General features: G+C 59.6%; 58 protein-coding genes and 1 pseudogene (1 of these 59 only partly in view). 13 read left to right on the top strand and 46 right to left on the bottom strand.

Translation table 11 applies throughout. From position 1 onward, the window contains the following. From tsaD to glmS, 8 genes are all read right to left on the bottom strand, one after another. On the bottom strand, positions 1-604 hold the 5' portion of the coding sequence (gene tsaD / locus F4V60_RS02460; protein ID WP_075729174.1) for a tRNA (adenosine(37)-N6)-threonylcarbamoyltransferase complex transferase subunit TsaD. Its footprint begins 440 nt before the window's first position; 604 of the gene's 1,044 nt are visible here — the first part of the coding sequence; it begins with the start codon at positions 602-604; its stop codon lies off the left edge, out of view. After that, positions 601-1,062: a ribosomal protein S18-alanine N-acetyltransferase gene (gene rimI / locus F4V60_RS02455; protein WP_075729173.1), complete on the bottom strand. Its 462-nt coding sequence runs from the start codon at positions 1,060-1,062 to the stop codon at positions 601-603. The genes tsaD and rimI overlap by 4 nt, the downstream gene beginning before the upstream one ends. Further along, positions 1,059-1,724, bottom strand: coding sequence for a tRNA (adenosine(37)-N6)-threonylcarbamoyltransferase complex dimerization subunit type 1 TsaB (tsaB, locus tag F4V60_RS02450; protein WP_075729172.1), 666 nt, complete (start codon positions 1,722-1,724; stop codon positions 1,059-1,061). The genes rimI and tsaB overlap by 4 nt, the downstream gene beginning before the upstream one ends. Then, positions 1,725-2,192, bottom strand: a complete 468-nt coding sequence (locus F4V60_RS02445) for a hypothetical protein (RefSeq protein WP_075729171.1) — start codon at positions 2,190-2,192, stop codon at positions 1,725-1,727. Positions 2,193-2,416: 224 nt separating this feature from the next. Then, the gene (locus F4V60_RS02440) at positions 2,417-4,006 is read right to left on the bottom strand and encodes an aspartate:alanine exchanger family transporter (RefSeq protein WP_075729170.1); all 1,590 of its coding nucleotides are present in this window, start codon (positions 4,004-4,006) and stop codon (positions 2,417-2,419) included. Between the two features lie 98 nt (positions 4,007-4,104). Continuing rightward, positions 4,105-4,605 carry a tRNA (adenosine(37)-N6)-threonylcarbamoyltransferase complex ATPase subunit type 1 TsaE gene (gene tsaE, locus F4V60_RS02435; protein WP_075729169.1) on the bottom strand — a complete coding sequence of 167 codons (501 nt, stop codon included), beginning with the start codon at positions 4,603-4,605 and terminating at the stop codon, positions 4,105-4,107. Then, the gene (gene alr, locus F4V60_RS02430; RefSeq protein ID WP_218024725.1) at positions 4,598-5,692 is read right to left on the bottom strand and encodes an alanine racemase; all 1,095 of its coding nucleotides are present in this window, start codon (positions 5,690-5,692) and stop codon (positions 4,598-4,600) included. Before alr ends, tsaE begins: the two co-directional genes overlap by 8 nt. Before the next feature lie 131 nt (positions 5,693-5,823). Then, positions 5,824-7,695, bottom strand: coding sequence for a glutamine--fructose-6-phosphate transaminase (isomerizing) (glmS, locus tag F4V60_RS02425; RefSeq protein ID WP_075729167.1), 1,872 nt, complete (start codon positions 7,693-7,695; stop codon positions 5,824-5,826). A gap of 367 nt (positions 7,696-8,062) precedes the next feature. Here glmS and F4V60_RS02420 point away from each other — a divergent pair, with 367 nt between their 5' ends. Beyond that, on the top strand, positions 8,063-9,238 hold the full coding sequence (locus F4V60_RS02420; RefSeq protein ID WP_075729166.1) for an alpha/beta hydrolase: 1,176 nt from the start codon (positions 8,063-8,065) through the stop codon (positions 9,236-9,238). A gap of 114 nt (positions 9,239-9,352) precedes the next feature. Here F4V60_RS02420 and F4V60_RS02415 read toward each other — a convergent pair whose 3' ends face one another. Beyond that, the gene (locus tag F4V60_RS02415) at positions 9,353-10,504 is read right to left on the bottom strand and encodes a mannitol-1-phosphate 5-dehydrogenase (protein WP_075729165.1); all 1,152 of its coding nucleotides are present in this window, start codon (positions 10,502-10,504) and stop codon (positions 9,353-9,355) included. Next, entirely contained in the window at positions 10,504-12,531 is a 2,028-nt protein-coding gene (locus F4V60_RS02410) for a PTS mannitol transporter subunit IICBA (RefSeq protein WP_075729164.1), read from the bottom strand. Before F4V60_RS02410 ends, F4V60_RS02415 begins: the two co-directional genes overlap by 1 nt. A 249-nt stretch (positions 12,532-12,780) precedes the next feature. Here F4V60_RS02410 and F4V60_RS02405 point away from each other — a divergent pair, with 249 nt between their 5' ends. Next, positions 12,781-13,614: a dienelactone hydrolase family protein gene (locus F4V60_RS02405; protein ID WP_075729163.1), complete on the top strand. Its 834-nt coding sequence runs from the start codon at positions 12,781-12,783 to the stop codon at positions 13,612-13,614. Here F4V60_RS02405 and F4V60_RS02400 read toward each other — a convergent pair. The 4 genes from F4V60_RS02400 to glmM form a co-directional block, all read right to left on the bottom strand. Continuing rightward, on the bottom strand, positions 13,611-13,829 hold the full coding sequence (locus F4V60_RS02400; protein WP_075729162.1) for a hypothetical protein: 219 nt from the start codon (positions 13,827-13,829) through the stop codon (positions 13,611-13,613). The genes F4V60_RS02405 and F4V60_RS02400 overlap by 4 nt on opposite strands. Beyond that, entirely contained in the window at positions 13,829-15,313 is a 1,485-nt protein-coding gene (locus F4V60_RS02395; protein WP_075729161.1) for a hypothetical protein, read from the bottom strand. The genes F4V60_RS02400 and F4V60_RS02395 overlap by 1 nt, the downstream gene beginning before the upstream one ends. Further along, positions 15,310-15,639, bottom strand: a complete 330-nt coding sequence (locus tag F4V60_RS02390) for a hypothetical protein (protein WP_075729160.1) — start codon at positions 15,637-15,639, stop codon at positions 15,310-15,312. The genes F4V60_RS02395 and F4V60_RS02390 overlap by 4 nt, the downstream gene beginning before the upstream one ends. A 128-nt stretch (positions 15,640-15,767) precedes the next feature. After that, complete coding sequence (glmM, locus tag F4V60_RS02385) at positions 15,768-17,111, bottom strand: phosphoglucosamine mutase (protein WP_075729159.1); 1,344 nt, start codon at positions 17,109-17,111, stop codon at positions 15,768-15,770. Between the two features lie 88 nt (positions 17,112-17,199). Between glmM and F4V60_RS02380 the strand changes: the two genes are divergently transcribed. The 4 genes from F4V60_RS02380 to fepB all read left to right on the top strand — a co-directional run bounded on the left by F4V60_RS02380 (position 17,200) and on the right by fepB (position 21,247). Beyond that, positions 17,200-18,246: a FecCD family ABC transporter permease gene (locus F4V60_RS02380; RefSeq protein WP_075729158.1), complete on the top strand. Its 1,047-nt coding sequence runs from the start codon at positions 17,200-17,202 to the stop codon at positions 18,244-18,246. Then, positions 18,243-19,319: a FecCD family ABC transporter permease gene (locus F4V60_RS02375; protein WP_075729157.1), complete on the top strand. Its 1,077-nt coding sequence runs from the start codon at positions 18,243-18,245 to the stop codon at positions 19,317-19,319. Before F4V60_RS02380 ends, F4V60_RS02375 begins: the two co-directional genes overlap by 4 nt. Further along, on the top strand, positions 19,316-20,110 hold the full coding sequence (locus F4V60_RS02370; protein ID WP_075729156.1) for an ABC transporter ATP-binding protein: 795 nt from the start codon (positions 19,316-19,318) through the stop codon (positions 20,108-20,110). Before F4V60_RS02375 ends, F4V60_RS02370 begins: the two co-directional genes overlap by 4 nt. Before the next feature lie 66 nt (positions 20,111-20,176). Further along, a complete protein-coding gene (fepB, locus tag F4V60_RS02365; RefSeq protein ID WP_075729155.1) occupies positions 20,177-21,247 on the top strand; it encodes a Fe2+-enterobactin ABC transporter substrate-binding protein in 1,071 nt (356 codons plus the stop codon). Between the two features lie 178 nt (positions 21,248-21,425). On the opposite strand, the gene rpsI is transcribed toward fepB, so the two are convergent. The 6 genes from rpsI to eccCa all read right to left on the bottom strand — a co-directional run bounded on the left by rpsI (position 21,426) and on the right by eccCa (position 28,342). After that, positions 21,426-21,959, bottom strand: a complete 534-nt coding sequence (rpsI, locus tag F4V60_RS02360; RefSeq protein WP_075729154.1) for a 30S ribosomal protein S9 — start codon at positions 21,957-21,959, stop codon at positions 21,426-21,428. After that, positions 21,959-22,402 carry a 50S ribosomal protein L13 gene (rplM, locus tag F4V60_RS02355; protein WP_075729153.1) on the bottom strand — a complete coding sequence of 148 codons (444 nt, stop codon included), beginning with the start codon at positions 22,400-22,402 and terminating at the stop codon, positions 21,959-21,961. The genes rpsI and rplM overlap by 1 nt, the downstream gene beginning before the upstream one ends. 260 nt (positions 22,403-22,662) lie before the next feature. Further along, entirely contained in the window at positions 22,663-22,950 is a 288-nt protein-coding gene (locus F4V60_RS02350) for a WXG100 family type VII secretion target (protein ID WP_075729152.1), read from the bottom strand. Between the two features lie 130 nt (positions 22,951-23,080). Beyond that, the gene (locus F4V60_RS02345) at positions 23,081-23,398 is read right to left on the bottom strand and encodes a WXG100 family type VII secretion target (protein WP_075729151.1); all 318 of its coding nucleotides are present in this window, start codon (positions 23,396-23,398) and stop codon (positions 23,081-23,083) included. A gap of 161 nt (positions 23,399-23,559) precedes the next feature. Next, positions 23,560-24,678 carry a type VII secretion-associated protein gene (locus F4V60_RS02340; RefSeq protein ID WP_084559117.1) on the bottom strand — a complete coding sequence of 373 codons (1,119 nt, stop codon included), beginning with the start codon at positions 24,676-24,678 and terminating at the stop codon, positions 23,560-23,562. A 16-nt stretch (positions 24,679-24,694) separates the two neighbouring features. After that, positions 24,695-28,342, bottom strand: a complete 3,648-nt coding sequence (gene eccCa / locus F4V60_RS02335; protein ID WP_075729150.1) for a type VII secretion protein EccCa — start codon at positions 28,340-28,342, stop codon at positions 24,695-24,697. Here eccCa and eccD point away from each other — a divergent pair. Together eccD and F4V60_RS02325 are read left to right on the top strand one after the other, a co-directional pair. Beyond that, positions 28,341-29,957 (top strand): type VII secretion integral membrane protein EccD, encoded by a 1,617-nt coding sequence (eccD, locus tag F4V60_RS02330; protein ID WP_084559116.1) that lies wholly within the window; start codon positions 28,341-28,343, stop codon positions 29,955-29,957. The genes eccCa and eccD overlap by 2 nt on opposite strands. 53 nt (positions 29,958-30,010) lie before the next feature. Next, positions 30,011-31,168 (top strand): S8 family serine peptidase, encoded by a 1,158-nt coding sequence (locus F4V60_RS02325; RefSeq protein WP_141255892.1) that lies wholly within the window; start codon positions 30,011-30,013, stop codon positions 31,166-31,168. Positions 31,169-31,212: 44 nt separating this feature from the next. On the opposite strand, the gene eccB is transcribed toward F4V60_RS02325, so the two are convergent. The 18 genes from eccB to rpsH all read right to left on the bottom strand — a co-directional run bounded on the left by eccB (position 31,213) and on the right by rpsH (position 43,905). Then, a complete protein-coding gene (gene eccB, locus F4V60_RS02320; protein WP_232315960.1) occupies positions 31,213-32,484 on the bottom strand; it encodes a type VII secretion protein EccB in 1,272 nt (423 codons plus the stop codon). A 123-nt stretch (positions 32,485-32,607) separates the two neighbouring features. Beyond that, complete coding sequence (gene truA / locus F4V60_RS02315) at positions 32,608-33,504, bottom strand: tRNA pseudouridine(38-40) synthase TruA (RefSeq protein ID WP_075729147.1); 897 nt, start codon at positions 33,502-33,504, stop codon at positions 32,608-32,610. Positions 33,505-33,658: 154 nt separating this feature from the next. Beyond that, complete coding sequence (gene rplQ, locus F4V60_RS02310) at positions 33,659-34,153, bottom strand: 50S ribosomal protein L17 (RefSeq protein WP_075729146.1); 495 nt, start codon at positions 34,151-34,153, stop codon at positions 33,659-33,661. A gap of 73 nt (positions 34,154-34,226) precedes the next feature. Then, positions 34,227-35,237: a DNA-directed RNA polymerase subunit alpha gene (locus F4V60_RS02305; protein WP_075729145.1), complete on the bottom strand. Its 1,011-nt coding sequence runs from the start codon at positions 35,235-35,237 to the stop codon at positions 34,227-34,229. Between the two features lie 130 nt (positions 35,238-35,367). Then, positions 35,368-35,973, bottom strand: coding sequence for a 30S ribosomal protein S4 (gene rpsD, locus F4V60_RS02300; protein WP_075729144.1), 606 nt, complete (start codon positions 35,971-35,973; stop codon positions 35,368-35,370). A gap of 21 nt (positions 35,974-35,994) precedes the next feature. Then, complete coding sequence (gene rpsK, locus F4V60_RS02295) at positions 35,995-36,399, bottom strand: 30S ribosomal protein S11 (RefSeq protein WP_075729143.1); 405 nt, start codon at positions 36,397-36,399, stop codon at positions 35,995-35,997. Between the two features lie 3 nt (positions 36,400-36,402). After that, positions 36,403-36,771: a 30S ribosomal protein S13 gene (gene rpsM / locus F4V60_RS02290; RefSeq protein ID WP_075729142.1), complete on the bottom strand. Its 369-nt coding sequence runs from the start codon at positions 36,769-36,771 to the stop codon at positions 36,403-36,405. Positions 36,772-36,954: 183 nt separating this feature from the next. Beyond that, complete coding sequence (gene infA / locus F4V60_RS02285) at positions 36,955-37,173, bottom strand: translation initiation factor IF-1 (RefSeq protein ID WP_003854422.1); 219 nt, start codon at positions 37,171-37,173, stop codon at positions 36,955-36,957. 207 nt (positions 37,174-37,380) lie between these two features. After that, positions 37,381-38,208, bottom strand: coding sequence for a L,D-transpeptidase (locus F4V60_RS02280; protein ID WP_075729141.1), 828 nt, complete (start codon positions 38,206-38,208; stop codon positions 37,381-37,383). 108 nt (positions 38,209-38,316) lie between these two features. Then, positions 38,317-39,108, bottom strand: a complete 792-nt coding sequence (gene map / locus F4V60_RS02275; RefSeq protein WP_075729140.1) for a type I methionyl aminopeptidase — start codon at positions 39,106-39,108, stop codon at positions 38,317-38,319. Between the two features lie 2 nt (positions 39,109-39,110). Continuing rightward, positions 39,111-39,656: an adenylate kinase gene (locus F4V60_RS02270; RefSeq protein WP_075729139.1), complete on the bottom strand. Its 546-nt coding sequence runs from the start codon at positions 39,654-39,656 to the stop codon at positions 39,111-39,113. Next, positions 39,656-40,981, bottom strand: coding sequence for a preprotein translocase subunit SecY (secY, locus tag F4V60_RS02265; RefSeq protein ID WP_075729138.1), 1,326 nt, complete (start codon positions 40,979-40,981; stop codon positions 39,656-39,658). The genes F4V60_RS02270 and secY overlap by 1 nt, the downstream gene beginning before the upstream one ends. 279 nt (positions 40,982-41,260) lie before the next feature. Continuing rightward, on the bottom strand, positions 41,261-41,710 hold the full coding sequence (gene rplO / locus F4V60_RS02260) for a 50S ribosomal protein L15 (protein WP_075729137.1): 450 nt from the start codon (positions 41,708-41,710) through the stop codon (positions 41,261-41,263). 3 nt (positions 41,711-41,713) lie between these two features. Continuing rightward, entirely contained in the window at positions 41,714-41,899 is a 186-nt protein-coding gene (rpmD, locus tag F4V60_RS02255; RefSeq protein WP_035106576.1) for a 50S ribosomal protein L30, read from the bottom strand. Positions 41,900-41,901: 2 nt separating this feature from the next. Beyond that, the gene (rpsE, locus tag F4V60_RS02250; protein WP_075729136.1) at positions 41,902-42,525 is read right to left on the bottom strand and encodes a 30S ribosomal protein S5; all 624 of its coding nucleotides are present in this window, start codon (positions 42,523-42,525) and stop codon (positions 41,902-41,904) included. 40 nt (positions 42,526-42,565) lie between these two features. Next, complete coding sequence (rplR, locus tag F4V60_RS02245) at positions 42,566-42,967, bottom strand: 50S ribosomal protein L18 (protein ID WP_075729135.1); 402 nt, start codon at positions 42,965-42,967, stop codon at positions 42,566-42,568. Positions 42,968-42,970: 3 nt separating this feature from the next. Continuing rightward, positions 42,971-43,507 (bottom strand): 50S ribosomal protein L6, encoded by a 537-nt coding sequence (gene rplF / locus F4V60_RS02240; RefSeq protein WP_075729134.1) that lies wholly within the window; start codon positions 43,505-43,507, stop codon positions 42,971-42,973. A 14-nt stretch (positions 43,508-43,521) separates the two neighbouring features. After that, positions 43,522-43,905, bottom strand: a complete 384-nt coding sequence (gene rpsH / locus F4V60_RS02235; RefSeq protein ID WP_075729133.1) for a 30S ribosomal protein S8 — start codon at positions 43,903-43,905, stop codon at positions 43,522-43,524. Between the two features lie 445 nt (positions 43,906-44,350). On the opposite strand from rpsH, the gene F4V60_RS02230 reads away from it, so the two are divergent. Then, complete coding sequence (locus F4V60_RS02230) at positions 44,351-45,214, top strand: formate dehydrogenase accessory sulfurtransferase FdhD (RefSeq protein WP_075729132.1); 864 nt, start codon at positions 44,351-44,353, stop codon at positions 45,212-45,214. A gap of 57 nt (positions 45,215-45,271) precedes the next feature. Then, positions 45,272-46,441 carry an Nramp family divalent metal transporter gene (locus tag F4V60_RS02225; RefSeq protein ID WP_075729131.1) on the top strand — a complete coding sequence of 390 codons (1,170 nt, stop codon included), beginning with the start codon at positions 45,272-45,274 and terminating at the stop codon, positions 46,439-46,441. Positions 46,442-46,449: 8 nt separating this feature from the next. On the opposite strand, the gene F4V60_RS02220 is transcribed toward F4V60_RS02225, so the two are convergent. The 6 genes and pseudogenes from F4V60_RS02220 to F4V60_RS02195 all read right to left on the bottom strand — a co-directional run bounded on the left by F4V60_RS02220 (position 46,450) and on the right by F4V60_RS02195 (position 52,388). Next, a complete protein-coding gene (locus F4V60_RS02220) occupies positions 46,450-47,235 on the bottom strand; it encodes a formate/nitrite transporter family protein (RefSeq protein ID WP_075729130.1) in 786 nt (261 codons plus the stop codon). 154 nt (positions 47,236-47,389) lie between these two features. After that, on the bottom strand, positions 47,390-47,941 hold the full coding sequence (gene rplE, locus F4V60_RS02215) for a 50S ribosomal protein L5 (protein WP_075729129.1): 552 nt from the start codon (positions 47,939-47,941) through the stop codon (positions 47,390-47,392). Between the two features lie 2 nt (positions 47,942-47,943). Then, on the bottom strand, positions 47,944-48,258 hold the full coding sequence (gene rplX / locus F4V60_RS02210; protein ID WP_075729128.1) for a 50S ribosomal protein L24: 315 nt from the start codon (positions 48,256-48,258) through the stop codon (positions 47,944-47,946). A 4-nt stretch (positions 48,259-48,262) separates the two neighbouring features. Further along, positions 48,263-48,631: a 50S ribosomal protein L14 gene (gene rplN / locus F4V60_RS02205; RefSeq protein ID WP_075729127.1), complete on the bottom strand. Its 369-nt coding sequence runs from the start codon at positions 48,629-48,631 to the stop codon at positions 48,263-48,265. 207 nt (positions 48,632-48,838) lie between these two features. After that, a pseudogene (locus F4V60_RS02200) lies at positions 48,839-50,898 on the bottom strand (sucrose-specific PTS transporter subunit IIBC). A gap of 122 nt (positions 50,899-51,020) precedes the next feature. Next, a complete protein-coding gene (locus tag F4V60_RS02195) occupies positions 51,021-52,388 on the bottom strand; it encodes a glycoside hydrolase family 32 protein (RefSeq protein ID WP_075729126.1) in 1,368 nt (455 codons plus the stop codon). 21 nt (positions 52,389-52,409) lie between these two features. Here F4V60_RS02195 and F4V60_RS02190 point away from each other — a divergent pair, with 21 nt between their 5' ends. From F4V60_RS02190 to dcuC, 3 genes are all read left to right on the top strand, one after another. Beyond that, positions 52,410-53,297 carry a carbohydrate kinase family protein gene (locus F4V60_RS02190; RefSeq protein WP_075729125.1) on the top strand — a complete coding sequence of 296 codons (888 nt, stop codon included), beginning with the start codon at positions 52,410-52,412 and terminating at the stop codon, positions 53,295-53,297. After that, positions 53,294-53,752, top strand: coding sequence for a hypothetical protein (locus tag F4V60_RS02185; protein WP_075729124.1), 459 nt, complete (start codon positions 53,294-53,296; stop codon positions 53,750-53,752). The genes F4V60_RS02190 and F4V60_RS02185 overlap by 4 nt, the downstream gene beginning before the upstream one ends. A 187-nt stretch (positions 53,753-53,939) precedes the next feature. Further along, positions 53,940-55,433, top strand: coding sequence for a C4-dicarboxylate transporter DcuC (gene dcuC, locus F4V60_RS02180; protein WP_075729123.1), 1,494 nt, complete (start codon positions 53,940-53,942; stop codon positions 55,431-55,433). A gap of 5 nt (positions 55,434-55,438) precedes the next feature. On the opposite strand, the gene F4V60_RS02175 is transcribed toward dcuC, so the two are convergent. Both F4V60_RS02175 and F4V60_RS02170 read right to left on the bottom strand, forming a co-directional pair. Further along, entirely contained in the window at positions 55,439-55,966 is a 528-nt protein-coding gene (locus tag F4V60_RS02175; protein ID WP_075729122.1) for a hypothetical protein, read from the bottom strand. 55 nt (positions 55,967-56,021) lie between these two features. After that, the gene (locus F4V60_RS02170; protein ID WP_075729121.1) at positions 56,022-56,585 is read right to left on the bottom strand and encodes a hypothetical protein; all 564 of its coding nucleotides are present in this window, start codon (positions 56,583-56,585) and stop codon (positions 56,022-56,024) included. Positions 56,586-56,754 lie beyond the last annotated feature (169 nt).

Genomic DNA, 56,754 nt, shown 5'->3' with positions numbered 1-56,754 from the left:
GTCCGCGCGGGAATGCGATGGAGGCCTCGCCCCGCGCCGCCAGCTTGTCGATGGCGGGGCCTCCCGGATACCCCAAACCAAGCAAACGCGAGACTTTGTCATAGGCCTCGCCGGCGGCATCATCGAGGGTCGTGCCGATTTCCCGCATGGGCTTGCCCACGGCCTCTACCTCCAGCAGCTGCGTGTGTCCCCCCGAGACGAGAAGCGCCACAGCATGGGGCAGACTCTCACCTTCCAGGTTTGCCACGGCAACGTGCCCGCCCAGGTGATTAACCCCGTAGAAAGGCACCCCCCACGCCGCCGCATAAGCCTTGGCGGCAGACGCGCCCACCAGCAGTGCCCCGGCGAGTCCCGGGCCAACGGTAGCAGCGACGGCATCGGGCTTGTCGATGCCGGCTTCCTCCAAGGCCGCCCGCATCACCTGCGGCATGGCCTCGAGGTGCGCGCGCGAGGCAATCTCCGGCACTACCCCGCCGAAGCGGGCGTGCTGCTCCATCGACGAGGCAACGGCATCCGCCAAGATCTCCATGTGACCGTCTGCGGATAGCTCAATAATGCCTACCCCGGTCTCGTCGCAGGAGGACTCGATTCCTAGGACTTTCATCTCTGACTCTTTCTCATTCGAACCATGGTGTGCGCATCCGCACCGGAAGGCTGATAATAATTTCGGCGGATTCCCTGCTTGATAAAGCCATAACGCTCATAGAGCGCCAGCGCTGCGGTATTGCCCACGCGCACCTCGAGGAATACCGGCGCATCCTGTGAGTCGGCGATGTGAACGATGTTGTCCATCATCATCGCGCCGACGCCGCGGCGTTGCGCCTGCGGGGCCACCCCAATGGTGTGGATCTCGTACTCCGGATCCGTGGCTGGCCCCAACAAGGCGAGTCCGGCGTAGCCGAGGAGAAGCCCTTCTTCCTCCACCCCGAAGTAGAAGTTGAAGGGCTGGGAGATCTCTACCTGGAAAACATACTTAGACCACGGCGTCTCACCGGGAAAGAGCAGCTTCTCCAGCTCCGCGCAGCGCGCGGCATCCGCGGTCACGAGCTCCCGCAGGTTCACTTGGTGACCTCAGAAAGAGCGGAAGAACGCGGTTTCGGTGCCGGCTCCTTAGCATCTGGGCGCCGCAGGTACAGCGGCACGAGCGGAGCGGGTTGCGCTTGTAGATCCGCAACCACCACCAGATTCGCTGGGAGTGGGCCCGCACTGTGCGTGGGCAGAGCCCGTAGGCTCTCCGGCAACTGTGCGGCGAGATTTGCTGGAATGATGACGGCATCTACATCTGTGCCCGCAACGGTGTCCAAGATGGCCGGCTTACACACCTCGGGTCCATCGATGCGCTTTCCTTCCTCGTAGGCGGCCCAGTAGACCTCCTTGCGCCTAGCATCGGTAGCAACCAGAACCTTGCCGGTGGTGGCGTAACCGATGGCGTCGTGGGTGCACACCCCGTGCACCGGAACGCCTAAAGCATCCCCTACTGCCGAGGCGGTGGCCATGCCTACCCGCAGGCCGGTAAAAGGCCCCGGACCGCAGCCGACGACGACGGCGTCGATATCAGCGAAAGCCATTCCCGCAGCTTCAAGCAGCTCCGTGATGGTGGGAATGAGCATTTCATTATGGGCACGGGTATCTTTAAGAATCCGCTCCGCAATCAACCCGGAGGCGGGATCTACCAAGCCGGTGACAAGATCGGTGGTGGCAGTGTCAATGGCAAGGACGTTCATTTAGGCCGCCAAGACCCAGCCACCCTCGCCGGTGCGGGCGAAGGGCAAAAGCTGGAAAGCATCTACAGCGCCCTGGATCTGCTGGGTAGAGCACACATCGATATCCGAGCGCTTGGCATATTCAACAAAGGAGTTTCCAGCGGTATCCACCGCAACGATGTAGTTATCCCCCTCCGGGATCTTGCCATCGACAAAGGTGAAAGGCTCGAGGTCTACCCCGCCTTGTTCCATATCAGCCTCGGAGAATCCAGGACAGACAAAGACAACGCCGCGCCACTGCTCACCGTAGAAATCCGCTGGGGCCACTGCCATCATGGTGAGATCATCCGGGGCGTTTTCCAAGGTGTGAGCCAGCGTGGATTTGGTTGGTGCCGCCTCCCGCATCATCGTGGTAGCGACCAGCACCATCATGACCACGATGAAGGCCGCGATGACGAGCGTGACTATATTGCGCGCAAGCTTAGACATTGAGTTGCTGTGCTCCTTGGAAACGGATTGAAACAGAAAAATACGGGACTTAAAACAGACGCTATGCATAAAGGCGGGGGGTACGCCTTGGTGGTCAAACCCACTTCTTTTCCTGATGCTACCCGCCACCTCGGACAGATGGAAAAACCTCCCTGCAGCACATGCCAGTCGGCATGCACCACAAGGAGGGCTAGATTCTTAAGCTCTCCAAAGGAGATGTGCTTCTACATCAAGAGCACTAGGAGAATCTGCGAGGCGACGATCTTTCCGATAATCGTCGTGGGATAGACAGTGGCCCAACCGCGGTTGGCCAGCTCCGTCCCTGTCTGAGTATTGATGTATGCAAACACCGCCGGGTTGGTGGTCATGCCTGCGGCACAGCCCATGGCCTCGTCCCACTTGAGGCGGAAGAGGAGCATACCGATGATGCCGATGCCCAAGGCCGAAACCAGGGTGATGATGAGGCCCACGCCCATGATTTTCAGGGAGGTCGGATCCGTCAGGGCATTGCGGAAGGCTGCGCCAGCTGAGGTACCAACGCCGGCAAGGAACAAGGTCAGGCCGAGAGTCGACATGGTCTGGCGAGTATGGAAAGGCATCTGCCAGTTCAGCGGGCCGGTTCGGTTGAGGTAGCCCAGAAGCAGGCCGACAACGATGGGCCCGCCGCCGAAGCCAAGCTGCAGCGTGGTGCCGCCGGGAATCGGAATCGGAATAAGGCCAAGCAGCATACCCAACGTCAGGCCGACAGACATCGAGAGCAAGTCGGCATTACCCAGTGCAGACTCGGAGTTGCCGAGGTAGTTCTTTACGTCTTGGAGGCGCTCCGGGGAGCACACCACGCGCACGCGGTCAGAGTAGTTGAGCACGAGATCTGGGTGCGGAACAACATCCGCATCGCCTTGGCGGACGCGGGCAATGATGAATCCGTGATCGAGGGCCTTGATGTCGCGGATACGCTTTCCCGCAATCTGCGGGCTAGAGACTGTAACACGCGTATAGAGCAGGCCTGCGTCCTCAGTGAGCTCGATGTTTTCTTCGGTTCCAAGCACCTTGATGGCCGCATTGACAGCCTCCTCGGTTCCGTTGAGCAGGAATACCTCGCCTTTTTCAAGGCTCATCTCGGGAACAGCTAGGCGGTGATGGTGATCATCGCGGACCAAGCGGGTAGCCACAACCTTCTGCCCGGTTACCCGGTAGATGTGGCCCGCAGTGTCATCGAAGTCTTTAGCTAGGCGCACAGCTTTCCATACCAATGGAGTGGGAATCATTCCCTCGCCGCGCGCATCCTCGACGTGGTTGATGCGGAATGCACTAGCGCCTATTGCCGCGACCGCGATTGCTCCGATAACTGCGCCCGGATAAGCCAGAGAGTAACCAACGACAGGCTCAGAGTTGCCCACCATATCTACCACTGCTGCCATACCTGGCGTGGAGGACAGGGATCCGGCGAACATGCCGACAGCGACGGGGACGTTGAGGTCGAAGAACTTGATAAGCAGATAGCCCACGCCGACGAGGGCGACGAGCATTCCGACCATAAACAACGTCAGCTTCCAACCGCGGTTTTTGAACTCGCGGACGAAGGAGGGACCGAAGCTCAGACCGATCGCATAAACAAAGATTGCGAGGCCGAATTGGTAGACGAAGGGCGGTATCTGGATATCAGGATTTGCCGTAGAAAGACCGAGCGCGACAAACATCGCTGCCGCCGCACCGAGAGAGATTCCGAAAACCTTTATTTTTCCGATAGCCAACCCCACCGCCATTATAAGAAAGAGAGAAAGGAGTGGACTGGATGCCAGGAAACTTAACACTCTTCCAGTTTGGCCGAATAGTTTCCCTACTGCAACCTGCGGTTATTAGATATGGATCACTTATATATAGGGCGAACAAAACGGGCGTACTTGATAGCCTATTCTCCGCCGTTTTCCCAGCTCCACGTGAATACTCGGGCGTCGGCGCCAGAGTCCTGCGCAATGGCCTCGCGGTCAATGTTGATGAAGAGGTAGCTCTCACTGATCTGTTCAACCAGCCCGCCGCCCCACTCCGCTACGACCACTGCATCCTCCAGAGCCGTATCGAGATCTAAAGCATCAAGGTCCCCCAAAGGATCACCCGATCCGGCCCCGAAGTCGTCGACAAGGCGGTAGGCATCAACATGGATTAAGGCCGGGCCGCCTACCTGCGAATGATGCTCGCGGGCAATGACGAAAGTCGGCGAAGTCACCCTGCCTTTTACCTGCATTCCGCGCGCTATCCCCTGGGTGAAGGTGGTCTTACCGGCACCGAGCGGACCGTCCAAGATGACCAAGTCCCCGGCCTCTAGGGATTTTCCTAGCCTCCATCCAAACTCCTGGGTATCTGCGGCGGTAGCCAGCTCGCGTCTCCCGCTGCGGGGAAAATCGCTACGCAAGATCTAGACCTCCTTCGTATGCACGCACCGTGCGTCCCGTCGGAAGGCACAAGACCTCATAGTTGATGGTGTCCGCAGCATCCGCCAGCTCAGTTGCGCTCATGCCGCCTGTGCCGAAAATGATCGCCTCATCACCTTGCGCAACCTCAAAGGGATTATCACCCAGATCGACGACGATCTGGTCCATGCATACCCTGCCTACTTGCGGATAGAGCTTGCCCCCAATGCCGACCTGCAGCTTGCCTTGAAAGGCACGCGGGAGGCCATCTGCATAGCCGCAAGGAACCGTGGCCAAAAAGCCAGACTGCTTGGCCTTCCACGTCAGGCCATAGCAAGTCCCCTGCCCCGCTTCAATGGGCTTGACGTTGACCAGATTCGCCGCCCACGTCATTGCCGGGCGAAGGCCGTGGTCCACGCCTGGGACCGGTTCGAGGCCATAGCAGGCGAGGCCCACGCGCACCTGCTCAAAGTGCGCCGATGGACGCGTCAGAGTGGCCGGCGAATTCGCCAAATGGTTGAGCGGACACTCCAACCCGGCTTCCCTGGCCTGCACGAGGGCCCGCCGGAAGTTAATCTCTTGGACGTCATTGTAAGGGGTATCCGGTTCATCGGCGCAAGCGAAGTGAGACATCAAACCGAGTACTTCGATCTGCGCGGCATCCCGCAGCAGCTCAAAGACTTGGCCCCAGTCTTTCTCGTCCACCCCGGAGCGGTGCATGCCCGTCTCCACCTTGATGTAGACGCGGGCTGGAACTTCGGTATTAATGAGCGCTTTAGCATGCTCGAGGGAGGGCACTCCGATACAAATCCGCGAAGCCAGCGCCTCCGTCAGATCCTCGCGCGCATCCCACAGCCAAGCAGTGATTGGAAGATCGGAGCCATGCTTGCGCAAAGCCACCGCCTCCGCCAACGTAGCAACACCAAAGGCATCGGCTCCCGCCTTTTCCATGACCGGTGCCACCCGCTCCATACCATGACCATAGGCATCCGCCTTGAGGATGCACATCAGCTTGACAGGGCCTAGCTTCTCCTTGAGCACGCGAACATTATGAGCGATGGCATCAAGGTCGATTCTCGTTTGCAGCATGGAAACTATTGTGCCACTCGCGTGGCACCCGCAGTGTCCCTCACGCCGAAAACACCGAAGGCGCCCCTCCCCACCCCGTGCTAGGGATAAGGAGAGGCGCTATTAGCGACGCCGTCTATGGCATCGGTGGATTACTCCACGGTGACGGACTTGGCCAAGTTACGCGGCTGATCGACGTCGTAGCCCTTGGCCTCAGCAACGTTGCAGGCAAACATCTGCAAAGGCACGGTGGCCAGCAGCGGCTGCATCAGAGTCGGTGCCTGCGGGATGCGGATGACGTGGTTGGCATAAGCCTCCACTGCCTCGTCCCCTTCCTCGGCGATCACGATGGTGATAGCACCGCGGGCGCGAATCTCCTGAATATTGGAGACCACCTTGGCGTGTAGGGAATCCCGGCCACGCGGCGAAGGAACGATGACGAATACCGGCTGTCCCTCCTCGATAAGGGCAATGGGGCCATGCTTGAGCTCGCCGGCGGCAAAGCCTTCGGCGTGCAGATATGCAACCTCTTTAAGCTTGAGCGCGCCCTCAAGCGCGACGGGGAAACCAACGTGACGGCCCAAGAACAGAACAGACTCAGCGTCCTGCATCGAGCGAGCAAGCTCCCCTACCTGGGGTTCCTCGCTGATGACCTTCTGAATCTTATCTGGCATCTGCCGTAGCTCATCGAGGACATTCTCGACTTCATCGGCGAACATATTGCCACGCAGCTGAGCCAGGTACAGGCCCAGCAGATAGGTCGCAGCGATTTGCGCGAGGAAGGCCTTGGTGGAAGCCACGGCGATTTCGGGACCAGCGTGGGTGTAGAGCGCAGCATCGGATTCGCGAGGAATTGAAGAACCCTGCGTATTACAGATGGCGATAACCTTCGCGCCTTGCTGGCGCGCGTGGCGTACCGCCATCAATGTATCCATGGTCTCGCCGGACTGCGAAAGCGCAACGACTAGGGTCTTCTCATTGACAATGGGGTCCCGGTAACGGAACTCGTGAGCCAATTCCACCTCGGTAGGGATTCGGCACCAGTGCTCGATGGCGTAGCGCGCGACGTGGCCGGCATAGGCCGCGGTACCACAGGCAATGACGATGATCTTATCGATGGACTTCAATACAGACTCATCGATGCGCACTTCATCGAGAGTGAGCTTGCCCTGCTCGTCAAAGCGACCCATGAGGGTATCGCGTACGGCAGCGGGCTGATCGTGGATCTCCTTTTCCATGAAGGAGCTGAAGCCACCCTTTTCTGCGGCTGCGGCATCCCACAGGATTTCGAAAGGCTTACCTTGCGAGGGGTTACCCTGGTAGTCGGTGATGTAGACATCATCCGCAGTGATGGTGACGACCTGGTCATTTTCCAGCTCGACGGCGGACTTTGTGTAATCAATGAAGCCGGAGACGTCAGAACCGAGGAAGTTCTCGCCCTCACCCAGGCCGATGACCAGTGGCGAATCGCGACGGGCCGCAACGATGCGATCCGGCTGCTGCGCATGGATGGCCAGGATGGTGAAAGCACCTTCGAGGCGCTGGCAGGTCAGCTGCATCGCCTTGGTCAGGTCTTGGCCCGCCTCATTGTGGAACACATCCCCCAACAGGGTGGCCGCAACCTCGGTATCGGTCTCCGAAATGAAGTTATACCCCTTGGCCTGCAGCTCGCTCTTGAGCTCTGCAAAGTTCTCGATAATGCCGTTGTGGACAACGGCCAGCTTGCCGTCATCGACCACGTGAGGGTGCGCATTAACATCCGTGGGGCCACCGTGGGTTGCCCACCGAGTGTGCCCAATTCCCAGGACAGAATCCGGCAGAGGACGAGCCTCAATCTCCGCATCCAGCGCGGCAACCTTGCCGGCTTTCTTACGCCAGCTGATCTTTCCGTCCGAGTAGACGGCCACGCCGGCTGAGTCGTATCCGCGATATTCCAGACGGCGCAAGCCTTCTAGAACCACGTCGAGGGCATAATATTTACGGTCACATCCGGGGTGACCTACATATCCAACAATTCCGCACATAGGTCTCGATCCTACCTCATTGTTTCGAAGCCCAATTGTGCCGAGACTCACCCAGCACTGAGCAATTTGCCCCATGATGAGCAGCGCTTCCGATTACGCCTTTTGGTAACCAACAAGAAACGTAAACGGTGAATTATTTCACCAGGAAAATACACATTTAAGTGCCCCCTTCTACGCTAATTACCCCCGCTGACATGTTACGGAGGCTAGGGAAATTCAAGGAAATTGCTATACTCTGCACAGCAATGGCCTAGTTGCTGTGTAAGCAGCACCGCGACTGCGCTCCCCGTTCCCCGATTCTGAATGCCATGTCCTGCGCGCCCTACGCGTGTGAAGGACCATTCTCTCCCCAGAAAGAGTCAGACCTATGACCCAGCAGCCCCGACACCGTCTCCGAAAGCGCGTTCTCGGCGTTGTAGCCGCACTCGCCTTGGTCACTCCTGGCGTAGCACACGCTCAAGAGTCGACTTCTAGCCTGCTCACCGATCCTGAATTGCGTGATCTCATCCAGTTCTCTTCCCAGTCCCCCCTCTCCAGCGGCTACAACCTGCACTTCACGCTGAGCAGCCTCAATGCAATTGGCTCCTCGGACCTTCTTCCAGGGTCGATGTCCGGCATAGATCCCTACTATCCCCGCCCAACTAAGGAGGGCATCGAAAAGCCCGAGGTCATCGATCGCGGCGCACCGGACGGCGCTGGCATCGAGAGGTGGGTTGTTGCCTCTCCCAGCATGAAGCGCGACGTCGTCGTTCAAATCCGCAAGTCCCCTACGGGGCAACCGGCGCCCATGCTCTATCTTCTCGATGGCATCGACGCGCCCGAGCACACAGGAATGATCAACCCAGGTCGAATCCAAGAAACGCTCGCTCACGAAAACGTCACCCTAGTCATGCCCACGGAAGCACGCGCATCCATGTTCTATGACTGGGAGAGCTACGACGAAAACCTTGGGCTCAGCATGTGGGAGACCTTCATGACCAAGGAGCTGGCCCCCCTTCTTGAGGAAGAGATCCCCTTCAACGGCAAGCGCGGCGTCGGCGGAATCTCCATGGGCGCTGGCGGAGCGTTGAACCTCATCAACCGCAATCCCGAAATGTTTGATGCTGCCATCGGAGTTTCTGGCTGCTATTCCAACTCCGATCCCATCGGCGAGCAGACCCAGAATGCCATCGTCCAAAGCCGTGGCGGAAGCGTGAAGAACATGGTCGGTGAAAAGGGCTCGCCCGCTTGGAAGGCGCACGATGTCGCCGCAGATGTCAGCAACTTGACCAACAAGTCCATCTATCTTTCTTCCGCCAACGGAAGTATCAATGCCGAGGACGCGGAATACTACCAATACTGGAACCCGAAGGACATCTTCGTTGGTATCATTCTGGAGCAAGGATCCTACTACTGCACCAAGCGCCTTGAGCAGGAGCTCAATGACGCGGGTGCCACCGCTACCGAGGTTGTCTACGATGACCACGGCGGACACAACTGGAAGACCTTCCAGCCCCACCTCGCACTCGGCTGGGAACACATCAAGCCGGCGCTAGAGAGCTAGAGCCCAGCCGCTTCCGAAAAAGCAAAAACGAAAAAGGTTAGGGCCGCATTTCCTTCTTAGTAAAGGCAATGCGGCCCTAACCTTTGTTCTCTTCTAGAAAGCTTCTATCTTTTCCTAGGCTTGAGCAAAAGCCTGAGATAGCGCTGGGAAGAGAGGGTGATCGCTGGCAATGCCGGTCAGCTCAGTAGCGAGAGCATCCGTTGCCGAACGGTCGCCCCGAGCTGCGGCGAGCTTCTTTTGGAGCTCTACTGATTCAACATCCTCAGGAACATCAAAGGCCAAGGCTGCAGAGACTGCGCCGACAAGGGCGGTGGCCTCATAACCCTTTTCGGCCAACTCTGCGGCCGGGCCGATGAAGCGCTCGTGGCGCGAGATTTTGCGCAGCGGAGCACGTCCCACGCGCACGGTGGTATCGGGCAGATCGGGGTTCTGGAATCGAGTCAGGATCTTATCCACGTAAGCCTGCTGGACCTTCGGATCGAAGTTGAACTTCTCCACGATGAGCTGCTTGGTCTCCGCAAGGACTGCAGCAACCTTAGCCTGCACGTCACGGTCAGCCAGGGCGTCGGCGATCTTGGTTATTCCGGCCACGTTGCCAAAGTAAGCGGTGGCAGCATGTCCGGTATTGACGGTAAAGAGTTTGCGCGTGATATAAGGCGCCAGATCCTCAACCCAGGTGATGCCGGGAATCTCCGGCACATTCTCACCAAAAGGCGCAACCTCAACGGCCCACTCGTGATAGGTCTCAACCGTGACATCGAGAGCCTCTGCACCCTCGCGGTGCTCCTGGTTAGGAACAATCCGGTCGACCGCAGTGTTGGCGAAGAACGCGATCTCATCAGCTTGTGGATAAGCCTCGCGGATACCTGCCGCCAAGCCGTCGGTAGCGTTGATGGCGTTCTCACAGGCCATGATGGCTACCTTGCCCTTACCAGCGGCGGCACGGCGCTCAAGGCCTTGGGCGATGGTCGGGGCGATGATCCGCAGCACGTTCGGCCCCACGGCGGTGGTGATGATGTCTGCCTCGCCGATCTCGCGGTAGAGCCCCTCGAGATCGGTGGCCGAGTTGACACCGGAGAACCCTGTTACGGTGACGTCCCGAGCGTCGTGGCCTACTTCGTGCACGGTGTAGGAATCGTATTCGTTGAGGGCGTCAATAAGCGGGGCGGAAACATCCGCAAAGACCAGCTCATATCCAGCCTCGCGCAGGAGAATCCCCACGAAACCGCGTCCAATGTTTCCGGCTCCAAAATGTAGTGCCTTCATTAACTAGTGACCTTTCCGAAGATATTGAGAATCTCTTCCTTGGTGGTGGCCTTTTCAAGCTGTTCGACGGTCTCTTTCTTGCCGAAGATCTTGGCAATCTTGGACAAGGTCTTCAGGTGGGTACCATCGGCGCCGGCGATGCCGACAATGAACTTGGCGGGCTTCCCACCCCAGTCTACGGGCTCATCTAGACGGATGAACGTGATGGAAGAGCTCTTGATGGTGTCCTTGGCCTCATTGGTGCCGTGCGGAATAGCTAGCCCATTGCCCATGTAGGTAGACACTGACTTCTCACGTTCATGCATGGCAGCAACGTAGGCCGGCTCGACCGCGCCGGCAGCCACAAGCATGGCGCCTGCCTGGTCAATGGCATCATCCCGGTCTTTAGCACTGCCGTCGAGCACAATGTTGTCTGCGGTGAGAATCTTAGATTCCGCATCAGGGGCTTCTTTGACACCGACGCTGGACTGCGCGGGCTGAGCTTCAGCACCAGCGACAGAGTCCACCGAATCGGCAGCATTCGCAGAGTGCTGAGCGTCACTAGCCTCACCCGACTCAGCAGACTCGCCGGTCTGCTGAGAACGGATAAGGTCAACAACTTCGTCATAACGCGGAGATGCCATGAAGTTATCCACCGTAACGTGCACGGCGGAAGGGGTCGGAGCCTCAGCGCGGCTGGCTAGATCTTGGTGGACAACGACCAAGTCATAGTCATCCTTCAGGTTATTGATGGCAGAGTTGGTCACGGTAACCGCGTCACCGAAACCAGCCTCCTTGATCTTGTTGCGTAGGACGGAAGCACCCATGGCCGAGGAACCCATGCCAGCATCGCAGGCGAAGACAACCTTATGGATCTCTGGAATATCCCCCGCGTCACGCTTGGTCAGCGCTCCTGCAACGGAAGACTTCTTGCCCTTCATGGCCTCCATATCAGCGGTGGCCTTGTTGAGGTCATCCGTTCCCTTTGTGAACTTGAGGATCGGGGCAGCGATGGCGAAGGACACAGCGGTTGAAGCGAATACCGCGATGGTAACGCCGAGATATGAATCAGAGGCGACGGTGCCGTAGATGGCGATGATCGAGCCAGGCGCAGCCGGCGAGCGCAGACCGACGTCCATGACGGTGTTGATAGCAACGCCGGTCATGCCGCCACCAATGGCGGCGAGAAGCAGCTGCGGGCGCATAAGGACATAGGGGAAGTAAATCTCGTGGATACCACCAAAGAAGTGGATGAGCGCCGCGCCCGGAGCCGTAGCCCGTGCGGTGCCGGTTCCAAAGAGCATGAACGCCAGCAAGATACCAAGGCCGGGTCCAGGATTAGCCTCCAGCAGGTAGAGGACTGACTTACCCGTCTGGGCGGCTTGATCCGTGGCCAACGGCGTCAAAACGCCATGGTTGATGGCATTATTAAGGAAGAATACCTTGGCCGGTTCGATGAGGACCGAAGTCAGCCACAGCAGGTTGTGATTAATAAGGAACTCGACCGCACGGCCTGCCCACTCCATGATGAAGTTCATCACCGGGGTCAGCCAGTACATCGAGGCAATAGCTCCCGCGAATCCGAAGATACCGAGGGAGAAGTTGTCCACCAACATCTCGAAACCAGGGCGAATCTTGCCCTGCCACAAAGACTCCAGCTTCTTAAACAGCCAGGCGGAGAGTGGACCACAAATCATGGCGCCCAAGAACATCGGGGATGAGTGGCCATCCTCGCCGATGAACACCGGCGAAGATGTACCCATGATGACGCCCATGGTTACGATGGCGCCGACGACGCCGCCACGAACGCCGTGTACGAGCTTGCCGCCCGTATAAGCAATAAGAATAGGCAGGAGGTAAGTCACCATTGGTGAGACCAAGGTGCCTATCCTCTCATTAGGGAAGAATCCTGCCGGGATAAATAGTGCAGTCAGTATTCCCCACGCGATGAAGGCGCCGATATTCGGCATAATCATCGAGGAAAGGAACGTACCAAATTTCTGGACGGCGACGCGTACGCCGCCTTTCTTTTCTTTAGTTTCAGCCACAGCAAAGTCCTTTACAATCGGGGCTGGAACGGGTTCTAGAACCCGTTCTTGAGTGTTCTTTCTCAAGTCTATTACTTAATTGAAATTTGGATAGATGCAGACTGCGAAAAGTCTAAAAAGCCTGCTCTCTTTACCTGTCAGGCCTCACACAGGCTTGCCGCTGGCGCTCCACCTAGTCGCTGCCTTTCCAAAGCGCCAGTTTTGACCTTTTGCACAACCCCGCCCGAATCTTGCTCTATTCTGGTAAGCGTGACTGCGAACTTGAAGAAGCACCTATCGATATTGTCCAAAAGAGGACCACACCGCGTTCTCATTGGTGACTTGGACTATGCCGGCCTAGCAGGCAAGGTTTATACGCCTGCCGAAGGTAAGGCTTTGCCCGCAGTGGCCTTCGGACACGATTGGACAAAGAAGATAAAGAGCTATCACGCTACTCTTCGCCACCTTGCTAGCTGGGGCATCGTGGTTGTTGCACCGAACACGGAGACCGGAGTGGTGCCCAACCACCGCAACCTTGCCGCAGACATGGAATCTGCCCTCCAGATCGCCGCCGGAGTGAAGCTAGGAAGTGGCAAGATCACGGTTTCCCCACACAAGTTGGGGATGATCGGACACGGCATGGGCGGCGGCGCTGCGGTGCTTGCCGCCGCGAACAACGACAAGGTCAAAGCCGTGGCTGCCATTTACCCAGCCACCACCTCCCCCTCGTCTACGCAGGCTGCACGCTCCGTCAAGGCACCCGGCCTCGTCATAGGCTCAAAGAGTGACGATATCTTTGGTGCCGGCAATCCCGCCAAGCTGGCCGCAAGTTGGGGCGGATCCGTGGCCTACCGCGAGGTCTACAAAGGCAACCAGCAAGGCTTCAGCGAAGATACCCTTTTCAAGCTGACCGTCGGCGCCGGCTTCTTCCAGGCAGGCGCCCGAGATCTAGCACGCGGCCTCCTCACCGGTTTCCTCTTGGATCAGCTGGCGGGCGAATCCAAGTACGACGGCTTCGCTTCGCCATTGGCTGCTGGAAAAGGCTTTTCCAGCTACAGCGGGGACGCGCTTTCCCGCAAGGCCGGACTTCTTCCCTCCCGCTAATCGCGCCGCAGCACCGATTTCACTTGCCCCGGCCTTCCTCTCCGCACCGCGGGACTATGCGGTGTCTGAGCCGGCTTAGGGGCCTGCCGCGCCGCCTCAGAAGCAGACTTTTCTAGCTGCTCCTGCGCCTGCGCCAACGCTTTCTCAAATTCCAAGAGCCGGGCAGAAGTTCTTTCCCTAAACCCCCTGGCAAAGGCTTCGAAGTCTTGGCTCATTACCACTGCCCTGCCTTCCGCGCGCGCCCTGCATCATCGGCGCTCTCAGGAGCTAAGGCCTGCTCAGTGGCAGGCAACCCAGGTGAGGCCACGGCGCCCTCTGATCCTGGCGATGACTCAGGAACCTCAACTGCCGCTGGCATATTCATTAGCTTTTTGGGCGGCGGATCCGGCTCGGGTACTTCCGCTAATTCAGGTGGCGGAGCAATAACGCCCTCGGCTGCTGGCGGCACTGCCTTGGGCTCGGGCTCGGGCTCGGGTTCTGGTTGTGGTTGTGGTTGTGGCTGAGGTTCTGGCTCGGGACAAGGCTCAGGATCGGGCTGGGGCTCAGGATCTGGGCAAGGCTGTGGCTCAGGAACAGGAATCTCCGCCGCGAGGCACTCAGCTGCCGCAGCCACAAGAATGCCCAGTCCTACCAGCGCGATTCCCGCACCCGCGGCGCCCAAGCATCCGCAACAGGACTTTTCTACTTCTACGTGCGTTTGAGAAACAGCGGGCTCGCAGGAACTAGGTACGACCGGCAGGGGCGGGCAAGCCTGGGGCTCACACGGCGGTGTTTCAGCTGGCTGGGCCTCACACGGCGGTGCCTGCTTATCGATGCCCGGCGCGGGCGGAGCCGGAGGGGAGGCAGGGCTTAGCTGCGCCGCTGCGGGCGTGGTCTGCGGAGGGCACTGTCCCGGATCCGCTGGCGCTGGTTGCGATGCTGGGGCGGAAGACGCGTCAGGTGCCTGCGCGGGCTGGATAGATGGCGGACAGGTCTCCTGGGAGGGCGGTGCCGGGCATTCAGGCGAACTTGGCTTGGGCTGTGGCGCAGGCTCCGACTCGGCCGCGCAATCCGGCTCAGGCGGGGTCTGTGGCAGGGGCTTTTGGCTCAGGTTCTCGCAGCGAGACTCGAATTCCTCGTAGCAGGCCTCGATGGCTGCGTCCCGGTCACGGCAGGTACTGGCGATAGTCTGGTTGGTTTTCTCAATGAGGTCACCCCCAATCGCTGAAATCATGGGAACAATGATCTTGCCTAGCGGATGCTTAGACAGGACCATGGAGAGCAGGTTGAGCAGCGGAATCGCGGCGGAGAACAGTTCCGTCAGGGCGGAATCGGAGACGTCAACGACATCACCGATAGCCGTTGAACACTCTTGGGCAGACTCCTGCAGCTGGCGCGTATCGCGCGTCTGCTCCTCGTGGTCTTCTTGGACGCCCCGAATGTGCTCTTGGAGTACTCCACCGGCGAAGCTCAGCGCTGTATCTAAAAGGAAGCCCCCCAATCCCCCAAGGCCGCTTCTGCTGCCGCGCCCCTGCTTGCCGACGGCCGCCCCAGTACTAGAGACCAAATCCTGAGGATTGATTCCTTCGGTGGAGGAAATGAGAGAGTGCAGCACGTCCATAGGCATTGATGGCCCAGCGTAGGAGCCGGCGCTGGCGACCTGAAACTGCGATACCGCTCTTGCGTAGTCCCCCACTAGGGAACTAGTGATAACGCTCATAAGCCTCGCGCACCGCCTTCACGCTCCGAATGAACGCGGTCCAAGCTCATTCCATTCCGGCTGTCGAGGTTTGATAGGGCTCTAAACTGCTGCTCGGCCGCGCCGGCTGTGGCAGCAAGGTTATTCCAGCGCCACGCGCAACTGTGGTGCACGCGCTCGAGTGCCTCTTGGAGGCGGGCGGCGTGGCCAGAAAACCCGCGACCAGCCGAGTCGGCAGGAAAGGCCGGAAAGCTAGCTCGATGTGCGGCGGCTTGCTCTTGGTTGTGCGCGACCAAGCTGCGCAGCTGGCGCTGCGCTTCAACGGGGTCAAAAGAAATATCTGGCACGGCTAGCCTGCTCCCTTTGTGGTTTCCATTCAGGATGATTGTGTTGCTCTCCTGTATTGGACTGCCCGCAAAGGGAATCGGTTCCTTAAGGCCGCGCGAACCTTAATGGATGAGAAGGATGAGGCAGACTAAATTGCGGCGACTACGCCAGCGAGACGTCCGGCCACCTTGCGTGCCTGCTCCTTTTCGGAAGCCTCAACCATCACGCGGAAGAGTTCCTCGGTACCGGAGGGCCGCAAGAGTACGCGGCCGGTGTTTCCTAGCTCCGCCTCGGCTTGGGCAAGGGCCTCTTGGACCTCGGGGGCATCCATGATGATGGACTTGTCGGAGACAGGAACATTGATGAGAACCTGCGGGAGCACCGTCATCACCGAGGCCAACTCGTGCAGGGACTTTCCGGATTTTGCCATGCGCGCCATGATGGATAGCCCGGTGAGGGTGCCGTCACCGGTCGTACAGTCGTCGGGAAGCACGACGTGCCCGGACTGCTCGCCGCCTAAGGAATAGTCACCGCGGTTGAGTTCCTCGAGGACGTAGCGATCCCCCACCGCAGTTTCTCGGACGCTGATGCCGTGCTTTTCCATGGCCAGCTTCAAGCCGAGGTTGGACATGACGGTGGCAACAAGGGTGTTGTAGCGAAGATCGCTATCTTCCTTCATCCCCACCGCCAACAGGGCCATGATCTGGTCACCATCGACCACATTGCCCTCGGCATCGACGGCGAGGCAGCGGTCAGCGTCGCCGTCGTGGGCGAGCGCCAAATCCGCGCCGTACTCGACAACGGCCGCCTGTGCTTTGTCGATGTGTGTGGAGCCGCAGTCCTCGTTGATGTTGAATGCATTGGGCTTGTTGTGGATGGCGATAACCTCGGCGCCAGCGGCGGCATAAGCCTCGGGCGCAACTTTAGATGCCGCACCATTGGCGGTATCCACGACAACCTTGATGCCGCTGATGTCAACGGGAACGACTTCGGCGAGGTGGTTGAGGTAGCGGCCGCGCGCATCCGGGGCCTCGGAGATTACTCGGCCCAGCTTGGTTCCCGTTGGACCTTCTTCCTTGAGCTGGGCCATGGCCGCCTCAATCTCATCTTCCACGGAATCGGGCAGCTTCTTGCCGCCAGCGGAGAAGAACTTGATGCCATTATCGGGCATGGGATTATGTGAAGCTGAGATCATCACGCCAAGGTCGGCGCCATAATCATCCGTAAGGAAAGCGATGGCCGGGGTAGGAAGGACCCCTACCCGTACGACATCAACACCGCGGGAGGATAATCCTGCTGCGATGGCGGAGTCGAGCATCTCCCCGGATACGCGGGGGTCTCGGCCAATAATGGCCAGCGGACGCCGATCGTAGGACTCGCGGTGTGCGGTCAAAACCTGGGCCGCCGCCTGCCCGAGCTTGAGAGCCAAGATTGGGGTGAGTTTCTTGTTCGCCAAGCCACGAACGCCATCGGTTCCAAAAAGTCGAGTCATAGATCCAATTATGCACGCGCCACGTGCTTTGTAGTAATACCGCTGCGCCACTTCCCTTTTTAGGCAAACCTGCCCTAACCTGTTACTCATGTCTAAATTTGTCCGGGCCTCACATGGGGTGCGGTGGTGGCTATTTGGGTTCCTCAGCGTAATCGGCTTACTCATACTCGGCCTCTGCGTTGGCTCTCGCGAGATCCCCTTGAGCGAGGTCTTCCCCCGAATTATCCCCGCCCTTTTCTATGCCTTTGGACGCGAACCCAACTCCTTAGAGGGCGTCGATGAGTTCACGGCCATCATTGCCAACCTGCGTATCCCCCGTACTCTCCTAGCCCTGCTGGCCGGCGCCGCCCTCGGCACCGCGGGCGCGCTCATCCAGGGGCATACCCGCAATGCCCTCGCAGATCCGGGCCTGCTCGGAATCAATGCTGGGGCCACCCTCGCCGTGGTCAGCGGCGTCTACTTCGGCTTCTCTGGTGCCAGAGATGCCGCAGTTCTTCCAGCGCTCCTGGGAGCCGGCGCCGCAACCCTAGTGGTCTTTGCCCTTTCCTCCAGCGGGGCCACTGCTGCGAGCCCGCTGACCTTGGTGCTAGCTGGCACGGCCGTCACCGCCTTGTTGATGGCCTTTGTCAACGCCTTGGTGATCACCGATTCTGCGGCTCTGGATACCCTGCGTACATGGGCAACGGGTTCGGTGTCTGGCCGCAGCCTAGCGGTTGCCGCCGCAGTTACCCCCTCGTTCATCCTGGGCACAGCCTTGGCGCTGACCCAGGGCCAAGCGCTCAATCTTCTCAGCATGGGTGAATCAAGCGCGCGAGCCCTAGGCCTTAACGTTGTGCTACGGCGTGTGTTCGGCTTTGCAGCCATTGCCCTCCTCGGTGGCGCGGCCGTGTCCGCTGCAGGCCCAGTGGCTTTCATCGGATTGGCGGCACCCCATGCGGCACGTGCGCTGTGGGGACCTGACTATCGGGTCATTCTCCCGGCTTCCCTCCTTATCGGCGCCCTGCTGGCTTTGGGCGCAGACATCTTCGGGCGCGTGGCTGCCCCGGGCGAATTGCCCATGGGAATCGTCTTAGGCCTCGTCGGCGCACCCGTGTTCATTTTCCTTGTCAAACGCGGAAAGGTACTTACCCCGTGAAACACACTGTTGTGAAACTAGGTCCCGTTGCCGCGCCCCTGCGCCCGCGGGTGCTGGGCGTCTGCCTCGCCTTAATCGTCGCAGCGGGCTGCGTATTCACCTTGAGCATTGCGCACGGCGACTATCCGCTCGGCGTTGCCGATGTCTGGCGGATCATTGGCGGTGGTGGAACACCCATTGAAAACCGCATCGTCATCGACGTGCGGCTAGGAAGGGCCGTCGTAGGCTTACTCGTCGGCGCGGCACTTGCTTTCTCCGGAGCATTGACACAATCTATCGCCAGAAACCCCCTGGCCAGCCCGGACATACTCGGCATCACTCAAGGCTCGGCTCTGGCGGCGGTTGCGCTCCTTACGTTCGCAGGCACGAGCGGGACACTCGGCAAGGCAGCCTCCCTCACCCTGGCCACCGTGGGCTTGCCGCTCGCCGCCTTTTGCGGTGGCCTCATCACGGCCACCATCATCTGGCTCATCGCTGGACGCTCCCGCCATTCCCTGCTGCGCTTCGTCCTCATCGGGGTGGCCATGGCGACGCTATGCACTTCCCTTTCAACCTGGATTATGGCGCACGGGAACCTAGATCTTGTGGCCAACGCGCGACTGTGGCTCACCGGCTCGCTCAATGGGCGTGACTTAAGCGAGGCCTGGGCCCCTTTGATCGCCGTGCTCGTAGCGCTCATGCTCGCTTCCTATCTTTCTTTCCAGCTCTCCGCCCTCTCTCTAGGTGATCTCACCGCGACGATGCTGGGGCATAATGTGCGGATTGCGCAGGCCCTCCAGCTCTTAGTCGCCGTGGCGCTAGCTGCGGTATCCGTCGCTGCGGCTGGGCCGATAGGTTTCGTCGCTTTCGTGTCCCCACAAATTGCCATGCGCTTAGCCGGCAGCTCCACGCCACCGCTGGTCACCTCTGCCCTCACCGGGGCCTTGATCGTCTGCAGCGCGGACCTCCTCGCCCGCGTTGTACTCCCCTGGGAGCTTCCCGTCGGCATAGTTACCACCATCCTTGGCGCCCCTGTACTTATCTATCTCATTGTCTCCCTTAACCGAAGGAACAACGGAAGGAACAACCAATGAACTCTCCCCTAAGCCAACCCCGCATGCGCGCCCAGAACTTGGGCGTGTCTTACCAGGGCCACGAGGCCCTAAAAGGCCTCGACCTCGACATCCCGGCTGGAGCCGTCACAACGTTGATCGGGCCGAATGGCTGCGGAAAGTCCACGTTGCTCCAAGCTTTGGCTACTCTTCTGCCACACTCCGGTAGCGTCGAGCTCGATGGCCAGGACTTCTCCTCCCTCAAACGCACGACTCGCGCCAGGCAGCTAGCGATGCTTCCCCAGCAACCCACTGCGCCGGAGGCAGTCACGGTAGAAGAGCTCGTCTCCCGGGGGCGCCACCCCCACCAATCCTGGATGAGGCGCTGGTCCGCACAGGATGCGGAGCAGGTGGAGCGCGCGCTTGTGCTGTGCGACGTCGCCAAGCTGGCACAACGCCCCCTGGGTTCCCTATCCGGTGGGCAGAAACAGCGCGTCTGGATAGCCATGACGCTTGCCCAAGATACCCCCACCGTATTCCTCGACGAGCCGACCACGTATCTCGACCTGAGCCACAGCATCGACGTGCTCCGCTTGGTGGCGCAACTGCGCACAGACCAAGGCAAGACCATCGTCATGGTTCTCCACGACCTTAACCTGGCAATCCGTCATTCTGACTTCCTTGTGGCCATGTCTCCGACGGGGGAAATCTACGCGCAGGGCACGCCCGCCGAGATCATCACCGCCGACCTGTTGCGCGAGATCTTCGACCTCGAAGCTCTCGTGGTCACAGACCCCGTGACTGGGGGACCAATGGTAGTTCCAGCCTTGTAGTAATCATTAGTGTTACCTAAGCTAGGTTATCTACGCCTTACCCACACTATGTTTTAAGGAGTCTTGATGACTATTCCCCTTAAGTTCCGCACCTTCGCGCTGACTGCTGCGGTAGTGACTGCGGCCTGGAGCGCCACCGCATGCGGCTCGAGTGAGTCCACGAATTCCGCCGGGACTGACTCCACTGCCTCGAGCGAGGCTTCGGATGCACAGGCCACTTCCCAGGAAGGCCAGTGGCCGCGCACCGTCACCACGCTCAATGGTGCGGGTGAGGAAAGCGAGGTGACCTTGGAAAAGGCGCCCACCAACATCGCCTCCACCTCAGTGACCCTAACGGGAAACCTGCTCGCACTTGATGCCCCTGTCACTTCCACTGGAGTTCAGTCCAAGGGCAACGCCATCGCTGATGACAAAGGATTTTTCAAGCAATGGGCCCCGGAAGCCGAAGATGCAGGCCTTGAGGTCTCATATGAAGGCCAACCTGACGTCGAGGCCATCCTCGCCCAAAACCCCGATCTAGTGGTCATGTCTTCTTCTGGCCAGGATTCTGCTACCAGCGTCTACGACCAGCTAGCAGACGTGGTTCCCGTGATAGTCGTCGACTACTCCAATAAGCAGTGGAGCGAGGTGCTCGAAGAACTTGGCACCGCAATTGGGCATGAAAAGCAAGCCGATGAAGCCATCGCATCCTACCACGATCGAATTTCTGCGGTCACCAAGTCCATCACCGCTCCCGCGCAACCGGTGAACATTGTGTCTTTGGGCCAAGGTGGAAACACCCTCAACGTCTGGACCAAGGAATCCGCCCAGGGAAGCCTCTTCCACGACTTGGGCTGGGAAATCGCAGTCCCCGATGCACAATACGGCGGCGGAAACCCGCAATTCGATGGACGCTCCGACGTGGTCTCCGTCGCTGCGGAAAACTTCGGCCCCGCGCTAACCGGCAAGACCATCTTCGCGCTCAACGCCGATGGCAAGGACTCGCCCACAGAGTTCCTCAAGACACAAGAACAGCTCAAGGACAACCCCGCCATCAGCACTGACTCGGTCCACGATCTCCAACCTTATGCATTCCGCATTGACTACTACTCCGCCATGAAAGTCCTCGATGACGTGGAAGCCCTGTTCAAGAACTAGCGCCTTCCACCACGACAACGCGTAGTAGAAACTCAGACGGAGTGTTCACGGTAAATAGTGGCCAATATCTTGAAGTTTTTGGCCACTGCGCGCAGTGAACACAAAACCCCGCCTCTGCGAAACTCTCCGGAAAGGAAAGCTACGCAGAGGCGGGGTTGCGCGTATAAGCGAAGGAAGATTAACGCTTGGAGTACTGCGGGGCACGACGTGCCTTGTGCAGACCAGCCTTCTTACGCTCGACGGCACGGGCGTCACGGGTGAGCAGGCCGGCCTTCTTCAGGGCCGGGCGATCAGCCGGGTTGTAGACGTTAAGTGCACGGGCGATAGCCAGGCGCAGTGCGCCGGCCTGTCCGGTGGGGCCGCCGCCGGTGACGGTGACCTTCATGTCGAACTGGTTCTCGCGCTCAAGCAAGGTCAGCGGCAGCAGGATATCCTGCTGGTGCAGCTTGTTGGGGAAGTAGGTCTCCAGGCTGCGACCGTTAACGGTGATCTCACCGGAGCCAGCAACGAGGCGCACACGCGCGATGGCGCGCTTACGACGACCAACCGTCTGGATGGGGCCCTCGTGGATAGCCGGGGTAACAACCTCTTCGTCCTCGATGACCTCGATGACGGAATCACCAATGGTGTTGGTGAACTCCTCGGCAGCAACAGCTGCGGCGGCGATATCGGCAGCGTCAGCTACGTTGTTATCAATGTTTTGCTCAGCCATTACTGTGCCACCTGCTTCAGCTCGAAGGTTTCCGGCTTCTGACCGGCGTAAGGGTGCTCTTCACCAATGAAGACATGCAGCTTCTTGATGGAGGATGCGGACAGCTTGTTGTGCGGCATCATGCCGGTGACTGCCTCTTCAATAACGCGGGCCGGATTAGCATCCAAAGACTGACCCAGGGTCATGCTCTTCAGGCCGCCCGGGTAACCGGAGTGGCGGTAGCGCATCTCGCGTTCGCGCTTGTTGGAGGAGACGTGAATCTTCTCGGCGTTGATGATGACGATGTGGTCGCCGCCGTCAACGTTCGGTGCGTACTGGGGCTTGTGCTTGCCGCGCAGCATGTCTGCCACGGTGGAAGCAAGCTTGCCCAGAACCACGTCAGTTGCGTCGATGACGTACCACTTACGGGTGATGTCACCGCTCTTGGGGTGGAAAGTAGACAAAATGACTCCTTGAAAGTCTGTCTGGGGACTGCCAGCCAACGCTATATGCTCATCCGTCTTACTACAGCGGCCGGTGGAGACCTGCAGCAAGCGCTTCGACCGCATTCAAAAAGAGTGCGGGATCGAGCAAACACATAGAGCTCTCACTTTAGTAAAAGATCCAGCAGATCCCAAAACGACAAAGCACCCCGCACCACCGCTGACCGGTGATACGGGGTGCCCGCTTCCCTATTTCTTAGTTGCAGATTCCCCAGTTGTCCTTATCCCCAGCTGGCAGCCGCGCGGCGGTTGACGTCACTCATGGCATCATTTCCTTGGCTGACTGTGCTCGAGATAGTGGCAAGGACGGTATTGAGCTCCGCCGCAGCCTTATCCCACTTGGCCTGCGCCTGTGCGTAGGCAGCCGCAGAGTCACCTTCCCACGTAGACACCATGGGCTGCAGCGAGGACTTGAGATCCCCGAGCAGCCCATTGATGCGCCCCGACGTAGAGTTGATGTCTCCAGCAGCGGAAGAGATTGCTCCGAACTCATACTTGATTGCTGACATTGTGTGCTCCTGTTTTCTTAAGTGCTGATACGGCCCTTATGGCAGTACAGGCGGTGCTGTGATGCTTCGATGCTGTGCGTTTGCGGTGTTCTTTACTGTGAACGTAGTAGGGGTGCTGTGTGCGGCACGACTACAGGGCGAGGCCCTGCCCACCTACTCGGCTGAATGCCTGGGCATTATCTGCCTCGATGGTGTCGAAGTTATGGGCATTGCTCCGGATGTTTTCAGAGATAGCGGTCAAAGCCTCGCGCAGTTGCTGCGCCGAGGTGTTGTAGCGCTGCATCAAACCATCAAAAGAGACCTGCGCTTGGCCCGCCCAGCTCGCACGGACGGAGTCAACGACGCCTTGCAGGCGAGTGAGTTCACCCTGTACCTCATCATTGGTGGAATCGACGCGACCGGCGGTTGCCACCATCACATCGGCTTCGGTTTTAAATAGCTGAGACATAACTTTCTGGACCCTCCCTGGGCTTGTGTTGTAATTCCCCGAAAAAGCCCCGCGGCTTTTTCACTGCTATTGGACTGCGCACCCCCTTCAGCGGTTCCCGTGTCCACGCAAACTGTTTTTCGCCGTTTCTTCTGCAGGTACTGACATTCTATTATGAGTTGCTACTCCAGTTTGCGAAGGGAATCCGCGGCCATCCGGCACGTCGCCCTTTGCACGACCGTGGGCTCTGCCTTGGTGTGGCATCCCACCGAGAGCTGATGACCAAGATCCGTCCACGTGGTCCAAGCAACGTGAGAATCATCGCCGGGAGACTCTTTATAAGACAGCCTGCCGCCATCTTCGTGCGGATCTCCAAGGGTATCCTCGCGCTCGATTTCCGCCCGTAGCTCTTGAAAGAGCACCTCGGGAGGCACCTGAAAGAGAGGATCCGCCGCGAGTAGGACCCGCAGATCTGGATCCTCACCTACCGCAGTGATAAGGCCCTGGTCCACGCTGATATGAAAACCACTTGGCAAAGCAACCGAAAGCCCCTCCGCCTCGATGCGCAAAGACTCAAGGTCTGGCGCGGCAGCTGCCTCCTCCACGATGGGAGCATCGGGCACGAGCGAGGAATCAGAGGGTAAAGCTTCCGCTACTTGGCTTGCTACTGCCGACTCTCCTGCCATCAACGCCCCCTCATCAGGGGCCTTTGCAGCGCCCTCCCCAGAGGATCTGAGCCCCATCACCCACCACGACACCCCGACAACGCCGAGCACTACTGCGGCTATGGCCACGTGGAATACATCGACCTGGCGCAATAGCCGCGTCAGCGCCTCTATGCCCTTAGCGCTAGAACGGCCCGTTCGCTCAATACTCTCAGCTTGCCTCGACTGACCTTCCGCCTCGACCAGCCGGGGATCTTCCTGGGGCTGTAGCTCGGCTGTCGAGTCCTGCTGCGGAAACGCGGATTCGATGCTTACTCGAGCCCCGGCTGCGGCGCACTGTCGGGAAAGGATCTCCACCGCTTCATGAGAAACAGAGGTTCCGGAGGAATCAGCTCCAATAGCAACCGTGGCATCAGGCCATGCGGCCCCACAAGACTTCGCAATCTGCTCCATCGTCTCACTCAACGCCCACCCCTCAACCACCCCGCTGCCCGGCAGATCGTAGCGGTAGACAACTTCTCCGCCTTCAAAGATCGTCGCGGAATCAAGCACCGTCACGCTCAGGTGCTCGGACTTGGGATGCTCGGCTGTGAGAGTTGGCGTAGACGAGGAGTGCTGAGTGGAGTCATCGTTCATGAGGTAGTTCCTTTCATTAGGCTGTTCCTTTCATAAGAGGAGCTGCGACGTGGACAAGCCCGAGAACTTCGCCGCGAACGGACCAGGTCCCGCGCCCGGGGATCTGGGTCGAAGGCTTCATGCCGAAGATGCTGCCCTCGTCGCGGTCTGCGCTAAACAGCAGGACTGCTGGCTGTAAATCACGTACTGCGGTGAGAAAGCCCCCGAAAAGTGCACGTCCGATTCCTCCGGACTTGCGTGCAATCACCAGGTGCAGCCCGACATCGCGCGCGTGCGCTAGTACTTCGATGAGCGGGCTCAGCGTGGCTTCACTGACTAAGTCCAAGTCATCGATCACCACATAGATATCCGGGCCCTCCCACCAACTGCGGTCAATAAGCTGCTGGGGCGTGACATCTGGGCCGGGCAAGCGCGTCTTTAGCGTATGGACTGTCTCCGCTATTGCCTCACGAGCAGACTCCGAGGTCGCAGCGTATGCCGCGACCATCTCTGGGTCGAGATCACCGAGATGTGCGCGCCGCTCGTCAATGACAACAAGGCGAGCCACCGCACGATCAAGGCCGCTTAGTCCCTGCATAATCGTGGCTAGGAAGGTGGATTTGCCGGAGCCACTAGAGCCAACACAGACTAGGTGCGCGCAGGACTGGGGATCCCAGACCATCGCTTCCAGATCGGGCCCGCCTATTCCCCATGCAATGCTGCCCAGCGCGCTCGCGGGTGCCTCACTCAAATGTGTAGGAAGCATCTTTAATGCAGGAACTGCGGGGACATTAGCGTGCAGGTGCGCAACATGCGCAATGTCCTGATTACTGGTTTTTGCTATGAGCATATGCTCACCCGCACTGGTGATGCCACGGCCTGGAATCTTGGGGATTTTCTGCTGAGCTTTGCGGTCAATCAAAGAATCCATGGCTTCAGCAAGTCGCAGTTCCACCCGGTTGGCTATGAGATCTCGAATGGCGGGGCGCATCGCAGTCCAACGTGCGGTGCTGATGACCAGGTGAACCCGTGCGGAGGGACCGTCGGCAGCCATGGAGGTAATCACCTCGCCGAGATCCTCAAAGTCCGCGCCGGCGGTGCCGAAGTGATGCCATCCGTCTATCACCAGGAAAGTTTCCCGTTCCTCAGGGCGCCGAATAAGACCAGAAACCTCGTCTACAATGCGCCGCGTCTTCTCCGCCTCGCCTTTTCCGGCCACCGCCGCGACCTGCGGCAAGCGCGAAAGAGTGGAGAGCCGGTTCGCGCAGTCGATAACGTAGAGGCGAACCTCTTCAGGACTATGCCGCGCACAAAGCGCGGAGACGACGGTATTGAGGAATGTCGACTTGCCCGATTGCGGCCCGCCACACACGGCAAGGTGACCACCTTCGCCGGAAAGATCAATCAGTAGAGGATCTTGGCGCTGATAGTAGGGACGATCAATGATGCCGACCACTGCGTTGAGTGCTGGAACCGATCCGGTTGCAAGCAGCGGAGAAACGGCAGTGGACAATTCAACCACATGCGGCAAGGGCGGTAACCAAATTCGGTGTGCATTCAAGTTCTTAGTGGCTGCTTCATTTCGTGCAGCCGACACGACTGCCGCGAGGACCGTAGTCGAGTGGTCGATCTCAACTCGTGGTGACTCGCCAGCATTCGACTGCGTCCAGGCATGGAAGAACTCCACCCTGAGCCCCTTGGGTTGCGCTAAAGGAGCTTGTGGGAGCGCTCGGCGTGTGACGGGGCCTGAGACATAACAGGCTTGCACCCGCGTCAGTTCTTCCGCGTCAGATTTGAGATACCCAATGCCTGGTTGAGCAGGGAGATGATAGGCATCCGGAACTCCCAGTACTTGCCGGGACTCTGCGGCGGAGAAAGTCCTCAGCCCAATGCGGTAGGAGAGGTGTGACTCCAAGCCGCGTAGCCTTCCTTCTTCCAGCCTCTGGGAGGCGAGAAGGAGATGAATATGCAGCGAACGCCCCAGGCGCCCCACAGCTCCAAAGAGATCGGCGAAGTCTGGGTGCTGGCCCAAAAGCTCGGAGAACTCGTCGATAACAATCACGAGAGCTGGCATAGGCTCAGCTCCCCCTCGCGCGGCGTTGTAGTCGCCGACGTTGGCAAAGTTCCCTGCTGCACGAAGAAACTCCTGCCGCCTATTCATCTCCCCCGAAATGGCGTCTTGCATGCGCTCTACCAGCGTCGCCTCGCTCTCTAGGTTGGTAATAACGGCCGCAGTGTGCGGGAGGACATCGCATCCCAAGAAGGTGGCACCGCCCTTGAAATCGACGAGTACAAAGTTCAGCTCTTCGGGGCTGTGGGAAGCCGCTAGAGCCGCGACAAGACTGCGCAACAGTTCGCTTTTTCCACTGCCCGTCGCGCCGACGCACAGCCCATGGGGACCCATCCCACCCTGCGCTGATTCTTTAAGATCGAGGTAGACCGGCTGCCCAACGTCATCGAGGCCGATTGGCACCCGGAGACGAGATTGCCCTTGCACGCCCCTCCACATGTCTCCTCGATGGATGTCCTCACTAGCCTCATAGCCAAGTAGCCCCAGCAAGTCATTTCCGTGGCGTCCGCGCTCACGGGTCGCCGAAAGGGGCCGCCGGAACCGCGCCATTGCCCGTGCCACCAGCAGAGCCAGGCCCATCGAGGCCTCCTCCGCGCATCCGAGATCTTCGACTCCTGCCGCAGTGGATACAGATAGGGACTCATCGGCAATGAGGCAGATCCCCTCGTCTTCGGCGCGGAAAGAGAACTCAGAGGCGACTGGCGGATCCACTCCGATGATGGTTGTTAGATCAGGATCATCGAGGATTCCTGAGCTGTGCGCACTGGCAGCGTCCTCAACTAGGATGAGCCGAAAGCGTGCTCTGCCCGGCTCACGTGTGTGCGGTAGCCACTTGAGCCATTCCCATCCCGGCCCGATGGCCTCTATCCCGAGGGTTTCTGGGCCGTGAAAGGTAACCAGCTGCAAAACCATGGCGCGGGCTAAGTCGCGCGAGCGGGCGCCGGTGAGCGAAATGAAACGGAACGCTCTCAGCTGAAGCACCACAGGTACCTGCGTAACCGTGCTCACGGCACGCACCGTCTGCCTGACGCTGACTGCGCATACTGGGTCGAGGTCTTCTGCCGCGCCCGAATCCGGGATCTTTATCGGGGTGACCAAAGCGGTCTCACCGCTGCCGACGCGTACCTCGAGAGAGTCCGCGTCATCAGGGGCACGTTCCCACATGCGGCGGGTGCCAATGAGAGCCGGCAGCGTACTAGTAGCAGGGTGCCGGTGTTCCTCGTGCGCACGCTGTGCTGCGGCATTGTCCAGGGCTTTCTCCCGCAGTGCTTTCAAGTGGCGAAGATAAGTCCGGCGCGTTTCATTCGGGTCCTCGCCACTGCTTTGAGGATTAAACATCATAAACATGCTGGCAAGCATCATCACTGGAAACATCAAGGCCATAGGGCTAATCTGTCTGTCTTCACCAGAGCTAAGCACTAGTAATGCAACCATGCCGACCATTGCCACGACCATGATAAGTGGCATCAACAAGCGTATAAGCGCCACCGGCTGTGGGCGTTGAGCCTCCGGAACTGGCTCAGCCTCCACCGGGCTACTCGGTAGAGGCGGCGCGGGGTCCCTCGTTGTGCGCGATAGAGGATCAACCACGTGTGGATCTTCGAGCTCAAGCATGAGCAACTCCTTGCTTCCCCCGAGCCCACCTAGCGGTTTCAAACCCCCGATTCGAACTCGCTGCGCGGAAAGTGCTTGGCCCCCTGCCAAAGACATCAAAACCCAGCGCTGCGGTGGACACGTCGCCACAAGTAAGCCACAATGTGGGTCATTGGGCAAGGGGAAAACAGCTCAAGAACACAATCGGGGGATAGTTTTCATGGATACATCGATCGCGGAAAAAGTGCGCCTAACTGTGCGTTTTTCCCACAAGGATTTCGAGAAAGAGGCTGATGTTTCTCTCCCTCGATCGTCGAGTCTGGGGGAGGTTTTGGGGGAACTTCTGGCCTTGGTAGCAGCACCGTCACACTTAAGGTCGTGGCAGGCCACCAGTGCGGGAGGTAGGAACATCGACATGACTGCGCCCATTGGGGCCGTCGAACTGCCGGATGGGGCAATCGTGGTTTTAGGACCCGCATGTGCCACTCCCCCTCCAGTTATCAGGGACGCCGCGGAAGCCTTAGAGGCCCGCGCGGGTGCCGAAAACTCCGGTGCCTTCGCTGCCCTGTGGATTCTAGGGGGCTTGCTCGCAACGGCTGGTCTAGCTGCGGCCTTCCACCCTGTGATTGCCGCAGCAGGAGTCGGCGCAGTGAGTTTTCTGCTGGCGCTGTGGACCAGAATGAATCTGCTGGCGTATGTCAGTATCGGGATGCTCGCATTATCGGGCGGGCTCTTCGCCGGCGGAGGTGGCTCTGTAGCGCCCTTGGATTTGGCGCTGACACTCCTATCCGCCGTGCTGGCTGCCGGGTGTGCTCTGGGACTGTGCCGCCTCGCGGGGCTAGGGACTGTTTATGCTACCTCCCTGTTAAGTACATGGTGCGGGCTGTACGTTGTAGCGGCCGCAGGTCTGTTTCTTCCCGGGCCCTCAAGCGCCTTTGCGGGTGCTCCCGTAATCGCAGCGTGTGCACTGGGTATTTGCTTCATGTTGGTATTCCTCGTCGTAACTCCTAGCCTCACTGCACGCTTGGCTGGCTTGCAGCCACCTCGCATTCCTACGGCAGGCCAGGACCTCGCTGTCTCCGATGCCATCGACCTCCATGTGGAAGAAAAGGCGCGGCGTGCTCAGGAAATCTACTCGGGAATACTCACGGGACTGACCTGTGGAATTGTTCCTGCGCTGCTACTTCTGGCCGTGACGGGAGCCGGTGAACCGGGAACTGCTGCAGGTGCCCTGCTGGGCAGTGATAGTCTCGGCGCGGGATTCGCGCAAGCTCTGTGCATCACGGTGGCGGTGTCCGTGACTTTGCATGCCTCCCGTCAAGGACACCCGCGCGCTATTTGGCCGCAGATGATCATCGCGGCTACCGCAGCAATGAGTTCCTGCCTGTGCGCTGCGGCGGCGTGGTTTAGACTCGATTTTCCTACCCCGGACGCAGGACTATGGGTGATGAGCGCCGTCGCGGTTGTGACGATAACCGTCATGGTTACTGCCGCCGTCTTTGCTTCCCGCTTCGCAGCTCTAGAGCCAACGGCCGTCGTGTGGTTAGAACGGGCGGAGTCTTTAGCCATCGCGGCCAGTCTTCCCTTAGCTTTACATCTGGCGGGAGTCTTCTCCCTGATTCGGGGTCTGGGCTGATGCGGATGAACCGCCGCTGTAGTGCGACCTTGTGCGCAATTGCTACAAGCGCGATGAGCGTATCCGTATTCTCTCCGAGCGCATTCTCCCTCGAGCCAAGCTCGCCCTGCGCCACGGGAGTCCCTTCCGCCGCCGGCCCGCGGCTCACACAGGAGCAAAGCCATTACCGAGCTAGGCTGCATTCTTTGGCTACCGGAGCCGGCATCAAGGTCGCGGTTATTGACACCGGTGTCAGCCCCCACGAGCAATTGGCAACCGTACATCCCGGAGCAGACTTTATAGCCCCTGAAGAGCCCGAACCGTGGCTTGACTGCGATATGCACGGCACCGTCGTTTCCGGAATCATTGCGGGCCACGACATCGGCATCGCACCCCATGCGGAGCTCTATTCAATAAGGCAGACCAGTACTCACTATCGCCACTTCGCGCCGGCGCCTCCAGCAGAAGGCGGTGATTCCGCAGGAGGTGCGCTTGCTGCAATGTCTGGAAACCTAGACACACTTGCAGCCGCGATCATGGATGCGGTTGCGGCGCAGGCGCGAGTCATCAACATCTCTGTGGTGTCTTGTCTTCCTGCGGATCACGCGGAGAGACTCGACACCACCGGCTTGGACTCCGCGCTCCTCGCAGCCGAGGAAGCAGGTGCCGTCGTAGTCGCCGCTTCCGGAAATGCCTCCTCCGGAGGCTGCGCGCATGGTGATACTGTCTACCCGGCGCACGGACATACCGTGCTTGCGGTCGGAGCCACGCAGGATGCGCATACGCTCGCCGAGTACTCGATCCGCTCCGGCGAAGTGGCACTGAGCGCGGATGGGCATCTACCGCTCGTGCTCAATCCCGCCGGAGGCTGGGCCACCGCAAAAAGGGATAATGGCCAGGACATGGAGTTCCACGGAACCTCCTTCGCCGCCCCAGTAGTCGCGGCAACAGTAGCTTTGCTAGCTCAGCGCTACCCGGAGGAATCCCCGGCGCAACTGCGTGCGCGCATCTATCAGGCTGCGAGGCCATCCCATGGTTTCATCGATCCCCTCGCGGCCCTGACCCAAGTACCTGCGGAGTACACGGTGCCGGCTCGGGAGAAAGTGCTCACACACGCCGCAGCCACGCCAACGCCGGTTCCGGCACGCATGGGCCTTATGGTTCTGACCGCGCTAGGACTTCTGACAATGAGCTTGGCGTGGCTGGGGTGGCGCCGCGCGGCACGTTCCTGACGCGCCACGACCGCCCCTATACGCCAAGCCCTATGTTTAAAGACCTAGTAAGACACTCGCAGGGCCGTCTCACGGCTAAGCTGCGATCCGGCAGGTAGAAGCCGCAGAATCTCCCAAGGAACCTGTGCGGCTACCTGCGTTCCCAACATCGCCAGGGTCTCGGGAGACTCGACCTCATGGCGCAGTCCTGTCGGCGCCACGACGTGGTACCCGTGGCCGCTGTCTACGCCGACTCCGCCCGCGCTGAGCCCACCAAATCTATCAGCGATTCCTTCACCTGAGAGCTCGATGGTGCCCTCCCTGGGGAGCAGGAGCGCCGCTCCCGCGCCGGGGGAGGCACATAGCCAGCCCTGTTCGCCCGTGACCATTTCCAGCGGTGATTCTGGAAGATTGAAGGCCAGCTCGGTGTCGTGCTGCTTGGCGACGTCGCTTTCAGCAACGTCGCGCCGCCGTGCACCCGTCCCCAACAGCATTTCAGCTTGAGCTTCCGTTAGTCTGCTTACGCCTTCCTCGTTGCTCATCCACAACCCGGCACCGGTATCCCAGATCTCGGGCGGGTGGGCCGGAAAACTCCACGGTTCTAACTCGGCAAAGGCATTGAGCAGCTCCGGTGGAAGGTGCCACACAAAAGTGCTCTCCGCGATGCCTAATGCACGGCGCAGAACTCGGCCCTGGACACTGGACTGCTCAGGAATGGCTACTCTGCCTTGAGCACTGAGCAGCCATTGCTTTCCCTCGAACTCCGCCAGCGCCCCCTGAGTAAGTGACAACGACTCGGGCCCAGCATCCGCCACAACGATGACTTCTCCCTCACGCACGGGCGTGGAATCAATGGTGGTCAGCGAAGGCGTTGCCTCCTCGCCGGCTCCTGCGAAACACGCCGCCCAATCCCGCTGCTTGTGCGGGGAGTAAGCAGCGAGGAATCCGGGCGCGTCTTCGATTCCAACCGGAGACCCCAGGCGCGCCTGAGTGAGGTACTCCTCCCCTATACTGCGCGCGGAGACTGGCTCTCCGCTGATGATGCGCGCCGAGGACAGATTAGCCACAGGGTGATAGGTTTCTCCCACGAGGACGAAGAGCTGCCCGCGCTTTGACTCGACCACGGGGGCATCCCCTGGGCGGGGATTAGGCTGCAGCCACGCCAAAAGCCCCGATCCTAAGGCGAGCAGTGCCACAACTACTAACGCGCAGACGAGCGCGCGTTGTCGAGACGCAAGCGGATCGTGGAGCATGCGGATATCGCCTAAAACGAGCCCGTGCTCGATGCGGCGCAGAAGGAACCGGTGACCCGATACTTGTGCCTTTGTAGTTGGCAATGGACGCGCCACGTTTTACCCCCATGTACTGCGGCTATTGCGGCCTCTTCACACCCCTTGCGAAGAAGACCAAGTGAGCCACAGGTTAGCGCAGCTTGAATGGCGGCGCCACTCGAGAAGTGACTAACCCAGCTCGGAGGCGCTGCGCCGGCCGCGGGTCAACTCCGAACGGGCCACAAGCTCATCTTCCCCTGCCGGATAATCCACGCCTACTAGGCTCAGCCCATTGGCGGGGGCGACGGGGACTTGGGAGCTGCGCTCGCTCTTGGACAACAAGGCCGCCGCAAAATCGACGTCTCGCGCCCCCTGCCCCACCCGTAGACAGCAACCTACCAACGAGCGCACCATCGACCAGCAGAAGGCATCGGCTACGACGCTGGCCTCAAAAAGCTGCGGCTCATCAGGTGTAGAGACATCGCGCCAGTCGAAGGACTCCAGGGTGCGAATAGTCGTTGCGTGCGGCTTGGCCTTACAAAAGGCTGCGAAGTCATGGAAACCGACGAGGACATCCGCAGCCTCCTGCACGAGGCGGAGATCAATCGGCTTTGTCCACACCGCTGTATCGCGGGCGCGAGTGGACAGTGCTCCCCTGGGGTGGGTGGTCACGCGGTAGATATAACGACGTCGCAAAGCAGAGAAACGCGCATCGAAGCCGGCGGGTGCAAACTGAGCGCGATGGACGCGCACGTCGGGCGGCAAGAGCTTGGCCAGGCGCGGGACCAAGGTGGAGGGATCCCCGGCGATGGAGCGCTGTTCGAGCGCGCTGAGCGGAACATCGAAGTGCGCAACTTGTCCGCGCGCGTGCACGCCGGCATCGGTGCGTCCTGCAACCACTAACTCGATGGGCTCGCGCAAAACTAGGTGCAAGATCTCCTCAAGTGTTTGCTGAACCGAACGAATGCCGCCCTTTTGCCGCGCCCAACCGTGAAAATCCGTTCCATCGTAGCCGAGGTCAAGGCGCAAGCGGCACAGAGCCGATCCGGCGGCTGCGCTGGGGACAGTAGAGGGGGCTTCGTTCATGGCATGTCGATGCTACCCCAAAGCCGCTGAGGTATAGAAAAACCCTAGACCGCACTCCCCTCTACCTGCCCTCCCGATTCCCTTTCGGGAACGAGAAGACTGATAAGGAAGTGCGGCCTAGGGCGTGATTCAGATTGAGAATCCGCAGGGAAAACTACTTCTCCTCGGCTGGGGTCTCGGCGACCTCTGCCTCGGTGGACTCTGCTGCGGTGTCCTCTGCAGCCTCTTCCTCAGCCTCAGCGGCCTTGGAAGCGGCGGCGCGGGTGGCGCGGTCAGCCTCTGCAGTCACAGTCTCGTCGAGGACGAGGGAAACCTGGGACATGGGGGCGTTGTCGCCGGTGCGGCTGTCGAGCTTGACGATGCGGGTGTAGCCGCCCTCGCGGTTCTCGAACTTCGGGCCGAGCTCGTCGAACAGGTGCGCAACAACATCCTTGTGCGGGATGAGCTTGAGTACCTGGCGGCGGTCACTGATGGTGCCGGACTTGGCCTTGGTGATGATTTTCTCGGCGTAAGGACGAAGCAACTTCGCCTTTGCGTCGGTGGTCTTGATTGCCTTGTACTCGAAAAGGCTGGCAGCCAGGTTGCTCAACAGATGAGCCTGCTGAGCTGCGGAGCCTCCGAGACGGGCACCCTTCTTAGGGGTTGGCATGATGTACTCCTCGTGTGCGGTAAAAATTGAGCGCGCGGCGGGCTTTAAGCCCGTCGCAGTTCAGGATGATTCTTTACTCGGAATCCTCCGCAGCTGGATCCTTGAAGTCTCCAGTTTCTGCGTCGTAGCCTTCGAGCTGAGTTGGGTCGAAGTCCTCAGGGGTGTCCTTGAGGGCCAGGCCCAGGTTAGCCAGCTTGATCTTTACCTCATTGATCGACTTCTGACCGAAGTTGCGGATATCCAACAAGTCCGACTCGGTGCACTCTGCGAGCTCACCGACGGTGTGGATCTCCTGACGCTTCAGGCAGTTATAAGAGCGAACGGAGAAGTTCAGATCCTCAATGGGCATGCTGTAGGCCGCGATGTACTCCGTCTCCTGCGGGGACGGACCAATCTCGATACCTTCAGCAGCCGTGTTCAACTCGCGTGCCAAGCCGAAGAGCTCCACCAAGGTGCCGCCGGCCGAAGCCAGGGCATCACGTGCGGAAATAGAGTTCTTGGTCTCAACATCAATGATCAGCTTGTCAAAGTCGGTGCGCTGCTCAACACGAGTAGCTTCGACCTTGTAAGAGACCTTGAGAACCGGCGAGTAAATCTGGTCGATCGGAATACGCCCGATGTCACCAGAAGTAGACGCGGCGGGAACGTAGCCACGGCCACGCTCGACGACGAGTTCTACGTCAAGCTTGGCGGTGTCATTGAGGGAAGCGATGTGCAGATCCGGGTTGTGGATCTCCACGCCAGCCGGAGGCTGGATGTCGCCCGCAGTGACCTCGCCAGGCCCTTCCTTGCTCAGGTACATGACCACCGGCTCATCCGAGTCGGAGGACAGAACCAAACCCTTGATGTTCAAGATGATCTCAGTGACGTCTTCCTTGACGCCGCTGATGGTGGTGAACTCATGGAGAACGCCATCAATCTTGATCGAAGTAACCGCAGCACCCGGGATGGATGACAGCAGGGTACGGCGAAGAGAGTTGCCGAGGGTGTAGCCGAATCCCGGCTCGAGGGGTTCGATGACGAACTTCGAGCGGGAGGAATCGATGAACTCCTCGGTGAGCTGGGGACGCTGGGAAATGAGCATTAATAATCTCCTTGTCGACGACCGCTATTTGACGTCGGTAGAGGGTGAAAGATGAAGCCTGTAATGAAGACTGTGAAGAAGCCGACGGTGCGATGAACGCGGCCAGAGTGCCGCGCACAACACCGAATGCTTACTTCGAGTAAAGCTCGACGATGAGCTGCTCCTGCAGCGGAACATCGATCTGAGCGCGCTCGGGCAGCTGGTGCACGAGGATGCGCAGGGTGTCAGGAACGACCTGAAGCCAAGCGGGAACGTTGGCGTCAACCAGACGATCCTGAGCGTCTTCGAACCATTCCATCTTCTTGGAGCGGTCACGGACATCGATGATGTCGTACTGGGTGACCTGGAAGGAAGGAACGTTGATGTTCTTGCCGTTCACGGTGAAGTGACCGTGGCTGACCAGCTGACGCGCCTGACGGCGGGTGTTGGCCAGACCAGCGCGGTAAACCACGTTGTCCAGACGGGACTCCAGCAAAACAACCAGGTTGTCACCGGTCTTGCCCGGGCGGCGGTTAGCCTCAGCGTAGTAGCGGCGGAACTGACGCTCCAGCACACCGTAGGTGTACTTAGCCTTCTGCTTTTCCTGCAGCTGCAGCAAGTACTCAGATTCCTTGATGCGGTTGCGGCCAGCCTGCCCCGGTGGGTACGGGCGGCGCTCGAATGCCATGTCGCCGCCGACTAGATCGACGCGAAGACGGCGGGATACGCGGGTAGCGGGGCCAGTATAACGAGCCATTTTCTTACCTCTTCCTTTCCCTTAAACCTTGCGGCGCTTGGTCGGACGGCAGCCGTTGTGCGGCTGGGGGGTGGCATCCGTGATCGAGGAAACCTCGAGGCCTGCAGCCTGCAGGGAACGGATGGCGGTCTCGCGGCCGGAGCCCGGACCCTTGACGAATACGTCAACCTTCTTCATGCCGTGATCCATTGCCTTACGAGCGGCGCTCTCAGCAGCCATCTGTGCGGCGAAAGGAGTGGACTTACGGGAACCCTTGAAACCGACGTGGCCGGAGGATGCCCAAGAAATAACAGCACCGGAAGGATCCGTGATGGAAACGATGGTGTTGTTGAAGGTGGACTTGATGTATGCGTGGCCTACGGCCACATTCTTCTTGACGGCGCGGCGCCCAGTGCGACGCGCGCCGGAACGAGTCTTTGGAGGCATTAACTACTTCTTCTTTCCTGCGATCGTCTTCTTCGGACCCTTACGCGTACGAGCGTTGGTCTTGGTGCGCTGACCGTGAACGGGCAGGCCACGACGGTGGCGGATGCCCTGGTAGCAGCCAATTTCAATCTTGCGACGGATATCAGCCTGTACCTGGCGGCGGAGGTCACCCTCGACCTTCCAGGTGGACTCAATAACGTCACGCAGCGCCGATACCTGATCATCATCAAGGTTGTCGGTGCGCAGGTCAGGAGAAATGCCAGTCTTTTCCAGCAATTCCTTGGCACGGGTGGGCCCGATGCCGTAGATGTAGGTGAGAGCAACTTCCATGCGCTTGTTGCGTGGGAGGTCTACACCAGCTAGACGTGCCATATGGCGTGTCCTTTCGGTTTTTTACAGTGGTTTTCTCCCCATCCGTCCCACCCCATGCAGCACTTCGTTTCCGGTCCGTGCCGGATCAGTGGGCCACTTTTAATAGGAGTAGGCTCAGGCCACCGTGGCCTGAGGTAAAAAAGACGCAGAATCTCGCGCCCTGGGTAAGGAGGCTTACAGTGTTTACTTGTAGCGGTAGACGATGCGTCCGCGGGTTAGGTCATAAGGTGACAGCTCCACAACGACGCGATCCTCTGGGAGGATGCGGATGTAGTGCTGACGCATCTTGCCCGAGATATGGGCCAAGACTTTGTGGCCGTTATCGAGCTCGACACGGAACATTGCGTTTGGCAAGGGTTCAACGATGCGACCCTCGACCTCAATTGCGCCTTCCTTAGCCATAACCTCTACTTTTCTAGGCGACGAACAAGTGGGTTGCCGCCTGCATTTGGATATCTACTGCGAGGTGTCAGCGAACTCATATTAGAGTCACGCCTACACCAGCGTCTTAGCTTACGCGTTGCTGCAGGGTTTTCCAAACGCGATAAAACAAATGCCCACTTCGCAGTCAACGACGACCGAGAAGTGGGCAACAAACAAGCGGAGCGACTAGTAGATAACTACCTTTGATCCGACTGGAACATCATTCCAGAAACGAACCGCATCATTGTGCGGCAGGTGGATGCAGCCATTGGACTCATAGGCGGGCGAGCCCTCGTGGAAGGCGTGTCCGCTGTTGGTGAAGTACATCGAGTAAGGCATCGGGGCGTTGTTGAACTCGCGGGAAATCTCATCCTTGACCTTGCGGTTGATGTAGAAGGTTCCACGCGGGGTCTCCTCACCGGCCATGCCGGAGGAAATAGCGGAAGCAACGTAAGTCACCTCACCATTGGGGCCCTGCAACCAGGAACGCTTGCCATCGAGGTCAACACAGACCTTTGCGTCGAGCGGGCAGCTCCCGCGATCAAACTGGTTGGCAGCACGCTCTGCCTCCGCACGCTCGGAGGCGGCGCGGGCCTCAGCCTCCTGGCGAGCAATCTCCTCCGCGTGGGCGCGATCCGCAGCCTCACGCGCGGCACGAGCTTCAGCGTTCTTCTGCTCAATGAGGCCCGGGAACACGGCATCCACAGCGGCGTCTACCGCGGGACGGATAGCCGCAGCAGCCTGGGGATTGACGGTTTCCAGTTGTTGCAGGATCTGATTGCGGGTATTCCATGCCCCTTCGCGGGTCTGCCCCACGAAGTTATCAAGCTGCTGACGGGCCTCAGCAGAGAGCTGATCAGCCTGGGATTGCACCTCTTCGATGCTAGGCAGTTGCTGGGCGCTGGCTGCGGGAGCTCCCAACAAAGCCGTGAGCGCAAGTGCGCCGGCGGTGACGGGAGCTACGAAAACGCGGCGCAGAAATGGCGTGGCTTTGCGGCGGGGAGATTGTGACATGCCAGGAAGTATAGCCCCCAGCAGCCCCAGGTACTACTCGCCGCGGCGATGTGCTACCCCCCTGATGCGGGGAGAAACCCGCACGACCACTGCCAAATAAGAGCAGATCTAGCGGCGCGTGAGAATCCGCGGACCATGCGCGGTGGCAGCAACCGTGTGCTCCCAGTGCGAGGCTAAGGAACCGTCAAGCGTGACTACTGTCCAGTCATCCTCGAGAACGGCGTTGTCCTCGGTACCCAAAGTGAGCATTGGTTCGATGGCTAAGACGGAACCTTCTTGAATAAGCGGGCCACGTCCAGCCTTGCCTTCATTGGACAAGTAAGGCTCCTCGTGCATCTCGTGCCCGATGCCGTGCCCGCCATATCCATCGACGATATATAGATTCACGCCGAACTTCTCCTCAGCGCGGTAGGTGGCCTGCTCCAGAGCGGCAGAAACATCCGTCAAGCGGTTGTCAGGAATCATGGCCTTCATGCCTTCGTGGAGGACCCACTCGGTTGCCTCATTAAGGGCGTTTGCTTCTGGGGTGAGCTCACCTACGCCAAAGGACCAGGCGCTGTCCCCCACCCAGCCGTCTAGCGTGGCGCCGCAGTCGATAGAGACGAGATCGCCGTCGCAGAGAACAACGTCCACCGTAGGAATCCCGTGCACGATAACCTCGTTGACCGAGGCGCAGATTGAGGCCGGGAAGCCCTCATAGCCCTTGAAGGTGGGATAGGCACCGGCTTGACGGATGGTGTCTTCAGCTACCTGGTCTAGCTCCAAGGTGGTGACGCCTGGTGCTGCAGCCGCGCGGACTGCTTTCAGCGCCGCGCCAACGATCTCTCCCGCCACCTGCATGGCGTCGAGCTCCCCTGGGGTGCGCGCGATGATCTTCTTGGTGCGACGATGAAAAGCCATAACTACTTTCCGATAGCCTGCAGGGTGCGGGCGTTGATGTCTTCCACGGTGCCCTCAGCCTTGACGGAGATGATCTTGTCGCCGTAGTGCTGGATGAGCGGGAAGGTCTCGTCACGGTAGACACCGAGACGGGTGCGAATGGTTTCTTCATTGTCGTCCGCGCGACCGCGGGCGAGCATGCGCTCGACGACGACGTCTTCTGAGACCTCAAAATTAATGACACCGTCAAGCTTCAAGCCCTTGTCTGCCAAGAGCTTTTCCAGGATGTCTGCCTGCTCTACCGTGCGGGGGAAGCCGTCCAACAGGAAGCCCTGCTGCGCGTCCGCTTGGGAAAGACGGTCCTCGACCATGCGGGCCGTGACGTCGGTGGGGACGAGCTTTCCAGCATCGATGTAGGACTTAGCCTCAACGCCTAGCGGAGTTCCCTCACCAATGTTGGCGCGGAAGAGATCACCGGTGGAGATGTGCGGCACGCCGAGCTTTTCGCTGAGGATAGCAGCCTGAGTGCCTTTTCCGGCGCCGGGAGGGCCGAGGAGTACGTAACGCATTACTTGAGAAGTCCTTCGTAGTTAGATTGCAAAAGCTGGGATTCTATCTGCTTGACCGTTGTCAAGGCGACGGAAACCATAATGAGGATAGCCGTACCACCGAAAGCGGACGCACCGCCCGCGGAACCATGTCCCACGCCCAGATCCAAGAGGATATTCGGCAGGATTGCGATGATGGCGAGGTACAGGGATCCAACGAAGAGCAAACGGTTCATAACGAACCCGAGGTACTCCGCGGTGGGCCGACCCGGACGGATACCCGGGATAAATCCACCATACTTCTTCATATTGTCGGCCTGCTCGGCGGGGTCATACTGCACGGAGACGTAGAAGTAGGAGAAGAAGATGGTGAGCACAAAGTAGACCACGATGTACTGCCACGAGGAGGGCGACTGCAGGTGCGCAATGATATTGCGTTGCCACCAGTTATCCGGGGTGGCTGCAGAACCGGAGGTAACGATCTGCGTGATGAGGACCGGCATGTAGACCAAGGAAGATGCGAAGATAACGGGAATAACGCCGGCCTGGTTGACCTTCAAAGGTAGGTAGGTGGAAGAACCACCGTACTGACGGCGACCCACCATGCGCTTGGCGTACTGCACCGGAATGCGGCGCTGGCCCTGCTCGATGAAAGTGATGCCAATGACCAAGACGATGAGGCCCACGATAATCATCGCAAGAACCAAGCCGCCGTTGTTCTTGAGGATTGATACGCCATCGGTAGGAAGACGCGTTGCGATACCGGCGAAGATGAGCAGGGACATACCGTTACCGATGCCCTTTTCAGTGATGAGCTCACCCATCCACATAACCAAGATGGCGCCGGCGGTCATGGTGATGACCAGGCTGATAAGCGTAAAGAAGTTACGGTCCTCAGCCAAGACGGCCACGCCTTGACCCAGCAGCTGCTCGCGGTCAGCCAGGGCAACGATGCCCGAGGACTGTAGGATGGCCAGAGCCAGAGTGAGATAACGCGTATACTGCGTCATCTTGGCTTGACCGGACTGCCCCTCTTTCTTCAGCTGCTCGAAGTGCGGGATGACTACCGTCAGCAGCTGCACGATGATCGAGGCCGTAATGTACGGCATGATGCCGATGGCGAAGATAGACAGCTGCAGCAACGCTCCGCCGGAGAAGAGGTTGATGACGGAGTAAAGGTTGCCAGACTCCTCAGTCAGCGTGCGCAGACGTCCCGCGATAGAGGCGTAATCGACACCTGGGGACGGGATCTGCGCGCCGATGCGATAGGCGATAATCATCACGATGGTGAAGATGATCTTCTTACGCAGATCGGCGTCCTTAAAAGCCTGCAAAATGGCGGACACTACAAAATCCTCCTGGCCTTTCGCGCGGCCAGCTCCCCCGGCTTTTCCGGGTATCACTCAAGCACGCGAAGGTGGAACTCATCTGCCCAGTGAGAAGCCGCGACGCCGACGTTTAGGCGGCGCTTAGAATTCTCTCAGGGACGGTTGAACACTTATGACCCTATTACCCTACCAGTCTTGGCAACTGTGTCCACAAAGCACAGGGTGTTTAGGATAACAAAAGTGCCCGCACTCGCCTATAAAGGTGAGTGCGGGCACTTAAAGCAGTGCTAGAGAGAACTACTTGGTTGCGGTGGTGGAACCACCGGCAGCCTCGATCTTCTCAACAGCGGACTTGGAGAACTTGTCAGCGGTGACATTCAGCTTGACGCTGATGTCGCCGTTGCCCAAGACCTTGACCGGCTGGTTCTTGCGAACCAAACCGGCGGCGACGAGATCGGCCACCGTGACGTCTCCGCCAGCGGTGAACTTCTCAGTCAAGTCGGCCACGTTGACTACCTGGTACTCAACATGGTTGGGGTTCTTGAAGCCCTTGAGCTTGGGCAGACGCATGTGGATCGGCATCTGGCCACCCTCGAAAGCGGCCGAGACCGTCTTGCGAGCTCCGGTGCCCTTGGTACCGCGGCCAGCGGTCTTACCCTTGGATGCCTCACCGCGGCCAACGCGGGTCTTCGGCGTGTTTGCACCTGCGGTTGGGCGCAGGTCGTGCAGCTTGATGATATCAGCCATGGTTTACTCCCCTGCCACTTCTTCGACTGTGACCAGGTGACGCACCTTCTGAACCATTCCGCGCACGATCGGGGTGTCCTGCTTGATAACAGACTGTCCGATACGCTTGAGGCCGAGGGCCTCGATGTTGGCGCGGTGATTCGGCTTGGTGCCCACAAGGCCCTTAACCTGAGTAATCTTCAGAGCCATTGTTATGCCTCCTGACCTGCGCGCTTGCGCAGCATACGGGCCGGGGTAACCTCTTCGACGGTCTTGCCACGACGAGCGGCAACCTCTTCGGGGCGAACCAGCTGCTTGAGGCCGTCCACTGTAGCGCGGACGACGTTGAGAGCGTTGTCGGAGCCGAGGGACTTCGACAGGATGTCCTGCACGCCTGCACACTCAAGCACGGGGCGGGCAGCGCCACCGGCGATAACACCAGTACCAGGAGCGGCCGGCTTCATCATGACGATGCCAGCTGCGTCGCGACCCTCTACGGGGTGGGTAATGGTGCCAGCAATCATCGGCACGCGGAAGAAGTTCTTGCGAGCCTCTTCTGCGCCCTTCTGGATTGCGGCCGGGACCTCTTTGGCCTTGCCGTAGCCGACGCCGACCATTCCCTGACCGTCACCGACGACCACGAGGGCGGTGAAGGACATGTTGCGTCCACCCTTGACGGTCTTGGAGACGCGGTTGATGGTGACTACGCGCTCGATGTACTTATCGCGCTCGTTGTCCTGGTTGCGGCGATCGTTACGACGATCGTTGCGACGGTTGTTTCCGCCGCTCTTGTTATCGGCGGAGCGTCCGCCGTCACGCTGTTCACGGTCCGACATTAGGCGTTCCTTCCGTTGATGTTTCCGTTTGCGATGATCATTAGAACTTCAGACCACCTTCGCGTGCGGCCTCTGCCAGTGCGGCAACACGCCCGTGGTACTTGTAGCCTGCGCGGTCGAAGACGACCTTCTCGATGCCAGCTGCCTTGGCGCGCTCTGCGATGAGAGCACCTACCTTGGCGGCCTTGGCCTTCTTGTCGCCCTCGATGGCGCGCACGTCAGCTTCCATGGACGAAGCGGAGACCAGGGTGTGGCCTGCCAAGTCGTCGATGACCTGTACGTGGACGTGGCGCGAGGTACGGTGCATGACCAGACGCGGTGCCTCTGGGGTGCCGCGCAGCGTCTTGCGGATGCGGAAGTGACGGCGGGCGCGTGCTTCGCGACGACGGGACGAGATGTCCTTGCCGATTGGGGTGCGCTTAGTGTTTTCAGTGTTAGCCATTGCTTACTTACCCGTCTTTCCGACCTTGCGACGGATCTGCTCGCCATCGTAACGAATGCCCTTGCCCTTGTAAGGATCATCCTTACGCAGACGACGGATGTTAGCGGCGATCTGTCCGACTTGCTGCTTGTTGATTCCAGAAACGGAGAGCTTGGTTGCTCCGTCGACAGCGAAGGTGATTCCTTCCGGAGCCTCAATGAGGACCGGGTGGGAGTACCCCAGAGCGAACTCGAGGTTCTTGCCCTTGAGCTGAACGCGGTAGCCAACACCGAAGATTTCCATCTTGATGGTGTAGCCCTCAGAGACGCCAACAACAGCATTGTTGATCAGCGAGCGAGAAAGACCGTGCAGAGCGCGGTTCTTGCGGTTCTCGTCGGGGCGGGCGACCTTGATTTCGCCGTCCTCGACTGCTGCGGTGATCGGCTCAGGAAGCACGACGGTTTGAGTTCCCTTGGAACCCTTGACCTCGACCTCGGAGCCATTGATCTTGATTTCGACGCCGGATGGTACGGCGATTGGTGCTAGACCGATACGTGACATGTGTCAATCCTCCCTTACCAGACGTAGGCGAGAACTTCTCCGCCTACGCCCTTCTCCTGAGCCTGACGGTCGGTCAGCAGTCCCTGGGACGTGGAAATGATAGCCACGCCCAGGCCGCCGAGGACCTTGGGCAGTTCGGTCGACTTGGTGTACACACGCAGGCCCGGCTTCGAAACGCGGCGAAGACCCGACAACGAACGCTCACGGTTGTTGTACTTGAGCTCGAGAACCAGGTTGTGGCCCTCGACAGAGTAGTTCGCAATGTAGCCTTCCTGCTTCAGGATCTCGGCGATGTTCACCTTGATCTTGGAGGTCGGCATCGACACGGTGTCGTGGTGCGCATGGTTTGCGTTGCGCACGCGCGACAACATGTCGGCGATAGGATCAGTCATGGTCATGGTTAGGTGACCGTATACCTTTCTTGCTGCGGTTCCCACACAACGCGACGCCATGAGCGTGCGCTCTCACCTAAGCGTTTTCCGTGTGATTTCGGGCTACTCACGCTCCCCGCGGTCAATACCACGAGGCGCTCGCCACCCTTTGATACAGACAACGGTCCGCTACATGCGGCGAGGGGCCTACAACAAAGTTGATGATGTAAATTCTTGAGTCAGAGCAAGGCTTTAAGCAGCCAGGGGCCCTAATTCAAGCGCCCCTCAGCCTGCAGCCAAGTCCGACCAGCCACTTTACTATCAAAGCCCCTGCTTAATCAAATCCCTGGGCTCGCGCATTGCTCAAGCGGGTCACTACGGTAGCCTGCATGAATGTGAGTTTCCTTCGCACTGCCCCAGACACAATCATCTGCAGCCAATGCGGCACGCTTCCCGTAGGGCGCGTGTTCTGATGAGCCGCTTGAGTTCTTCCTTTGCCGTGACCACAGTTCACCTCGCCGATGACCGCATCACCCAGGTCGATACCCGGGCCGGAATAGTTCCGGGCGAGGAAACCCTCGAGGTCCGCCTTGACGGCGCAGTCCTCGCCACAGTGGCGCGCACCCCCGGGCATGATATCGACCTTGCCCACGGCTTGCTTTTCTCCCGCGGGCTCATCCGCCGCGCGGGCGACGTCGACACCGCCCGCTATTGCGCGGGAGCCGACGCCACCGGCACCAATGCCTACAATCGCCTTGATCTATCGCTCACCCGCCGCCCCCAGCTCGCATTCGCCCCGACAACCGCCGCTGCCAACCCTGAACCTGGCTCGGGCCGGGGTTCGGACTGCGCGGCTTCGCCAAGCGCGGCTGCACCCATAGCGCAGCTGCAGGCGGAATTAGAACTGCACCAGACCAATGCTCAGCGGGCTTACTCGGTAGATCCCCTTCTTATCGGCGCCACGATTGTAGGCCTGCACAAGGGCCGCAGGCTCTTCCACAAGACCGGCGGCACCCACGCTGCCGCTGCCTGCGACGAAGAAGGTAACCCCGTAGTGTTGCGCGAGGACATCACCGCCGGCAATTGCGTACCCCAGGTGGTGGGCGCACTCCTACTTGACGCGAAGCTCCCGGCCTCGAAGCTGGTCCTCGCCCTCAGCTACACCCCTGACTTCGCCACCATCCGCCTAGCCGCCTTAGTCGGCTTTAGCGCGGTCATCTCCGCCGAGGTGCCCTCCTCCCAGGCCGTCGACGCCGCCCGCGCGGCAGGCATCGTCCTCGTGGGCCGCGCTAGCGAGCAAGACTTCAGCCTCTATGCGGGGGAATTGCGCCCATAGATAAGGCCGCAACTATCATGTCTATCGTTAAAACAACATAGAAAGGCACCTTAAGTAATGCGGTGGATGATGCTCGGCCCGGCCTTCGTGGCCTCTATTGCCTACGTGGATCCGGGCAATGTGGCGGCGAATATCTCGGCCGGCGCGCAATTTGGTTACACGCTGGTGTGGGTGTTGGTGGCCGCCAACATCATGGCGATGTTTATCCAATATCAATCGGCAAAGCTGGGAATTGTCACGGGAAAGTCTCTTCCTGAGGTGCTTGGTCAGCGTCTGCGTACCCCAACGAGGCTCTCCTTTTGGGTGCAGGCGGAAGTCGTGGCGGCCGCGACAGATCTCGCGGAGGTCATCGGCGGCGCCATTGCACTCAACCTGCTTTTCGATGTCCCCCTCCTCCTAGGCGCCCTCATCACCGGGGCGATCTCCATGGGGCTCCTAGCCTTCCAGCGAGGACGCAGGGCTTTCGAGCGCGTCATCGTCGGCCTGCTCATCATGATCTGCGCTGGTTTTCTCGCCGGACTCTTCGTCGATCCGCCTTCCGCCGGCCAAACCATCCAGGGCTTAGTCCCGCGGCTTGAAAACCGCGAGGCCGTCATCCTGACCGCCTCCATGCTGGGCGCAACTGTTATGCCCCATGCTATCTACCTTCATTCCTCGCTGGTGAAGGACACCGGGGAGGGAAACGTCAAGGACCTGCTCAAACAAACCCGCAGCAGCATCATCGTCGCCCTAACTGCGGCCGGGGTGGTCAATATCGGCCTCCTGCTTGTTGCCGCCTCCAGCCTCGCGGGCGTGCCGGGAACGGACACCATCGCCGGGGCACATGCGGCAATCCTGGAGAACCTCGGCACCACCGTCGCGGGGCTTTTCGCCCTGGGCTTATTCGCCAGCGGCCTCGCCTCGACCTCCGTGGGCACCTACGCCGGCTCTGAGATCATGGCTGGCCTCTTGCACACGCGCATCCCGCTTCTCGCGCGCCGCGCCATCACCCTGGTTCCCGCAATCGGCATCATCGCGACGGGAGTCGAGCCCTCGACCGCTCTTGTGCTCAGCCAGGCCATCTTGTCCCTCGGCATTCCTTTCGCGCTCATCCCGCTGATGCGCTACGTCAGCTCCCCGGCCATCATGGGAGAATTCGCCGCCGGCTGGGGATCGCGCGCCATCGCCGTGGTCTTGTCCACGGCCATCGTCGCGCTCAACATCGCCCTGGTTATCGCGCTGTTTTAGTCCTGCAATCAGTCCCGGTATTCGCCGGGGCCCTGGTTGAGCCAGGCATAGACCCCGCCCATCAGCACTCCCCCACCAATCAGGTTTCCTAGCCACACCATAACCCAGTTTTCGGCCACGGCGCCCAACGTCATGGCTGCCGGGAGCGGGTCACTCGCAAATAGCACCAACAGCATCAGGCAGAAATTCGCTACCACGTGCTCGAGGCTCAGCCCCACGAATATAGCGATGATGGGAACGATGACGAGGAACTTTGACCCCAGGTCCTTGGCAAATAGAGCTCCAACAATGGCCATGTTCACCACGAAGTTTGCCAGGAGGGCCTCTATAAGAAGCCCGCCCGTGCTCTTGTTTAGCTTGCCTTCCACAATGGTGGCAAGCAAGTGGCTGGGGTCCATGTGCCCCATCTTGGCCGAGTACCCCAGCGCCAACGCCACGAGGGCCGCCCCCACAAGGTTAAACACCGTGGATACCACCAGCAGCCACAGGCCTTTGCCCCAGCCCACGCGCCTTTGCACCACGCCGTAGACCATGTACATCATGTTGCTGGTGGCCAGCTCTGCGCCAAGGATGACAATGGCAAAGAGTCCGATACCGAAGAGCAGCGCAAACACGGGCGCGCCTAGGCCGGGCACGTGCTTGTCGACGGCGTTTCCAACCACGCCGGCAAATGCCGTTCCCAGCGTGAGATATGCGCCGGCAAGAATGGCGCGAACCGCGAAACGCGATGGTGATGTTTCCAGCAGCTGGGTCTTCTTCTTAACCGCAGCAGCAATCGAATCGTTGAGAGCCATTCGCGTCCTTCTTCTCGAGCACTAACCTTCATCAACGCTACCTGTTAGGCCCAATCCTCACTGCCAAAGACAGCAAAAAGTCCCAGCCTCTTTCTCCCCCAGCCACATGGCTAAGGGGAGAGAGAAACTGGGACTTCTTGTACTAGTTCCGCTTTTACTTGAACGGGAAGCCAAGCTCCTTGAGGAGGCGGCGGCCTTCATCGTCATTGGTAGCGGTGGTAACGACGGTGATGTCCATACCACGGGGGCGGTCAATCTGGTCGATGTCGATCTCGTAGAACATGGACTGCTCGGAAAGGCCGAAGGTGTAGTTACCATTGCCGTCGAACTGCTGATCCGAAAGACCACGGAAGTCACGGATACGCGGCAGGGCGATGGTCAGCAGGCGGTCGAGGAACTCCCACATGCGGTCGCCGCGCAGGGTAACGCGTGCACCGATGGGCATGCCCTCGCGCAGCTTGAAGTTAGCGATCGACTTGCGTGCGCGACGCAGCTGAGGCTTCTGACCGGTAATCGCGGTCAGATCCGCCAGAGCGCCGTTGATGAGCTTCGAGTCGCGAGCAGCCTCGCCGACACCCATGTTGACAACAACCTTGGTGACGGAGGGGATCTGCATGACGTTGTCGTAGTTGAACTCGTCATTGAGGGTCTTCTTGATTTCCTCGCGGTAGCGAGTCTTAAGACGCGGGGTGTAGTTCTCGCTCATGATTAGATGTCCTTCCCGTTGCTACGCGCGACACGGACTTTCTTGCCGTTGTCGTCAAAGCGGTAGCCCACGCGGGTCGGGTTACCCTCGGAATCAACAATCGCAACGTTAGAAACGTGGATTGGAGCTTCCTGGGTGACGATTCCACCGGACTCGGCGCCACGCTCGGTAGCGGAGTTTGCAACGTGCTTCTTGACGCGGTTTACGCCCTCAACGAGGACCTTATCGCGCTTTGGATATGCTTCGATGACCTTGCCCTTCGCGCCCTTATCGGGGCCCGAAATGACAATCACCATATCTCCCTTATGAATCTTCATAAGATTAGATCACCTCCGGAGCGAGAGAAACGATCTTCATGAACTTCTTGTCACGAAGCTCGCGAGCGACTGGTCCGAAAATACGGGTACCACGAGGCTCGTTGTCGCCCTTGAGGAGAACAGCAGCGTTCTCATCGAAGCGAATGTAGGAACCGTCCGGACGACGGGATTCCTTCTTGGCGCGGACGATGACAGCCTTGACGACGTCACCCTCCTTCACGTTGCCGCCGGGGACGGCATCCTTGACAGTGGCGACGATGACGTCACCAATGCCAGCGAAACGTCGGATCGAGCCGCCGAGGACACGGATGCACAGGATTTCCCGTGCACCAGAGTTGTCGGCGACGCGCAGACGCGATTCTTGCTGAATCACTGTGGGTCTCCTGACCTGGATTATGTGCGTAAGATTTCCGGCCTTGACGCACCTGGTCTTATTGCTTTAAGTGGCACTAGCACTACAACGTCCCCGAAACGAGGTCGAGGGTGGGTCGAAGCTGTGGTTCGGAAACGCACCGCATACAGCGACCGGCTAAATGCAACTCTGCCATTCAACCACAGCGTGGACCTGCTCTCCAAATTCCTAAACGGGGTCCTTTTCCTTTTCTATATCCTTATCTACTTCCGTCCCCGAGTCCTTTCCAGGCTTCTCCTCCTCAACGCGCGGATCAACGCACATGAGCTCCTGGGAGAAGTCGATCTCCTCCCCTGCTTTGAAGTCATGTCCAGGCAAAACCCTTCCGGTCTTCTTGGAGTTGGAGATGACCACCGGCGTGGTTACGGAGTAGCCGGCTTTCTTGATGCCATCGATGTCGAACTCGGCTAGCACCTGGCCACGGCAGATGATGTCATTCTTGCTGATCGCCGAGGTGAAGTACTGCCCCTTCAGGTTGACCGTGTCGAAACCAATGTGCATGAGCACGTCAACGGGATTGCCGTGCGCATCCTCACCGCGGATGGCTTAGGCATGCTTGGAGGGGAAGGTCACCGTCACCTTGCCGTCGATAGGTGCCACGAGCTTGCCCACGGTGGGCTCAACGGCCACACCGTCACCCAGCTTCCCGGCCGCGAACATGGGGTCTGAGACCTCGGAGAGCGGAATGGCCTTGCCTTCCAGCGGCGAGGAGATGACAAAGGCATCGGGCGCAGGCTCTATGAACTCACCAGATCCTGCGGCTCCAGCCTCAGCGGAGTCCGCGGGGGCGGCCCCCACCTCATCTGGATCAATGGAACCGTTCTTGGAAATCATGTACCGGCCGTAGAAGTAGGCGCCCGTGAAGGAGATGGCCAGCGAGACGATGGCGCAGATGAAGAAGTTAGGAATATCGGTCGGGCGCATGGAGACGAAGCCAATGAACCCGGCCGCGCCGAGAGCAGTGGCCTTAACGTCGAGGATTGCCACCAGCATGGAGGCCACAGCGGAGGCACCCATGCCGATGAAGAAGGGCCAGCGCAGACGCAGGTTGACACCGAAGATAGCCGGCTCGGTAATTCCAAAGAGGGCGGAGACGCCCGAGGCACCAGAAAGACCCTTGAGCTTCTCGCTCTTAGCCAGGAAGTAGACGGCCAGAGCGACGCCGCCCTGGGCGATATTTGCCATCGAGGCCGTGGCAAAGATGAAGGAACCGCCATGTTCCCACAGCATGAACTCGATGGGTGGGAAGGATTGGTGCAGGCCGGTGATAACAATCGGCGAGTACACCAAGCCGAAGAGGAATCCGCCGACGGGACCCGCGAACTCATAGAGGTTGGCCAGGCCCAGACCCAGCCATTCGCCGGCCGTGCGCAGCACCGGGCCAATGGCCACGAAGGTAATGAAGCCGGTGATGAGCAGCGTCAGCAGCGGGGTGAGCATGAAGTCCACGGTGCCCTTGAAGTGCCTGTGGAAGAACTTCTCAATCGTGGCCAGAATCCACGAGATGACCAGGGTGGGCAGGATGGATCCCTGATAGCCGGCCTGCGCCACGTCCAACCCGAAGATATTCCAGTAGGTCATGTCGCCGGCCTCGATGGTTTGAGCCACGTCATAGCCATTAACCAAGCTAGGCATAACCATCGCCATTGCCACGCCGGCGCCTAAGAACGCATTGCCGCCAAAGCGCTTCGTAGCGGTAAAGCCCACCAACACGGGCAGGAAGGCAAAGGGCGCAGAAGCCAAGAGGTTAATGAGCCCGGCTACATCCCCCAAGGCAGGAACGCGCGCGATGATTGACTGGGCGCCAAAGAGCCCTTGTGCGGTCAAGACGTTGTTGAGCGCCATCAACAGACCGCCACCAACCAGGATCGGGATCAGCGGGACGAAGATGTCAGCCAAGACCTTGATGGCGCGGGAGAACCAGTTTCCGGAATTGGCGGCGATGTCCTTGAGCTTGTCCGTCGATACCGCGATGTCCTTCGAGGTCATCTTGTTGATCTCCTCGAAGACGTGGTTCACGTCTCCGGGGCCGACGATGACCTGAAACATGCCGCCGGCCTCAAAGATGCCTTTGAGATCCGGATCGGCTTCGAGGGCCTTGGTATCGACCTTTTTGAATCCTTGAGCACCAAACGCAGGCGGGTAGCGCAATGCGCCAAGCCCACGATATTATCCTCACCGCCCAACGCCTTAAGCGTGCGGACGGCGACTTCCCTATGGTCCGTTATGTCTTCTCCCTGCCTAAACGATAAGAGCTTCGTAGGAAAACAAACTACATACGCTCTATTAGACACAAGGCATATATGGCTTGGCTAGGTCTGGGCCATTTCTTGTTCTAAGTGTGACCTACTTAGCGCCGCTCCCATCCCCTCCACCGGCACCTGTCCTCGCCGTAGACGGCCACGGCGGCGCTGATGTCACCTCCCGCCGCGAAGATCTCCGCCACGCTGCCGTCTGCGATAAGGCGCAGCTGGGGATCCGCACACGCGATGCATCGTGTGCCTTGACCACGGGTGATGCGCACTACTCCCCCGCCCGACTCGACGAGAAGGACGTCGTTCCCAGCGTCGTCGACAAGCGCGAAGGCACCAGCAGTCTCGGACTCCGCCACCACCGTGGAACCGAAGCCCTCTCGGGCTCCCGTGTTAATCTCTGGCACCTCCTCCCACCAAGGCAACTGACGCAGCCGGCCTCCCTCCAGCCAAACCCGGCGCGGCAAGCTCAAACAATGCACCCAGCCTTGCTCGAGGGTCGGTGCCTCATCCTGCGCGGGCAGGCCGACCCAAGCCAAAAGCAGGGCCTCGCCATTGCCCACCTCCACCGCCTGCGGCGCATAGAACTCGTGCCCATAGTCGAGCTCGCTAAAGCCGCGCTCGACATGGAACACCGTGCCCTCGAGGTGGCCGACGATGTAGCCACACTGATCAGAGGAAGCATAGTGGGTCTGCCCGTCGATGTCGCGGCGCTCCAATCCCTGTGGGCAGAAGATGAGGACGTTTTTGTCCTTACCCGTCGCCTTATCCTTTAAGGTCAGGAGGTTAGGACACTCCCACATGTAGCCGCCGGGAAGCAGATCCGGGCTAAGTCCGGGGCGCGCGGCGGATAGATCGAAGCGCATTTCCCCTTCCAGATCCCAGCGCTCAAGATCCGGGGAGTGATAGAGCACAACAGTGCCAGCCTCCTGCTGTGTCTGCACGCCCAGCACCATGCGCCATCCGCCCTCTATACGGCTCAGGTGCGGGTCCCTAAAGTGCCCGGTGTAGCCCTCAGGCGCATCTGGGATCAAAGGATTGCCCGGATCCCGCTGGTAGAAGCCGCCCTCCGGGCCTGCGGGATCCAGTGCACGGACCCGATTCTGGGAGGGGATGCGCCGGCCTTCCTGTTTAAGGTTTCCCGTATAGAAGAGCCAAACCTCCCCTTCTTCCAACGCTGCTCCCCCTGAATAGCAGCCGTCTTTGTCATAGGGCAGGTCCGGGTAGAGCGCATCCGGGTGGTGCGTCCACGGACGCGCACTACTCAAACTGGTGGTGGCATGACCCCAGCCGGTGCGCTTGGGCGCATGCGGGAACCCCGGGTCGTGTTGGTAGTAGGTGTGCAGCGTATCGCCTTCGAGGAAGATCCCGTTGGGATCATTGAGCCGGCCCTGCGGCGGGGAGAGGTGAAAGTTTGGCCGATAGTTTAAGCGTTGGTTTGCTTGTTGCGTCGATTCTTTGGACACAGTCCCGATACTATGGAATTTATGACGATTCATGTGTGCGGCGAAGGTGTAGTCGATCTCGTGCCGGTCGCCCCGGGTAGCCTCAACGACCTCACCCCCGCGCTCGGCGGTGGCCCTTTCAACGTGGCCATTGCGGCCGCACGCCTCGGCGCGGATGTCGCCTTTCAATCGCGGCTTTCCACCGACGGCTTCGGACGCGAACTCGTCGCCGCCCTGGAAAGGGAAGGCATCGACACCACCTGGGTACAGCGCGGTGACGAGCCCACCACTCTCGCGGTAACCACCATCGACCCCGACGGTTCTGCCTCCTATACCTTCTACACGGAAGGCACCGCCGACCGCCTGGTGGCACCACGCCTGGCCCCTGCCGACATCGCCTGCTTCGGCACCGTATCCCTGGCCCTTGAGCCCGGGGCTTCGCGCTACGCCAACCTTCTCAGAGAGTTCGCCCACCAGGGCACCCTCGTAGCCCTTGATCCCAATATTCGCCCCTTCTATGCCACCGAAACCCATCGCGCCTTCCTGCAGGAGCTGCTTCCCTACGTCACCTTGCTCAAGCTCTCCGTCGACGAGGTGGAGTTCCTCGGCCCAGCGGCCTTGAAGAAGGTACCGATCATGGTTATCACCGATGGCGGCGCCGGCCTACGCGTGGTCGCTGGGACGACAGACTTCCAACTGCCCGCCTACCCCGTGGAAATGGCCGATACCATCGGGGCCGGCGATGCCGTCCTCGGTGCCTTGCTCACCACCATCGACGAACGCGGTCTCGACCGCGATGCCCTGGAGCGCCTGAGCCAATATGACTGGCAGAAGATTCTGGAATTCGCCGCCAAAGCTGCCGCGATTACCGTCTCGCGCACTGGCGCGCAGCCTCCTACACGTGCCGAAGTGGAGGCCTTCCAAGCATGAGGTACCCCGTCCGCACGCTCGTAGTCCACGTAATCCTGTTCTTTTTCGTATTCGTCTCTTTCATCCTGCCCGTGGTCCTGGGCGGAAGCGCGCTCGTTCCCGTGCGCCTTTCTGGCACCATTGGTATCGCATTAAGCCTGGCAGTGCTCGTTGATTGCGCCCGCCATTTCTTTGCCCCGGCCCAGGCCCGCAGCCGCGGACTGAGGATTCTCTCCGGACTGGGGGCTCTCGCCCAGATCATCGGCTGGGCAGTGTGGATCTACATCTACAGCAATATCACCAGCGTGGGCGCCACCCCTTTCCGCATCGGCACCTTCGCCCTCTCCGTGGGAGCAGTAGTCAGCCTCTTCGTCATCGCCATCGCCGCCCTCGATCTGCGCAGCCCCGCAGCTCCAGAGCCCTCTCCCCGCCCTCGGCGGCGGCCGCGGCGCGACCCCCGGCAGCAGCCCCGTTAGCAGCCCCATTTTCGGCAGAGATTAATCACACCATTTTTATATGCTGTGGGCGCGCGGCCTGCCCCGCGCCGGTGTTATCCTGAAGCTAAGAGGTTATAACCTCTTTCTTATTGGCCCAGCGTTGCGGCCCCTTTTGCACTCATAGATCTCGGTCGCGCGCCGCTTTCTAGCGAAGGATCCTCTCGCGATGCTGTATCTCCTGATAGCTATCGCTGCCATAGTCGCAGTTGCCTGGCTCATCTATAAAAAGGTCCACGCTGCCGCCGCCATTTTCTCCGTCGGCGTCATCCTCCTCATGCTCGCCGCCCTGACCGGACGCGCCGACATGCGCACCACTGACATTGAGGCCACTGGCAATTCCTTCTACGACCAGCTCCTCGTCATAGAGGCCCTATTCCAGTCGCGCTTCAGCGGCATCGGCATGGCCATCATGGTGCTTTTCGGCTTCGTGTCCTATATGCGTCACATCGGCGCCGATGCCAAGGCGGTGGTCATTCTCTCCTCACCACTCAAGCGATTTAATGGTAGCTATTGGCTCGTGCCGGTGGGCTTCCTCATAGGTTCATTGCTCTCCTTGGTCATCCCCTCCGCCTCGGCGCTTTCCCTCCTCCTTGTCGCCACGCTTCTCCCCGCTCTCATCGCCGCCGGCTTGAGCCCCCTTACGGTGGCAGCCATCGTGGTGACATCTTCCACCATCATTCCCACACCATTGGAGGCGGGCCTCATCCAGGGCGCCGAGCTCAGCGGCCTATCCGTGACGAACTACGTCTATGGTTCCGTGGCCAAGGCCACTATCCCGGCGCTCCTCGTCACCGCCGCCGCCCACATGTGGTGGCAACGCCGCTGCGACAAGTCCGACCAACACAAGCAATCCCCCGTGAGCGCCGGCGTCAACGCTTCCGCTGATTCAGAGCCCCTAGATAGTCCTGTGCTCACTGAATCTCACCCAATCGTGGACGCTGCTCCTGCCCCGCATCACGAAAGCGAATCTGAGGCTGTTGCCCGCCGCGCGGTGGAACGGGCTGAAGGTCTTCCCGCTTACTACGCGCTCCTGCCTCTGCTCCCCTTGCTGCTCATTGTCGTCTCCGCAGTGCTCAACCGTGCTGGCATTATCTCTTTCGAAGCCGACATTCTTCCGGTGACTGTTGTTTCTCTGTTTATCGCGCTTCTCATCGAGATAATCCGCCACCGCAGTATAAGTGAGTCCATTTCCTCGCTATCCTGCTTCTTCAAAGGCTTGGGCGAAGGGGCTGCGGGCGTGGTCTCGCTTCTAATCGCCGCCGCCATTCTCGTCGAGGGAGTAACACAGATGGGTGTCATCGACATGCTTATCGACGCCACCGAAGGCTCTTCCGGAGCCGCCGTCTTCATCGTCTTAATCTTCGTCCTCGCCACGGCAGTGATGGCGGCCCTCACGGGCTCGGGCACCGCCCCCTACTTCGCCTTCTCCGAGGTAGTCCCCAGCCTGGCCGCGGAGACTTCCATCCACGGGCCACAAATGCTGACCGCTATATGGGGAACATCCAACCTGATGCGCCAAGTCTCCCCTGTCAACGCCGCCGTCCTCATCGTCGCCGGCGCTATCAAGGTCAACCCTCTGCAACTAGTCAAGCGCACCAGCGTGCCCATGGTCGCCGCGACCATAGCAAATACGCTCTTTGCCTTCCTGTTTATCAGCTAGAAAATCTAAGACGCTGCAATCTGATAGTCGCCGCCAATGCGCACCGTTCCCATTGGCAGGCTGGCGTCGGACTGCCACCATAACCACTTGTTCGAAACAGTCACCGTCGCGGTATTTCCCTCCAAGGCTGCCAGTTCGGAGACCCTGTTCTGGTTACTCGTGGAAGATGCCAAAGAAGCGCCATAGGTCTGTTTGGTGTGAACGCCACTTCCAGGTGATTGAGCGGCTACATCTTGACGAGGCGTAAACTCCAGAATCCAGAATTCATTGTTGAGCTGAGATTCAAGACCATTTGCCGGTAAGCCGTCCAGAACTTCCGTGCCAGATTTCTTGCGCACTATGCCGGTCATGCGAGTCGTGGCTCCATCAACTACGACACTAGAACCGCCAGTGCCACCGGTGTTTCCGGAAGGAGTATTGGCTGCCGCCTGAGGCTGCGAGTCCAAGGTTGGGCGCGGGCCGCCGCCGGAGCGGTCAGTGCTATCGTGCCAATTGAGCTCGGTGGTGCCGGGAAACTCGCCAATGCCATCCATCGAAAATGACTGGTCCGCAACGGAAACTAAATGGTCCCCTTTCAGAGTGAAGGTCTCAAGCCGTTTGTCTGGCTGGATAGAATGCTATACGGCCTGAAACAGCCCATCCCCTGAAGGGTTGCCAAGGGATTCTCAGCCGAGTTCCTCCAGCGCCAGCCGCGCCTTCCAGGAGAACATCCTTGGATGTCACTACCCTCGCAGGGTCATCAGAGGCGGTCGTCGCAACGATGACGGGAGAAAACTCTCGGTAGGACTTCTTGAGTAGCAATTCTGGACGGTCATCGCCTGTAGCTTCAACGATGGTGTACTCATACTTATCCAGCGAGTAACTACTGGGAGGAGTCTCGTAGTTAAAGGTGTATGAATCTGGGTTGTCCAGCACCGCAGCGTAGGCCTGGCGTACCTGACCTAGTGTATCCGCTTGCTGCTCTTGCTCCGCCCCAGAGCCCGCGGCGGCGTCTTCATCACCCTGATCCGCGGCTGTGGTGGTCTCGCCAGGAGTAAGGATGGAGGATTCGTGTTCCTTATCCCTGGAGCAAGCACTGAGGAACAAGGTCGAAGCTAGGACGAGAGAAAGAACTTGGACGCAGCGCGATTCAGGGGGTAAACGCAGAGACATTGGGAAGGCCTTTGTAGAGAGGGTGCTGTTGCAAAGTTGGGCGGAGAGCAGCGAAGACTCAGTTTCTCATTCCCTGATGGCCGCTGCGTGTGGGCGTTGTTAGGCCGTCTCGAAGACCCGGTTGACGATCACCGCGTCCGGGTTCGGTTGCCCGTGAGGTCAAACATCG

It is taken from the genome of Corynebacterium flavescens, from assembly GCF_008693105.1.
In the GTDB taxonomy this organism is placed as follows: Bacteria; Actinomycetota; Actinomycetes; order Mycobacteriales; family Mycobacteriaceae; genus Corynebacterium; species Corynebacterium flavescens.
The sequence above is the reverse complement of the archived record's forward strand: the minus strand, read 5'-3'. Positions and strand labels throughout refer to the sequence as shown.

Coding starts and splice junctions, on each gene's coding strand:
- F4V60_RS02350 (WP_075729152.1), bottom strand. CDS start 22,950: ATGTCAGCAATCAAGTATGAGTTCGGAGCAATCTCTTCCGCTGCTGGA.
- F4V60_RS02395 (WP_075729161.1), bottom strand. CDS start 15,313: ATGAGCGTTATCACTAGTTCCCTAGTGGGGGACTACGCAAGAGCGGTA.
- F4V60_RS02345 (WP_075729151.1), bottom strand. CDS start 23,398: ATGTCTCAGCTATTTAAAACCGAAGCCGATGTGATGGTGGCAACCGCC.
- rplX (WP_075729128.1), bottom strand. CDS start 48,258: ATGAAGATTCATAAGGGAGATATGGTGATTGTCATTTCGGGCCCCGAT.
- F4V60_RS02340 (WP_084559117.1), bottom strand. CDS start 24,678: ATGAACGATGACTCCACTCAGCACTCCTCGTCTACGCCAACTCTCACA.
- fepB (WP_075729155.1), top strand. CDS start 20,177: ATGACTATTCCCCTTAAGTTCCGCACCTTCGCGCTGACTGCTGCGGTA.
- rplF (WP_075729134.1), bottom strand. CDS start 43,507: ATGTCACGTATCGGTCTAGCACCAATCGCCGTACCATCCGGCGTCGAA.
- map (WP_075729140.1), bottom strand. CDS start 39,108: ATGGCTTTTCATCGTCGCACCAAGAAGATCATCGCGCGCACCCCAGGG.
- F4V60_RS02190 (WP_075729125.1), top strand. CDS start 52,410: ATGACGATTCATGTGTGCGGCGAAGGTGTAGTCGATCTCGTGCCGGTC.
- rplE (WP_075729129.1), bottom strand. CDS start 47,941: ATGAGCGAGAACTACACCCCGCGTCTTAAGACTCGCTACCGCGAGGAA.
- rpmD (WP_035106576.1), bottom strand. CDS start 41,899: ATGGCTCTGAAGATTACTCAGGTTAAGGGCCTTGTGGGCACCAAGCCG.
- F4V60_RS02325 (WP_141255892.1), top strand. CDS start 30,011: ATGAGCGTATCCGTATTCTCTCCGAGCGCATTCTCCCTCGAGCCAAGC.
- F4V60_RS02370 (WP_075729156.1), top strand. CDS start 19,316: ATGAACTCTCCCCTAAGCCAACCCCGCATGCGCGCCCAGAACTTGGGC.
- eccCa (WP_075729150.1), bottom strand. CDS start 28,342: ATGCTTGAGCTCGAAGATCCACACGTGGTTGATCCTCTATCGCGCACA.
- F4V60_RS02415 (WP_075729165.1), bottom strand. CDS start 10,504: ATGAAGGCACTACATTTTGGAGCCGGAAACATTGGACGCGGTTTCGTG.
- F4V60_RS02445 (WP_075729171.1), bottom strand. CDS start 2,192: ATGTCTAAGCTTGCGCGCAATATAGTCACGCTCGTCATCGCGGCCTTC.
- dcuC (WP_075729123.1), top strand. CDS start 53,940: ATGCTGTATCTCCTGATAGCTATCGCTGCCATAGTCGCAGTTGCCTGG.
- rpsD (WP_075729144.1), bottom strand. CDS start 35,973: ATGGCTCGTTATACTGGCCCCGCTACCCGCGTATCCCGCCGTCTTCGC.
- F4V60_RS02225 (WP_075729131.1), top strand. CDS start 45,272: ATGCGGTGGATGATGCTCGGCCCGGCCTTCGTGGCCTCTATTGCCTAC.
- F4V60_RS02280 (WP_075729141.1), bottom strand. CDS start 38,208: ATGTCACAATCTCCCCGCCGCAAAGCCACGCCATTTCTGCGCCGCGTT.
- alr (WP_218024725.1), bottom strand. CDS start 5,692: ATGCTGCAAACGAGAATCGACCTTGATGCCATCGCTCATAATGTTCGC.
- rpsH (WP_075729133.1), bottom strand. CDS start 43,905: ATGACCATGACTGATCCTATCGCCGACATGTTGTCGCGCGTGCGCAAC.
- F4V60_RS02170 (WP_075729121.1), bottom strand. CDS start 56,585: ATGTCTCTGCGTTTACCCCCTGAATCGCGCTGCGTCCAAGTTCTTTCT.
- tsaB (WP_075729172.1), bottom strand. CDS start 1,724: ATGAACGTCCTTGCCATTGACACTGCCACCACCGATCTTGTCACCGGC.
- F4V60_RS02230 (WP_075729132.1), top strand. CDS start 44,351: ATGAGCCGCTTGAGTTCTTCCTTTGCCGTGACCACAGTTCACCTCGCC.
- F4V60_RS02380 (WP_075729158.1), top strand. CDS start 17,200: ATGTCTAAATTTGTCCGGGCCTCACATGGGGTGCGGTGGTGGCTATTT.
- F4V60_RS02175 (WP_075729122.1), bottom strand. CDS start 55,966: ATGGATGGCATTGGCGAGTTTCCCGGCACCACCGAGCTCAATTGGCAC.
- rplO (WP_075729137.1), bottom strand. CDS start 41,710: ATGGCTGATATCATCAAGCTGCACGACCTGCGCCCAACCGCAGGTGCA.
- F4V60_RS02270 (WP_075729139.1), bottom strand. CDS start 39,656: ATGCGTTACGTACTCCTCGGCCCTCCCGGCGCCGGAAAAGGCACTCAG.
- infA (WP_003854422.1), bottom strand. CDS start 37,173: ATGGCTAAGGAAGGCGCAATTGAGGTCGAGGGTCGCATCGTTGAACCC.
- rpsE (WP_075729136.1), bottom strand. CDS start 42,525: ATGTCGGACCGTGAACAGCGTGACGGCGGACGCTCCGCCGATAACAAG.
- eccD (WP_084559116.1), top strand. CDS start 28,341: ATGAGCAACTCCTTGCTTCCCCCGAGCCCACCTAGCGGTTTCAAACCC.
- F4V60_RS02400 (WP_075729162.1), bottom strand. CDS start 13,829: ATGAGCCAAGACTTCGAAGCCTTTGCCAGGGGGTTTAGGGAAAGAACT.
- rpsM (WP_075729142.1), bottom strand. CDS start 36,771: ATGGCACGTCTAGCTGGTGTAGACCTCCCACGCAACAAGCGCATGGAA.
- rpsK (WP_075729143.1), bottom strand. CDS start 36,399: ATGCCTCCAAAGACTCGTTCCGGCGCGCGTCGCACTGGGCGCCGCGCC.
- F4V60_RS02185 (WP_075729124.1), top strand. CDS start 53,294: ATGAGGTACCCCGTCCGCACGCTCGTAGTCCACGTAATCCTGTTCTTT.
- F4V60_RS02220 (WP_075729130.1), bottom strand. CDS start 47,235: ATGGCTCTCAACGATTCGATTGCTGCTGCGGTTAAGAAGAAGACCCAG.
- glmS (WP_075729167.1), bottom strand. CDS start 7,695: ATGTGCGGAATTGTTGGATATGTAGGTCACCCCGGATGTGACCGTAAA.
- F4V60_RS02420 (WP_075729166.1), top strand. CDS start 8,063: ATGACCCAGCAGCCCCGACACCGTCTCCGAAAGCGCGTTCTCGGCGTT.
- rplR (WP_075729135.1), bottom strand. CDS start 42,967: ATGGCTAACACTGAAAACACTAAGCGCACCCCAATCGGCAAGGACATC.
- truA (WP_075729147.1), bottom strand. CDS start 33,504: ATGAACGAAGCCCCCTCTACTGTCCCCAGCGCAGCCGCCGGATCGGCT.
- rpsI (WP_075729154.1), bottom strand. CDS start 21,959: ATGGCTGAGCAAAACATTGATAACAACGTAGCTGACGCTGCCGATATC.
- F4V60_RS02305 (WP_075729145.1), bottom strand. CDS start 35,237: ATGCTCATTTCCCAGCGTCCCCAGCTCACCGAGGAGTTCATCGATTCC.
- rplQ (WP_075729146.1), bottom strand. CDS start 34,153: ATGCCAACCCCTAAGAAGGGTGCCCGTCTCGGAGGCTCCGCAGCTCAG.
- glmM (WP_075729159.1), bottom strand. CDS start 17,111: ATGACTCGACTTTTTGGAACCGATGGCGTTCGTGGCTTGGCGAACAAG.